The 54,960-nt window shown below is 73.4% G+C and carries 50 protein-coding genes and 1 pseudogene (2 of these 51 only partly in view); 21 read left to right on the top strand and 30 right to left on the bottom strand.

Translation table 11 applies throughout. The features are described 5' to 3' along the window. On the top strand, positions 1-612 hold the 3' portion of the coding sequence (locus tag ACTVZO_RS05815) for a GTP-binding protein (protein ID WP_443297344.1). It extends 30 nt beyond the left edge of the window; 612 of the gene's 642 nt are visible here — the last part of the coding sequence; the start codon falls outside the window, past its left edge; its stop codon occupies positions 610-612. Positions 613-664: 52 nt separating this feature from the next. Here ACTVZO_RS05815 and ACTVZO_RS05810 read toward each other — a convergent pair whose 3' ends face one another. After that, a complete protein-coding gene (locus ACTVZO_RS05810) occupies positions 665-1,102 on the bottom strand; it encodes a PPOX class F420-dependent oxidoreductase (RefSeq protein WP_443297343.1) in 438 nt (145 codons plus the stop codon). A 105-nt stretch (positions 1,103-1,207) separates the two neighbouring features. On the opposite strand from ACTVZO_RS05810, the gene ACTVZO_RS05805 reads away from it, so the two are divergent. Both ACTVZO_RS05805 and ACTVZO_RS05800 read left to right on the top strand, forming a co-directional pair. Then, on the top strand, positions 1,208-1,606 hold the full coding sequence (locus ACTVZO_RS05805) for a roadblock/LC7 domain-containing protein (RefSeq protein WP_443297342.1): 399 nt from the start codon (positions 1,208-1,210) through the stop codon (positions 1,604-1,606). Between the two features lie 106 nt (positions 1,607-1,712). Beyond that, a complete protein-coding gene (locus ACTVZO_RS05800) occupies positions 1,713-2,612 on the top strand; it encodes a DUF6397 family protein (protein WP_443297341.1) in 900 nt (299 codons plus the stop codon). Here the strand turns inward: ACTVZO_RS05800 and ACTVZO_RS05795 are convergent. From ACTVZO_RS05795 to ACTVZO_RS05785, 3 genes are all read right to left on the bottom strand, one after another. Next, positions 2,576-2,977: a YchJ family protein gene (locus tag ACTVZO_RS05795; RefSeq protein WP_443297340.1), complete on the bottom strand. Its 402-nt coding sequence runs from the start codon at positions 2,975-2,977 to the stop codon at positions 2,576-2,578. The genes ACTVZO_RS05800 and ACTVZO_RS05795 overlap by 37 nt on opposite strands. Positions 2,978-3,046: 69 nt before the next feature. Further along, positions 3,047-3,940 (bottom strand): acyl-CoA thioesterase, encoded by an 894-nt coding sequence (locus ACTVZO_RS05790; RefSeq protein ID WP_443297339.1) that lies wholly within the window; start codon positions 3,938-3,940, stop codon positions 3,047-3,049. A gap of 88 nt (positions 3,941-4,028) precedes the next feature. Beyond that, complete coding sequence (locus ACTVZO_RS05785) at positions 4,029-6,551, bottom strand: DEAD/DEAH box helicase (RefSeq protein WP_443297338.1); 2,523 nt, start codon at positions 6,549-6,551, stop codon at positions 4,029-4,031. Positions 6,552-6,708: 157 nt separating this feature from the next. Here ACTVZO_RS05785 and ACTVZO_RS05780 point away from each other — a divergent pair, with 157 nt between their 5' ends. Then, a complete protein-coding gene (locus tag ACTVZO_RS05780; protein ID WP_443297337.1) occupies positions 6,709-7,500 on the top strand; it encodes a metal-dependent hydrolase in 792 nt (263 codons plus the stop codon). Positions 7,501-7,607: 107 nt separating this feature from the next. On the opposite strand, the gene ACTVZO_RS05775 is transcribed toward ACTVZO_RS05780, so the two are convergent. From ACTVZO_RS05775 to ACTVZO_RS05760, 4 genes are all read right to left on the bottom strand, one after another. After that, positions 7,608-9,389, bottom strand: coding sequence for an ABC transporter ATP-binding protein (locus ACTVZO_RS05775; protein ID WP_443297336.1), 1,782 nt, complete (start codon positions 9,387-9,389; stop codon positions 7,608-7,610). Further along, positions 9,386-11,212 carry an ABC transporter transmembrane domain-containing protein gene (locus tag ACTVZO_RS05770; protein ID WP_443297335.1) on the bottom strand — a complete coding sequence of 609 codons (1,827 nt, stop codon included), beginning with the start codon at positions 11,210-11,212 and terminating at the stop codon, positions 9,386-9,388. The genes ACTVZO_RS05775 and ACTVZO_RS05770 overlap by 4 nt, the downstream gene beginning before the upstream one ends. A gap of 160 nt (positions 11,213-11,372) precedes the next feature. Further along, positions 11,373-14,309 (bottom strand): FAD-binding and (Fe-S)-binding domain-containing protein, encoded by a 2,937-nt coding sequence (locus ACTVZO_RS05765; protein WP_443297334.1) that lies wholly within the window; start codon positions 14,307-14,309, stop codon positions 11,373-11,375. Between the two features lie 40 nt (positions 14,310-14,349). After that, positions 14,350-14,799, bottom strand: coding sequence for a MarR family winged helix-turn-helix transcriptional regulator (locus ACTVZO_RS05760; protein WP_443297333.1), 450 nt, complete (start codon positions 14,797-14,799; stop codon positions 14,350-14,352). Positions 14,800-14,893: 94 nt separating this feature from the next. On the opposite strand from ACTVZO_RS05760, the gene ACTVZO_RS05755 reads away from it, so the two are divergent. From ACTVZO_RS05755 to ACTVZO_RS05745, 3 genes are all read left to right on the top strand, one after another. Then, positions 14,894-16,810 carry an ABC transporter ATP-binding protein gene (locus tag ACTVZO_RS05755; protein ID WP_443297332.1) on the top strand — a complete coding sequence of 639 codons (1,917 nt, stop codon included), beginning with the start codon at positions 14,894-14,896 and terminating at the stop codon, positions 16,808-16,810. Between the two features lie 63 nt (positions 16,811-16,873). Continuing rightward, on the top strand, positions 16,874-17,740 hold the full coding sequence (mltG, locus tag ACTVZO_RS05750) for an endolytic transglycosylase MltG (protein ID WP_443297331.1): 867 nt from the start codon (positions 16,874-16,876) through the stop codon (positions 17,738-17,740). Between the two features lie 73 nt (positions 17,741-17,813). Then, a complete protein-coding gene (locus tag ACTVZO_RS05745; protein ID WP_443297330.1) occupies positions 17,814-18,728 on the top strand; it encodes a hypothetical protein in 915 nt (304 codons plus the stop codon). Positions 18,729-18,732: 4 nt separating this feature from the next. Here the strand turns inward: ACTVZO_RS05745 and ACTVZO_RS05740 are convergent, their stop codons facing one another. The 5 genes from ACTVZO_RS05740 to ACTVZO_RS05720 all read right to left on the bottom strand — a co-directional run bounded on the left by ACTVZO_RS05740 (position 18,733) and on the right by ACTVZO_RS05720 (position 23,279). Further along, entirely contained in the window at positions 18,733-19,827 is a 1,095-nt protein-coding gene (locus tag ACTVZO_RS05740; protein ID WP_443303052.1) for an FAD-dependent oxidoreductase, read from the bottom strand. A 19-nt stretch (positions 19,828-19,846) separates the two neighbouring features. Further along, positions 19,847-21,232, bottom strand: coding sequence for a cytochrome P450 (locus ACTVZO_RS05735; RefSeq protein ID WP_443297329.1), 1,386 nt, complete (start codon positions 21,230-21,232; stop codon positions 19,847-19,849). 129 nt (positions 21,233-21,361) lie between these two features. Further along, positions 21,362-22,039, bottom strand: a complete 678-nt coding sequence (locus ACTVZO_RS05730; protein WP_443297328.1) for an HAD family hydrolase — start codon at positions 22,037-22,039, stop codon at positions 21,362-21,364. A gap of 45 nt (positions 22,040-22,084) precedes the next feature. After that, positions 22,085-22,564 (bottom strand): Lrp/AsnC family transcriptional regulator, encoded by a 480-nt coding sequence (locus ACTVZO_RS05725; RefSeq protein WP_384217136.1) that lies wholly within the window; start codon positions 22,562-22,564, stop codon positions 22,085-22,087. Between the two features lie 25 nt (positions 22,565-22,589). After that, positions 22,590-23,279, bottom strand: a complete 690-nt coding sequence (locus tag ACTVZO_RS05720) for a YoaK family protein (RefSeq protein WP_443297327.1) — start codon at positions 23,277-23,279, stop codon at positions 22,590-22,592. 91 nt (positions 23,280-23,370) lie between these two features. On the opposite strand from ACTVZO_RS05720, the gene ACTVZO_RS05715 reads away from it, so the two are divergent. The 5 genes from ACTVZO_RS05715 (at position 23,371) to ACTVZO_RS05695 (ending at position 28,182) form a co-directional block, all read left to right on the top strand. Continuing rightward, complete coding sequence (locus tag ACTVZO_RS05715) at positions 23,371-23,964, top strand: histidine phosphatase family protein (RefSeq protein WP_443297326.1); 594 nt, start codon at positions 23,371-23,373, stop codon at positions 23,962-23,964. Between the two features lie 86 nt (positions 23,965-24,050). Then, positions 24,051-25,562, top strand: a complete 1,512-nt coding sequence (locus ACTVZO_RS05710; protein WP_443297325.1) for an APC family permease — start codon at positions 24,051-24,053, stop codon at positions 25,560-25,562. A 9-nt stretch (positions 25,563-25,571) separates the two neighbouring features. After that, positions 25,572-26,003 carry a universal stress protein gene (locus ACTVZO_RS05705; protein WP_443297324.1) on the top strand — a complete coding sequence of 144 codons (432 nt, stop codon included), beginning with the start codon at positions 25,572-25,574 and terminating at the stop codon, positions 26,001-26,003. A gap of 155 nt (positions 26,004-26,158) precedes the next feature. Continuing rightward, positions 26,159-27,070 carry an SAM-dependent methyltransferase gene (locus ACTVZO_RS05700; protein WP_443297323.1) on the top strand — a complete coding sequence of 304 codons (912 nt, stop codon included), beginning with the start codon at positions 26,159-26,161 and terminating at the stop codon, positions 27,068-27,070. Positions 27,071-27,072: 2 nt separating this feature from the next. After that, positions 27,073-28,182 carry a terpene synthase family protein gene (locus ACTVZO_RS05695; protein ID WP_443297322.1) on the top strand — a complete coding sequence of 370 codons (1,110 nt, stop codon included), beginning with the start codon at positions 27,073-27,075 and terminating at the stop codon, positions 28,180-28,182. Positions 28,183-28,190: 8 nt separating this feature from the next. Here the strand turns inward: ACTVZO_RS05695 and ACTVZO_RS05690 are convergent, their stop codons facing one another. From ACTVZO_RS05690 to ACTVZO_RS05665, 6 genes are all read right to left on the bottom strand, one after another. Further along, positions 28,191-29,555 carry a cytochrome P450 gene (locus tag ACTVZO_RS05690; protein ID WP_443297321.1) on the bottom strand — a complete coding sequence of 455 codons (1,365 nt, stop codon included), beginning with the start codon at positions 29,553-29,555 and terminating at the stop codon, positions 28,191-28,193. Beyond that, positions 29,552-30,175 carry a GTP-binding protein gene (locus ACTVZO_RS05685; RefSeq protein ID WP_443297320.1) on the bottom strand — a complete coding sequence of 208 codons (624 nt, stop codon included), beginning with the start codon at positions 30,173-30,175 and terminating at the stop codon, positions 29,552-29,554. The genes ACTVZO_RS05690 and ACTVZO_RS05685 overlap by 4 nt, the downstream gene beginning before the upstream one ends. Further along, complete coding sequence (locus ACTVZO_RS05680) at positions 30,156-30,515, bottom strand: DUF742 domain-containing protein (RefSeq protein WP_443297319.1); 360 nt, start codon at positions 30,513-30,515, stop codon at positions 30,156-30,158. Before ACTVZO_RS05680 ends, ACTVZO_RS05685 begins: the two co-directional genes overlap by 20 nt. Continuing rightward, a complete protein-coding gene (locus ACTVZO_RS05675) occupies positions 30,512-30,919 on the bottom strand; it encodes a roadblock/LC7 domain-containing protein (protein WP_443297318.1) in 408 nt (135 codons plus the stop codon). The genes ACTVZO_RS05680 and ACTVZO_RS05675 overlap by 4 nt, the downstream gene beginning before the upstream one ends. After that, a complete protein-coding gene (locus tag ACTVZO_RS05670; RefSeq protein ID WP_443297317.1) occupies positions 30,916-32,451 on the bottom strand; it encodes a sensor histidine kinase in 1,536 nt (511 codons plus the stop codon). The genes ACTVZO_RS05675 and ACTVZO_RS05670 overlap by 4 nt, the downstream gene beginning before the upstream one ends. A 352-nt stretch (positions 32,452-32,803) precedes the next feature. Then, positions 32,804-34,003, bottom strand: coding sequence for a PP2C family protein-serine/threonine phosphatase (locus ACTVZO_RS05665; RefSeq protein WP_443297316.1), 1,200 nt, complete (start codon positions 34,001-34,003; stop codon positions 32,804-32,806). A 385-nt stretch (positions 34,004-34,388) separates the two neighbouring features. On the opposite strand from ACTVZO_RS05665, the pseudogene ACTVZO_RS05660 reads away from it, so the two are divergent. Then, positions 34,389-35,884, top strand: a pseudogene (locus ACTVZO_RS05660) (FUSC family protein). On the opposite strand, the gene ACTVZO_RS05655 reads toward ACTVZO_RS05660, so the two are convergent. Further along, positions 35,874-38,171 (bottom strand): HelD family protein, encoded by a 2,298-nt coding sequence (locus tag ACTVZO_RS05655; protein WP_443297315.1) that lies wholly within the window; start codon positions 38,169-38,171, stop codon positions 35,874-35,876. The pseudogene ACTVZO_RS05660 and the gene ACTVZO_RS05655 sit on opposite strands and share 11 nt — an antisense overlap. A 142-nt stretch (positions 38,172-38,313) precedes the next feature. On the opposite strand from ACTVZO_RS05655, the gene ACTVZO_RS05650 reads away from it, so the two are divergent. The 3 genes from ACTVZO_RS05650 to ACTVZO_RS05640 all read left to right on the top strand — a co-directional run bounded on the left by ACTVZO_RS05650 (position 38,314) and on the right by ACTVZO_RS05640 (position 41,362). Then, on the top strand, positions 38,314-38,898 hold the full coding sequence (locus ACTVZO_RS05650; protein WP_443297314.1) for a GNAT family N-acetyltransferase: 585 nt from the start codon (positions 38,314-38,316) through the stop codon (positions 38,896-38,898). A gap of 192 nt (positions 38,899-39,090) precedes the next feature. After that, the gene (locus ACTVZO_RS05645; protein ID WP_443297313.1) at positions 39,091-40,236 is read left to right on the top strand and encodes a nitric oxide synthase oxygenase; all 1,146 of its coding nucleotides are present in this window, start codon (positions 39,091-39,093) and stop codon (positions 40,234-40,236) included. Positions 40,237-40,291: 55 nt separating this feature from the next. Further along, entirely contained in the window at positions 40,292-41,362 is a 1,071-nt protein-coding gene (locus ACTVZO_RS05640) for a lactonase family protein (RefSeq protein ID WP_443297312.1), read from the top strand. A gap of 68 nt (positions 41,363-41,430) precedes the next feature. Here ACTVZO_RS05640 and ACTVZO_RS05635 read toward each other — a convergent pair whose 3' ends face one another. The 3 genes from ACTVZO_RS05635 to ACTVZO_RS05625 form a co-directional block, all read right to left on the bottom strand. Then, positions 41,431-42,345, bottom strand: a complete 915-nt coding sequence (locus ACTVZO_RS05635) for a hypothetical protein (protein WP_443297311.1) — start codon at positions 42,343-42,345, stop codon at positions 41,431-41,433. Between the two features lie 96 nt (positions 42,346-42,441). Next, positions 42,442-43,128 carry a uracil-DNA glycosylase gene (locus ACTVZO_RS05630; RefSeq protein ID WP_443297310.1) on the bottom strand — a complete coding sequence of 229 codons (687 nt, stop codon included), beginning with the start codon at positions 43,126-43,128 and terminating at the stop codon, positions 42,442-42,444. An 11-nt stretch (positions 43,129-43,139) separates the two neighbouring features. Continuing rightward, a complete protein-coding gene (locus ACTVZO_RS05625) occupies positions 43,140-44,231 on the bottom strand; it encodes a WD40/YVTN/BNR-like repeat-containing protein (RefSeq protein ID WP_443297309.1) in 1,092 nt (363 codons plus the stop codon). 221 nt (positions 44,232-44,452) lie between these two features. Between ACTVZO_RS05625 and ACTVZO_RS05620 the strand changes: the two genes are divergently transcribed. The 3 genes from ACTVZO_RS05620 to ACTVZO_RS05610 all read left to right on the top strand — a co-directional run bounded on the left by ACTVZO_RS05620 (position 44,453) and on the right by ACTVZO_RS05610 (position 47,431). Next, positions 44,453-45,790, top strand: a complete 1,338-nt coding sequence (locus ACTVZO_RS05620; RefSeq protein WP_443297308.1) for a wax ester/triacylglycerol synthase family O-acyltransferase — start codon at positions 44,453-44,455, stop codon at positions 45,788-45,790. A gap of 80 nt (positions 45,791-45,870) precedes the next feature. Next, the gene (locus tag ACTVZO_RS05615; RefSeq protein WP_443297307.1) at positions 45,871-46,980 is read left to right on the top strand and encodes an NADH:flavin oxidoreductase/NADH oxidase; all 1,110 of its coding nucleotides are present in this window, start codon (positions 45,871-45,873) and stop codon (positions 46,978-46,980) included. A 100-nt stretch (positions 46,981-47,080) separates the two neighbouring features. After that, on the top strand, positions 47,081-47,431 hold the full coding sequence (locus ACTVZO_RS05610) for an ArsR/SmtB family transcription factor (RefSeq protein WP_443297306.1): 351 nt from the start codon (positions 47,081-47,083) through the stop codon (positions 47,429-47,431). Positions 47,432-47,545: 114 nt separating this feature from the next. Here the strand turns inward: ACTVZO_RS05610 and ACTVZO_RS05605 are convergent, their stop codons facing one another. Both ACTVZO_RS05605 and ACTVZO_RS05600 read right to left on the bottom strand, forming a co-directional pair. Beyond that, the gene (locus tag ACTVZO_RS05605; RefSeq protein WP_443297305.1) at positions 47,546-48,904 is read right to left on the bottom strand and encodes an FAD-dependent oxidoreductase; all 1,359 of its coding nucleotides are present in this window, start codon (positions 48,902-48,904) and stop codon (positions 47,546-47,548) included. A gap of 52 nt (positions 48,905-48,956) precedes the next feature. Continuing rightward, the gene (locus ACTVZO_RS05600; protein WP_443297304.1) at positions 48,957-49,652 is read right to left on the bottom strand and encodes a DUF305 domain-containing protein; all 696 of its coding nucleotides are present in this window, start codon (positions 49,650-49,652) and stop codon (positions 48,957-48,959) included. A 78-nt stretch (positions 49,653-49,730) separates the two neighbouring features. Here ACTVZO_RS05600 and ACTVZO_RS05595 point away from each other — a divergent pair, with 78 nt between their 5' ends. Then, positions 49,731-51,215: an LVIVD repeat-containing protein gene (locus tag ACTVZO_RS05595; RefSeq protein ID WP_443297303.1), complete on the top strand. Its 1,485-nt coding sequence runs from the start codon at positions 49,731-49,733 to the stop codon at positions 51,213-51,215. Positions 51,216-51,285: 70 nt separating this feature from the next. Here ACTVZO_RS05595 and ACTVZO_RS05590 read toward each other — a convergent pair whose 3' ends face one another. The 4 genes from ACTVZO_RS05590 to ACTVZO_RS05575 all read right to left on the bottom strand — a co-directional run bounded on the left by ACTVZO_RS05590 (position 51,286) and on the right by ACTVZO_RS05575 (position 54,221). Beyond that, positions 51,286-51,906 carry a TetR/AcrR family transcriptional regulator gene (locus tag ACTVZO_RS05590; RefSeq protein WP_443297302.1) on the bottom strand — a complete coding sequence of 207 codons (621 nt, stop codon included), beginning with the start codon at positions 51,904-51,906 and terminating at the stop codon, positions 51,286-51,288. A gap of 37 nt (positions 51,907-51,943) precedes the next feature. Beyond that, positions 51,944-52,627, bottom strand: coding sequence for a phosphatase PAP2 family protein (locus tag ACTVZO_RS05585; protein ID WP_443297301.1), 684 nt, complete (start codon positions 52,625-52,627; stop codon positions 51,944-51,946). Between the two features lie 50 nt (positions 52,628-52,677). After that, complete coding sequence (locus tag ACTVZO_RS05580; RefSeq protein WP_443297300.1) at positions 52,678-53,616, bottom strand: M56 family metallopeptidase; 939 nt, start codon at positions 53,614-53,616, stop codon at positions 52,678-52,680. A gap of 80 nt (positions 53,617-53,696) precedes the next feature. Further along, on the bottom strand, positions 53,697-54,221 hold the full coding sequence (locus tag ACTVZO_RS05575) for a DUF5134 domain-containing protein (RefSeq protein WP_443297299.1): 525 nt from the start codon (positions 54,219-54,221) through the stop codon (positions 53,697-53,699). A gap of 146 nt (positions 54,222-54,367) precedes the next feature. Here ACTVZO_RS05575 and ACTVZO_RS05570 point away from each other — a divergent pair, with 146 nt between their 5' ends. After that, a complete protein-coding gene (locus ACTVZO_RS05570) occupies positions 54,368-54,907 on the top strand; it encodes a GNAT family N-acetyltransferase (protein ID WP_443297298.1) in 540 nt (179 codons plus the stop codon). Between the two features lie 17 nt (positions 54,908-54,924). Here ACTVZO_RS05570 and ACTVZO_RS05565 read toward each other — a convergent pair whose 3' ends face one another. Next, positions 54,925-54,960: the 3' portion of a glycerophosphodiester phosphodiesterase gene (locus tag ACTVZO_RS05565; protein WP_443297297.1), read on the bottom strand. The gene runs 657 nt beyond the window's last position; only the last 36 of its 693 coding nucleotides appear in the window; the start codon falls outside the window, past its right edge; it ends in the stop codon at positions 54,925-54,927.

The raw sequence follows: 54,960 nt of genomic DNA, 5'->3' as shown, positions 1-54,960 counted from the left end.
CCCGGCCCCGGGGACGACACCGAACTGGCCGCGCTCGCGCTGAAGATCCTGGTCGCCGGCGGCTTCGGGGTCGGCAAGACCACGCTGGTCGGCGCGGTGAGCGAGATCAGGCCGCTGCGCACGGAGGAGCTGCTGAGCGAGGCGGGCGAACTCGTCGACGACACGGGCGGGGTGGACCAGAAGACGACCACCACCGTGGCCATGGACTTCGGGCGGATCACCATCCGCTCCGGACTGTCCCTCTACCTGTTCGGCACACCGGGCCAGGACCGCTTCTGGTTCCTGTGGGACGAGCTGTCCCAAGGGGCGCTGGGCGCGGTGGTGCTCGCGGACACGCGGCGGCTGGAGGACTGCTTCCCGGCGGTGGACTACTTCGAGCACCGGCGCATCCCGTTCGTGGTGGCCGTCAACTGCTTCACCGACGCGCGGCGTTACGGGGCCCTCGACGTGTCGAGGGCCCTGGACCTGGACCAGGGCACGCCGGTGGTGCTGTGCGACGCGCGGGACAAGGACTCGGGGAAGGAAGTGCTGATCAGGCTGGTCGAGTACGCCGGGCGGGTGCACACCGCCCGGCTGCTGGACTCGGTGGAGCCGCAGGCCGGTTCGGTGTGAGGCCGGGCGGCTGCCGGGTCTGGGGCTCCGGGGTCGGGGAACCGGGGTCCGCTCAGTCGGCGATCCCGGCCATGGCGATCACCTTGTCGATGGAGACGCGGACGAGGAGCTCGCCGGGGACGGCGTTGCGCCTGCCGAAGGCTTCCCCGCGCTCTTCGCCCATGTAGCGGGAGCCGATCCGGGTGGCCCAGTGCAGGTTCGCCTCCGGGTCGTCGGCGTGCTCGCTGATCTCGGCGCGGCCCTGGAGCACCACGTAGGAGAACGGCGGCCGGTCGTCGTCCACGCACAGCGCGACCCGGCCGTCACGGGCCAGGTTCCGTCCCTTCACCGTGTCCTTGCCGGTGTTGAACACGAAGGAGTCCCCGTCGAGCACGAACCAGATTGGAGCGATGTGGGGACTGCCGTCCTCGCGGACGGTGGAGAGCTTTCCGGTGCGGGTGGAGTGGGAGACGAACTCCCGCCATTCCTCTTGCGTCATCTTCTTCGCCATGAGGACATCCTCCTTGCCGGAAAGGCACTGGTGGGGAAGGCTTGCGGGACGACTATGCGGGGGACGGCGCGGCCGTGCGGGCGCGTCGACGGGGAGGGGCTCGGAATGGCACTGGACAAGCAGCTCGACTGGCTGCTGGACGATCTGACGCGCAGGGTCCAACAGGTGCGGCATGCGGTGGTGCTGTCCAACGACGGCCTGGTGACGGGCGCGAGCGCCGGGCTGGCGCGGGAGGACGCGGAGCACCTGGCGGCCGTCGCGGCCGGACTGCAGAGCCTGGCCAAGGGGTCGGGGCGGCACTTCCGGGCCGGGGAGGTCCGGCAGACGATGGTCGAGTACGACGAAGGGGTGCTGTTCGTCATGGCCGCGGGCGCGGGCAGCTCCCTGTGCGTGCTGAGCGCCTCGGAGGCGGACATCGGGCAGGTCGCGTACGAGATGACGCTGCTGGTCAACCGGGTGGGTGAGCACCTGGGGGTCGCGGAGCGGCGCGTCACCGGGGGCTGAGGCCACCGGGGTCGTCCACCGGGGTTGTCCACAGGGCTCGCGGGGTGTCGTCGCGCTGAGTTACGGTCTTCACACAGAGTGACCGATGCTCGTGGGGGAGACCGTGATGATGACAACGACGACGACCATGGCGACGACCATGGCGACGACGATGGCGATGCAGCCGGGGGCCGTGGCCGTGCTCCGGGTAGCCGTGCCCAGGGAGGCCGTGCCGGCCGACGGCCCCGGTGAGGTGCTGGTGGGCGGTGCACAGGCCGCCGGGGAACTGGGGCTGACCCGGGGGGAGTTCGCCCGGGCCGTCCAGCTGGGGATCGTACGGGCCGGACCCTCGGCGCCCGGCCGGGCCGCCCGCTACACGCGCGCCGAGCTGGACCGGGTCAGGGCCGCCGAGGGCCGGCCGGGCGAGGGCGGGGCCCAGGCGCTGCGCGAGCGGGTGGCCACCGTGGCCGGAGCGGAGGCGGCGGCCGGGGTGCTGGGCGTCGGACCGAGCCGGTTCACCCGGCTCGCCCGCTGCGGGCATCTCACCCCGGTCGGCTACCGGATCAACCGGTACCGGGCGGTGGTGTGGCTCTACCTGACCGCGGAGCTGCGGGAGTTCGCGGCGCGGGAGCCGGCGCGGCTGCGCGGGGTCGCACCCCCGGCGGACCGCGATCTGCTGGAGGCCAGAGCCGACCTGCGCCCGGGGAAGTGGCGGGGGCGGCACGTCGGGCTGCTGCTGAGACGGACCGCCGACCCGTGGGAGCGGGCCGCGGTGCTGGCGTCCGTGCTCCCGGAGGAGGAACTGCTGCGGGCGGTGCCCGACCCGGCGGAGCGGATCGTGCTGGCCGCCCTCGCCCCGCCCCCGCCGTACGGGCATCCGCAGGCGCCGGCGGCCGCGGCCGTGGCCCTGCGGCTGCTGAAGGCCGGGCCGCCCGAGGAGGTCCACCGGTACCGCACCAGCCTGGACTTCGCCCTGAGCGGGGCGCGCGGTCAGTCGAAGTCGACGGGGGACAGCGGGCCGACGTAGACCCAGGCCCCCGCCTCGCGGGAGAAGTCGCTGTGCTCGTGCAGCGAGCCGGTGTGCCCGCCCTCGCGGTAGTGCGCCCGGAACTCCACCGAGCCCTCCGTCTCGAACATCCCGCCGCGCTCGGTCGCGAGGATCTCCAGGCGCTCCCAGCGCTGACCCGGGTCCAGGTCGAGACGGGCCGGACGGGTCGAGGAGTGCCAGGAGCGCAGCAGGTAGGCGGTGTCGCCGACGGCGAAGGCGCTGAACCGGGAGCGCATCAGGCGTTCGGCGGTGGGTGCCTGCTGGGCGCCGGAGTGGAAGCGGCCGCAGCACTCCGGGTAGGCGGCGGGCAGCCCGCAGGGGCAGGGGAGGGCCGGGGTGGGCATGGGTGGGCTCGGTTCCTCGTGGAGGGCGGGGACGGCGGGGACGGGCGGGGGCTGCGGCGGCTTCGCGGACTACCGGGCAGGCCGCGGAGGCTGAGCGGGATACGGGCGGAAGAGGCCCTCCTGGACCACGGAGACCAGCAGCCGGCCTTCCAGGTCGTAGATGCGGCCCCGGGCAAGACCCCGGCCGCCGTGCGCGATGGGCGACTCCTGGTCGTACAGGAACCACTCGTCCGCCCGGAACGGCCGGTGAAACCACATGGCGTGGTCGAGGCTCGCCATGTCGAACCCGCGCATCCCCCACAGGGGTTCCACCGGGATGCGCACGGCATCGAGGAGGGTCATGTCACTGGCGTACGTGAGGGCGCAGGTGTGCACGAGCGGGTCGTCGCCCAGCGGGCCGACCGCCCGCATCCACACGGCGCTGCGCGGATCGGCGTCCTTGAGCTCCTCGGGAGTCCAGCGCAGCCGGTCCACGTACCGGATGTCGAAGGGCTGGCGGCGGGCCATCCGCTCCAGCGCCTCGGGCAGGGAGCCCAGGTGCTCGCGGATCTCGTCCGCGACCTTCGGCAGCGAGTCCGGGTGGGGGAAGTCGAGGCGGGGAGGCAGCTGGTGCTCGATGCCGCCCTCCTCCGGATGGTGGAAGGAGGCGGTGAGATTGAAGATCGTCTTGCCCTGCTGGACCGCGGTGACCCGGCGCGTGGTGAAGGACCGCCCGTCGCGCACCCGCTCCACCTGGTACACGATCGGCACCCCGGGGATCCCGGGGCGCAGGAAGTACGCGTGCAGCGAGTGGACCGGGCGGTCGCTCTCCAGGGTGCGGCCCGCGGCGACCAGGGCCTGGCCAGCGACCTGGCCGCCGAAGACGCGCTGGAGGGACTCCTGCGGGCTGGCGCCGCGGAAGATGTTGACCTCGATCTGCTCCAGATCGAGCAGGTCGACGAGTCTCTCGGCGGGGTTCGTCATCAGAGGTTCTCCACTGTCGGGTCCGGGCGGGGCCGGCGGGAAGCGGGAGCCGGCGGTTCCTGTGGGCCGCCGGGGGTGGGCGGTGCGCTCAGAGCGCACCGAGCTCACCGACCGAGGTGACCCGGAGGACGGCCCGGCCCTCCTCGTCGGAGGCCGCGAGGTCGACCTCGGCGCTGATGCCCCAGCCATGGTCCCCGTTGGGGTCGGCGAAGGTCTGGCGGACGCGCCACAGACCGTGCGCCGGGTCCTCCTCGATCTGGAGGAGCTTGGGGCCGCGGGCGTCGGGGCCGGTCCCGAGGTCGTCGTACTCGTCCCAGTAGCCGTCCATGGCCTCGCCCCAGGCGTCCGCGTCCCAGCCGGACTCGGCGTCCAGCTCGCCCAGCACGTTCACGTGGTCGAGGGCGGCCAGCTCCACCCGGCGGAACATGGCGTTGCGGACCAGGACGCGGAAGGCGCGGGCGTTCGCCGTGACCGGCTTGACCTGGTCGGCCTTCTCCTGGGCCTGCTCCGACGTCTCCACCTCCGGGTTCGCCAGCTGCTCCCACTCGTCGAGCAGGCTGGAGTCGACCTGGCGGACCAGCTCGCCGAGCCAGGCGATCAGGTCCTCGAGGTCCTCGGACTTGAGGTCGTCGGGGATGGTGTGGTCCAGCGCCTTGAACGCGCTCGCGAGGTAGCGCAGCACGATGCCCTCGGTGCGGGCCAGCTCGTAGAAGGAGGTGAACTCGGTGAAGGTCATCGCGCGTTCGTACATGTCGCGGATGATCGACTTCGGGGAGACCGGGTGGTCGCGCACCCACGGGTGGCTCTTGGCGTACACGTCGTAGGCGTGGGAGAGGAGTTCCTCGAGGGGCTTGGGATAGGTGACGTCCTGGAGCCGCTCCATCCGCTCCTCGTACTCGATCCCGTCGGCCTTCATCTGGCCGACCTGGATGCCGCGTTCCTTGTTCTGCTGGGCGGCCAGGATCTGCCGCGGGTCGTCCAGCGTGGACTCCACGACGGACACCATGTCCAGCGCGTAGGAGGGGGACTCCGGGTCCAGCAGGTCGAAGGAGGCGAGCGCGAAGGTGGACAGCGGCTGGTTGAGCGCGAAGTCCTGCTGGAGGTCGACGGTCAGCCGGATGGTGCGGCCCTCGGCGTCCGGGGTGTCGAGCTTCTCGACCACGCCGCCGTCGAGCAGCGAGCGGTAGATCGCGATGGCCCGGCGGATGTGCCGCAGCTGTGCCTTGCGCGGCTCGTGGTTGTCCTCGAGGAGGTGGCGCATCGCCTGGAAGGCGTCGCCCGGACGGGCGATGACCGACAGCAGCATGATGTTGGTGACCTTGAAGCGCGAGGTCAGCGCCTCCGGGTCGGCGCCGATGAGCTTCTCGAACGTGGTGTCCGACCAGGCGACGAAACCCTCGGGAGCCTTCTTGCGCACCACCTTGCGGCGCTTCTTCGGGTCGTCGCCCGCCTTGGCGAGCGCCTTCTCGTTCTCGATGACGTGCTCGGGCGCCTGGGCGACGACATAGCCCGCCGTGTCGAAGCCGGCCCGGCCGGCCCGGCCGGCGATCTGGTGGAACTCGCGGGCGCGCAGCGTGCGGACCCGGTTGCCGTCGTACTTGGTGAGCGCGGTGAACAGCACGGTGCGGATCGGGACGTTCACCCCGACGCCCAGGGTGTCGGTTCCGCAGATCACCTTCAGCAGACCGGCCTGCGCCAGCTTCTCGACCAGGCGGCGGTACTTGGGCAGCATGCCCGCGTGGTGCACGCCGATGCCGTGCCGGACGTAGCGGGACAGGTTCTGGCCGAACTTGGTGGTGAAGCGGAAGTTGCCGATGAGATCGGCGATCTTGTCCTTCTCCTCGCGGGTGCACATGTTGATGCTCATGAGCGACTGCGCCCGCTCGACCGCCTGCGCCTGGGTGAAGTGCACGATGTACACCGGGGCCTGCCGGGTCTCCAGCAGCTCGGTGATCGTATCGGTGATCGGCGTGGTCACGTACTCGTACGACAGCGGGACGGGCCGGGTCGCCGAGCGGACCACGGAGGTGGGCCGGCCGGTGCGCCGGGTCAGGTCCTCCTCGAACCGCTTCATGTCGCCGAGCGTCGCCGACATCAGGATGAACTGGGCCTGCGGCAGCTCCAGCAGCGGGATCTGCCAGGCCCAGCCGCGGTCCGGCTCCGCATAGAAGTGGAACTCGTCCATCACGACCTGGCCGATGTCGGCGTGCTTGCCGTCGCGCAGGGCGATGGAGGCCAGCACCTCGGCGGTGCAGCAGATCACCGGGGCGTCGGCGTTCACCGAGGCGTCGCCGGTCAGCATGCCGACGTTCTCGGTGCCGAAGAGCTTGCACAGGTCGAAGAACTTCTCCGACACCAGTGCCTTGATCGGGGCGGTGTAGAAGGTGACCTTGTCCTGCGCCAGGGCGGTGAAGTGCGCGCCCGCAGCGACCAGGCTCTTGCCCGAGCCGGTCGGGGTGGACAGGATCACGTTCGCCCCGGAGACGACCTCGATCAGCGCCTCCTCCTGCGCCGGGTACAGGGCGATGCCCTGGTCCTCCGCCCACGAGGAGAAAGCCTCGAAGAGGGCGTCGGGGTCGGCGTTCGGCGGGAGCTGATCAATGAGGGTCACGCCCCCCATCTTGCCTGGCTTCCCCCCGGATGAGGGAACCGGCGGACGGAAGGAAGATCATCGACGGTACGCTGTGCCGTCGAGACGGCCCGAGCGAAACCGTCGACAGGGCCCGAGAACGGCATCACACACCACACCACCGGGGCGGGGAACGACCATGATGGGTCCGGCGCATTCACTCTCGGGGGCAGCGGCCTGGCTGGGGGTGGGCGCGGCGACGGCCGCGGCCGGGCACCCCATGCCGTGGCCGGTGCTCGTGGTCGGCGCGCTGATCTGCGCCGGGGCGGCCCTCGCCCCCGACCTCGACCACAAGTCGGCGACGATCTCGCGGGCCTTCGGCCCCCTGTCCCGGGGCCTGTGCGAGGTGGTCGACAAGATCTCCTACGCCGTCTACAAGGCCACCCGCTCGCCCAAGGACGCCCGCCGCACCGGGGGCCACCGCACCCTCACCCACACCTGGCTCTGGGCCGTCCTCATCGGCGGGGGCGCCTCCGCGCTGGCCGTGACCGCGGACCGCTGGGGCGTGCTCGCGCTGCTCTTCGTCCACCTGGTGCTGGCGGTCGAAGGCCTGCTCTGGCGGGCCGCCCGGATGTCCAGCGACGTCCTGGTGTGGCTGCTCGGCGCCACCAGCGCGTGGATCCTGGCCGGAGTGCTCGACCAGCCCGGCAACGGCGCGGGCTGGCTGTTCACCGGGCCGGGCCAGGAGTACCTCTGGCTCGGCCTGCCGATCCTGCTCGGGGCCCTCGTCCACGACATCGGCGACGCCCTGACGGTCTCCGGCTGCCCGGTCCTGTGGCCGATCCCGATCGCGGGCAAGCGCTGGTACCCGATCGGCCCGCCGAAGATGATGCGCTTCCGGGCCGGCAGCTGGGTGGAGCTCAAGGTGCTGATGCCGGTGTTCGTCCTGCTGGGCGGCTTCGGCGGAGCCTCGGCCCTCGGCTTCCTCTAGGGCCTGTCGTCAAACACCCGTCGTCGCCCGGAGGGCGGCCCTGCGGTCAGTACTTCGGCGGCCGGACCGGCGGGTCCGGCGGGTCCGGCCGCCGAAGCGCAGCACGGTCACCCGTGCCAGGAGCGCCACAGCGCCGCGTACGCCCCGTCGGCCGCGACCAGCTCGTCGTGCGAGCCGAGTTCGCTGATCCGGCCGCCCTCGACCACCGCGATCACGTCCGCGTCGTGCGCGGTGTGCAGCCGGTGCGCGATCGCGATGACCGTACGCCCGTCCAGCACCCGGGCCAGGGACCGCTCCAGGTGCCGCGCCGCCCGCGGGTCCAGCAGCGAGGTCGCCTCGTCCAGCACCAGCGTGTGCGGGTCCGCCAGCACCAGCCGGGCCAGCGCGATCTGCTGCGCCTGCGCCGGGGTCAGCGCCGTCCCGCCGGAACCGACCTCGGTGTCCAGACCGGCCTCCAGGGCACGCGCCCAGCCGTCCGCGTCCACCGCGCCCAGCGCCGCCCACAACTCCGCGTCCCCGGCGCCCGACCTGGCCAGCCGCAGGTTGTCCCGCAGCGAGCCGACGAACACGTGGTGCTCCTGGTTGACCAGCGCCACGTGCTCGCGCACCCGCTCCGCAGGCATCTGCGACAGCCGCGCCCCGCCCAGGGTGATCTCACCGGTGCGCGGCGCGTAGATGCCCGCGAGCAGCCGGCCCAGCGTGGACTTGCCGGCGCCCGAGGGCCCGACCAGCGCCATCCGGGTGCCCGGCGGCACGGACATGGACACCTGGTGCAGTACGTCCACGCCCTCCCGGTACCCGAAGTGCACCTCGTCCGCCCGCACGTCCCGGCCCTCGGGCCCCAGCTTCGCGTCGCCGGCCTCCGGCTCGATCTCCCGCACGCCGACCAGCCGGGCCAGCGACACCTGGGCGATCTGCAGCTCGTCGTACCAGCGCAGGATCAGGCCGATCGGATCGACCATCATCTGGGCCAGCAGCGCACCCGTGGTCAGCTGTCCCACCGACATCCAGCCCCGCAGCACGCAGTAGCCGCCGATCATCAGCACGGAGCCGAGGATCGTCACGTAGGTGACGTTGACGACCGGGAACAGGACCGTCCGAAGGAACAGCGTGTACCGCTCCCACGCCGTCCACTCCTTGATCCGGCGCTCCGACAGCGCGATCCGGCCCGGCCCGAGGCGGTGCGCCTCGACCGTGCGGCCCGCGTCCACCGTCTCGGTCAGGGCGGCCGCGACCGCCGCGTATCCGGCGGCCTCCGAGCGGTACGCCGACGGCGCCCGCCGGAAGTACCAGCGGCAGCCGATCACCAGCACCGGCAGCGCCACCAGCGCGGCGAGCGCCAGCGGCGGCGCGGTCACGGCCAGCGCCCCGTAGAGCAGCCCCGCCCACACCACGCCGATGGCCAGCTGCGGCACGGCCTCGCGCATCGCGTTGGCCAGCCGGTCGATGTCGGTGGTGATCCGCGACAGCAGATCGCCCGTGCCGGCGCGCTCCAGCACGCCCGGCGGCAGCCCCACCGACCGCACCAGGAAGTCCTCGCGCAGGTCGGCGAGCATCTCCTCACCGAGCATGGCCCCGCGCAGCCGGACCAGCCGGACGAAGAAGGTCTGCACGGCGAGCGCCAGCGCGAACAGCAGCGCCACGCGCCCCAGATGCAGTTCGCGGGCCCCTGCCGCGAGATCGTCCACGGTCGTGCCCAGCAGGTACGGGCCGACCATGGAGGCGATCACCGCGACCGCGTTCACCGTCACGAGCACCACGAAGGCCCGCCGGTGGCGCCGGAACAGGTCGCGCACATAGCCCCGTACGGTCACCGACGTGCCCACGGGCAGGGTCGCGGCCGATTCGGGGGCCGCCGGATCGTAGTCCGGCCGGGCCAGGCCGATCATGCGGATTCCTCGATTTCCGTGAGTGCTTCCAGCTGGGGCAGTTCAACGCGGGCGAGCTCCTGCTCGTCCTCCGTCTCGCGGGTGACCACCGCCCGGTAGAGCGGTTCGCGGTGCAGCAGTTCGCGGTGCGTACCGGCCGCCGCCACCGTTCCCCCGTGGACGAGGACGACCCGGTCGGCGCGGTCCAGCAGCAGCGGCGAGGAGGCCAGCACCACCGTGGTGCGCCCGGCGCGCAGCACCGCGATCCCGTCCGCGATCCGTGCCTCGGTGTGCGAGTCGACCGCCGAGGTCGGCTCGTCCAGCACCAGCACCTCAGGGTCCGTGGCCAGGGACCGCGCCAGCGCGAGCCGCTGGCGCTGCCCGCCGGACAGCGACCGGCCGCGCTCGGTGATCCGCGCGTCCATCGGGTCGTCCACCCCGTCCGGCGCCGACTGGAGCAGAGCGTCCAGCACGTCCGCGCACTGGGCCGCCGCCAGCGCGGCACCGGACTCGACCGCCCCGGAGGACGGTACGGCGAACAGGTCGTGCAGGGTTCCGGACAGCAGCACCGGATCCTTGTCCTGTACGAGGACCAGCGTGCGCGCGGTGTCCAGTTCGAGCTCGTCCAGCGCGACCCCGCCGAGGAGCACCGAGGGCCCGTCGGCGGCCGTGTCCGTGGGATGGCCGCCGAGCCGCTCGGCGAGCCGCCCCGCCACGTCCGGGTCCCCGCACACGACGGCGGTGAACCGCCCCGCCGCGGCCAGCAGCCCGGTCTCCGGGTCGTACAGGTCCCCGCCCGGGGCCGGGGCCTTCGCCGCCACGGCGGCCGCCGGACGCTCGCCGTCCTCCGTACGCGTCAGCGACAGCACCCGGGCGGCCCGCGTGGCGGAGGGCCGCGAGAAGGAGTACGCCATGGCGATCTCCTCGAAGTGCCGCAGCGGGTAGAGCATCGTCGCCACCGCGCTGAACGCCGCGACGAGTTCAGCCACCGCGATGCGCCCGTCGGCCACGAGCGCGGCGCCGTACCAGACCACCGTGATCATCAGCACGCCCGGCAGCAGCACCTGGATCGCGGAGATCAGCGCCCACATCCTGGCGCTGCGCACGGACGCTTCGCGGACCTGCTGCGAGGCCTCCCGGTAGCGGCCGAGGAACAGTTCCTCGCCGCCGATGCCCCGCAGCACCCGCAGGCCCGCGACGGTGTCGGAGGCCAGCTCGGTCGCCTTGCCCGCCTTGTCCCGCTGGACGTCGGCGCGCTGCGTGGCGCGCGGCAGCAGCGGCAGCGCGGCGAGAGCGACCAGCGGCACGCCGACGGCCACGACCACGCCCAGGTCGGGCGCGTAGAACAGCAGGCCGACACAGATCAGGACGACGGAGAAGAGCGCGGCCAGGAAGCGCGAGATGGCCTCGACGAACCAGCCGATCTTCTCCACGTCCGCGGTGGAGACCGCGACCACCTCGCCCGCGGCGACCCGGCGGGTCAGCGCGGAGCCCAGTTCGGCGGTCTTGCGCGCGAGCAGCTGCTGTACGCGCGCCGCGGCGGTGATCCAGTTGGTGACGGCGGTGCGGTGCAGCATGGCGTCGCCGACCGAGATGGCGACGCCGAGCAGCGCGAGCAGCCCGCCGACGAGCAGCAGCCGGGTGGAGTCGCGGTCGACGACCGCGCCGACGCCCATGCCGACCGCGTACGGAAGTCCGGCGACTCCCGAGAAGTGCAGCAGTCCCCAGCACAGGCTCTTGAGCTGTCCGCCCAGCTGGCCCCGGCCCAGCCACCACAGGAAACGCGGACCGGAACGGGCGTCGGGTACCCCGGGATCCCGATACGGAAGATCGCTGATCTGCATGACGCCCCATGACTGGTCGAGTGGTCCAAACCGTGCAAGGTTCGCCTTCCGGGCTCCTGCCCGGCAATCGATTTTCCGGCCGCGCAGGCCCGCCGCAGGCACGCTTGCGGCCGCGCCGGACGTCGTAACACCTGCTCAGGGGGGTCGCGCACACCGGCGCTCAGGGGCGGGTGGCGTGCTCCAGTTCGAGCAGCACCGAGGCGTAGGACCGCCCGGTCGCCCGGTCCATGCCCACTTCGCACATCCGGTTCGCCGACAGGTGCGCGTCGAAGTGCCGGGCCGTCACCTCGGCGGCCTCGCGCGCCGTTGCCGAGGCCGTCAGCTCGGGGTGCAGCATGCCCCGGTCGCCCGCGAAGGCACAGCACCCCAGGTCGTCCGGGACCACCACCTCGTCGGCGCAGGCCTCCGCGACGGCCCGCAGCTGCGCCTCGTCGCCCAAGTGCCGCATCGAGCACGTGGGATGCAGGACGGCGGAGCCCACCGTGCGGCGGACCTCCAGGTGCGGCAGCAGTTCCTCGGCCGCCCAGACGACCGAGTCGACGATCCGCAGCTCCGCGTGCAGGGCCCGGTTCTGCTCCGTGAGGTAGGGGACCACTTCCTGGGCGATGCCCAGCGTGCAGGAGGAGGCGTCGACGACCAGCGGCAGCCGCCCGCCCGCCGTCCAGCCCCAGGCCGACTCGACGATGCGGTTGGCCATCACCCGGTTGCCCGCCTCGTAGCCCTTGGAGTGCCAGATCGTCGCGCAGCAGGTGCCGGTCACGTCGCGGGGGATCCACACGGGCTTGCCGGCCCGCTCCGACACGGCCACCACGGCCTCCGGCAGGGAGGGGCCGGACCGGGCGGCGGGACCGCCGAAGATGCGGTTGACGCAGGCCGGGTAGTACACGGCCGCGGCGCCCGTGCGCCGGGTGACGGGCGGCCTGCGCGCGGCCGCGCCGGGGATCTGCGGCAGCCACCGCGGCACCAGGTCCGGGTTCACGGCCTTGCGGGCGGCCCCCGTGACCGCCGCCAGCAGCCCGTCTCCGATCCGGTCCGGCAGCCGGTCGGCGGCGGCCACGGCCAGCCGGGCGGCGGACTCCACCGCCCCGAACCGCGCCGCGGCCAGCGCGGCGGCCCGCTCCTCGCGGGCGCTGTGCCGGCGGTGGCGGAAGTCCTTCATCAGTGCGCCGGTGTCGATGCCGACTGGGCAGGCGAGCTTGCAGGTGGAATCGCCCGCGCAGGTGTCGACGGCGTCGTAGCCGTAGGAGCCGAGCAGCCCGTCCAGCACCCGGGATCCGGGCTGCTGGCGCATCATCTCGCGGCGCAGCACGATCCGCTGGCGCGGGGTGCTCGTCAGGTCCTCGCTGGGGCAGGTCGGTTCGCAGAACCCGCACTCGATGCAGGGGTCCGCCGCCGCCTCCACCTGCGGAATGGTCTTCAGGCCGCGCAGGTGGGCCCGCGGGTCGCGGTCGAGGAGGATGCGCGGGGCGAGCACCCCGTCCGGGTCGATGACGTGCTTCGTGCGCCACATCAGCCCGGTGGCCTGGGGGCCCCACTCCAGTTCGAGGAAGGGCGCCATGTTGCGCCCGGTGGAGTGCTCGGCCTTGAGGGACCCGTCGAAGCGCTCGACGGTGAGCCGGCAGAAGCCGTCCATGAAGGCCGCGTACCGTGCGACGTCGGCCGGGTCCGCGGCGTCGAAGGCGAGCAGGAAGTGCAGGTTGCCGTGGGCGGCGTGCCCGGCGACGGCCGCGTCGAAGCCGTGCCGGGCCTGGAGCGCGAGGAGCGCCTCGCAGGCTTCGGCCAGCCGCGACGGCGGTACCGCGAAGTCCTCGGTGATCAGGGTGGTGCCGGGGACGCGGGCGCCGCCCACGGCGGTGACGAACGCCTTGCGGGCCTTCCAGTAGCCGTTGATGGTGTGCGCGTCCCGGGTGAAGGCGTTGGTGACCGAGGCCACCGGCGCCACCAGGTCGAGCCCGGTGAGCAGCTCCGCGGCGCGGCCCTCGTAGGCGTCGCGGCGGGCCTCGTCCGGAGCGCGGAACTCCACCAGCAGGGCGGTGGTGTCCTTGGGCAGGTCCGCCCAGTCGGCGGGCACGCCCGCGACGCTGACCGAGGCGCGCAGGGTGTTGCCGTCCATCAGTTCCACGGCGAGGGCGCCCGCCTCGTTGAAGAGGGGCACGGCCGCTGCCGCCGCGGGCAGCGAGGGGAAGAAGAGCAGGGCGGAGCAGAGTTCGCGGTCCAGCGGCAGGGTGTCGAAGACCACCTCGGAGATGAACCCCAGGGTGCCCTCGGAGCCCACCATCAGCCCGCGCAGGATCTCCACGGGGGTGGTCCCGTCCAGGTAGGCGTCCAGCCGGTAGCCGGTGGTGTTCTTGATCTCGTACTTGGCGCGGATCCGGGACACCAGCTCCGGGTCGGCCTCGATCTCCCGCTTGATCTCCATCAGCCCGTGGCACAGGGCGGGCTCGGCGCGCGCCAGCTCCTCGTCGGCCAGCGGGTCCGCGGTGTCGACGACGGTGCCGCCCGGCAGGACGAGGGTCAGTGAGGAGAGCGTGCGGTACGAGTTCCTCGTGGTGCCCGCCGTCATGCCCGAGGCGTTGTTGGCGACGACGCCGCCGAGGGTGCAGGCCAGGGCGCTGGCCGGGTCGGGGCCGAGGACGCGGCCGTGCCGGGCGAGGGCGGCGTTGGCCCGCAGGACGGTGGTCCCGGGCCGGATCCGGGCGCGCCGGCCCTCTTCCAGCACCTCGATGCCGGCCCAGTGGCGGCGTACGTCGACCAGGATGTCCTCGCCCTGGGCCTGGCCGTTGAGCGAGGTGCCGGCGGCGCGGAAGACGACCTCGCGCTGCCGGCCGCGGGCGTACGAGAGGACGGCGGAGACGTCGTCGATGTCCTCGGCGATCACCACGACCTGCGGGACGAAGCGGTAGGGGGAGGCGTCGGAGGCGTAGCGGACCAGGTCGGAGACCTTCCACAGCACCTTGCCGGCGCCGAGCAGCTCGGTCAGCTCGGTGCGCAGCGGCTCGGGGGTCCCGGCGGCCCGGTGGTCCGGGAGCCGGTCGTGGGCAGGGCCGCCGACGCCGCGGGGGCGCAGGGCCCCCGGCTTCGGTTCCAGCAGCGGCATGTGCGACCCCTCGCCTCGTGGCGGCCCGCGCGTGGCCTCGTCAGCAGCGCTCCGCCGGGGCGTCCGACAGGGCGTTCAGCAGGCCGCCGAGCACCTCGCGCTGGTCGGCGGTCAATGGAGCCAGGATCTCCTCTGCCGCGTCGGTTCGCGCGTTGCGCAGGCGGCGCAGCGTGGCGCGGCCGGTGTCGGTGAGCTCGATCCTGATCACCCGGCGGTTGGCGGGGTCGGGCGCGCGGCGCACGCACCCGGCCGCCTCCAGGCCGTCCACCAGGGTGGTCACGGCGCGGGGGACGACCTCCAGGCGGGCGGCGAGGTCCGCCATCCGGGGTGCCCGGTCGTCCTCGTAGTGCGAGACCAGGCGCAGCAGCCGACTCTGGGCGGGAGTGATCCCGAGCGGCTCCATGTGGCGCTTCTGGATCCGGTGGAGCCTGCGCGTCAGGCGCAGCAGCTGTTCGGCGAGGAGGCGATCGGTGTCGGAGGCGGAGCTCATGCCGGGAACAATAACAGGATGCCATTCATTGTGAGTATAGGTAACAATGACCTGAGCTCCGATGTCCCTGACTTCCGACCCTGAGAGGGTGCCCATGCGTGACGACGAACCGAAGTGGACCCCATCGAAAGAATCCCTCGACCCGAGCCGCCCCGCCCCGGCGGACCAGCCGCGCGAGCTCGGCCGGATCGTGGGCCTGTTCCGGCCCTACCGCGGCCGCCTGGCCGTCGTCGGCCTGCTGGTCGGCGCCTCCTCGCTGGTCGGCGTCGCCTCGCCGTTCCTGCTCAAGGAGATTCTCGACGTCGCGATCCCGCAGGGCCGCACCGGGCTGCTCAGCCTGCTCGCGCTCGGCATGATCCTCACCGCCGTCGTCACCAGCGTCTTCGGCGTGCTCCAGACCCTGATCTCCACCACGGTCGGCCAGCGCGTCATGCACGATCTGCGCACCGCCGTCTACGCGCAGCTCCAGCGGATGCCGCTGGCCTTCTTCACCCGGACCCGGACCGGCGAGGTGCAGTCCCGGATAGCCAACGACATCGGCGGCATGCAGGCCACCGTCACCTCCACCGCGACCTCCCTCGTCTCCAACCTGACGGCGGTCATCGCCTCCGTCGTCGCCATGCTGGCGCTCGACTGGCGCCTCACGCTCGTCTCGCTGCTCCTGCTCCCGCTCTTCGTGTGGATCAGCCGGCGGGTCGGCCGCGAGCGCAAGAGGATCACCACCCAGCGGCAGAAGCAGATGGCCGCGATGGCCGCGACCGTCACCGAGTCGCTGTCGGTGAGCGGGATCCTGCTCGGCCGCACCATGGGCCGCTCCGAATCCCTCACCGCGGCGTTCTCCGCGGAGTCGGAGAAGCTCGTCGGCCTCGAAGTGCGCTCCAGCATGGCGGGGCGCTGGCGGATGTCCACCATCGGCATCGTCATGGCCGCCATGCCCGCGCTCATCTACTGGGCCGCCGGCTTCGCCCTCCAGACCGGGGCCCCCGCGCTGTCGGTCGGCACCCTCGTCGCCTTCGTGACCCTCCAGCAGGGCCTGTTCCGGCCCGCCGTCAGCCTGCTGTCGACCGGCGTGCAGATCCAGACCTCGCTGGCCCTGTTCGCCCGCATCTTCGAGTACCTCGACCTGCCGGTGGACATCACCGAGCGCACCGACCCGGTCCGGCTGGACCGGGCCAGGGGCGAGGTCCGGCTGGAGGACGTGCACTTCGAGTACGACACCAAGGGCGGCCCGACCCTCACCGGCATCGACATCACCGTCCCGGCCGGCGGCTCGCTCGCCGTGGTCGGCCCCACCGGCTCCGGCAAGAGCACGCTGAGCTACCTCGTGCCCCGGCTCTACGACGTCACCGGCGGACGGGTCGCGCTCGACGGGGTGGACGTCCGCGACCTCGACTTCGACTCGCTGGCCCGCTCGATCGGCGTCGTCTCCCAGGAGACCTACCTCTTCCACGCCTCGGTCGCGGACAACCTGCGCTTCGCCAAGCCGGACGCGACGGACGAGGAGATCGCCGAAGCCGCCCGGGCCGCCCAGATCCACGACCACATCGCGTCCCTGCCCGACGGGTACGAGACCCTGGTGGGCGAGCGCGGCTACCGGTTCTCCGGCGGCGAGAAGCAGCGCCTCGCCATCGCCCGCACCATCCTGCGGGACCCGCCCGTGCTGATCCTCGACGAGGCCACCAGCGCGCTCGACACCCGGACGGAGCATGCCGTCCAGAGGGCCATCGACAACCTCTCGCAGGGCCGCACCACCATCACCATCGCGCACCGCCTGTCCACCGTCCGCGACGCCGACCAGATCGTGGTCCTGGACGCGGGCCGGATAGCCGAGCGCGGCACCCACGAGGAACTGCTGAAGGCGGACGGCCGGTATGCGGCCCTGGTCCGCCGGGACCGGGACGCCGCGCTGCCGACGGGTCCGACGGGTCCGACGGGTCCGGCGGGTCCGGCGGGGCCGGCGGGGCCGGCGGGGCCGACGCCGGAAGCCGAGCTGGCTCCTGTGAATGTGTGACCGTATGACCGGCGCACGGGCTGGATGTCGGAATTAGGGCGATATGCGGGTTAGCGTTCCCGTATGCGTCATGAGTACCGGCCGCCACAGCGCCGTTCCCGGCTCACCCGCCGGGGCCGGCTGGCGCTCTTCCTCGGCACGCTGCTCGCGATCGGGGCGGTCCTCCTGATCCCGCTGCTGAGGGGTGATGAAGAGCCCGCGAAGCCGCGCCAGTTGATGATCCCCGAAGGCTGGCGGGCCTCCCAGGTGTACGCCGCGATCGACCGCGAGCTGAAGCTCCCGCCCGGTTCGGCCAAGGCCGCCGTGGCCAGCGCGGGCCTGGCACTGCCCGCCGAGGCGAAGGGCAACCCGGAGGGCTACCTCTTCCCGGCCACCTATCCGGTGACCCCGCAGACCACCCCGGGCGCGCTGCTCGCCTACATGGTGCGGACGGCGAACGAGAAGCTCGCCACCCGGGCCGTCGCCGAGGGCGGCAAGGCCCACGGGATGACCCCGTACCAGACCACCACCCTGGCCAGCATCATCGAGGCGGAGGCCGACAGCCGTGCCGACATGGGCAAGGTCGCGCGGGTGGTGCACAACCGGCTGGCGAAGTCGATGCCGCTCCAGATGGACTCCACCCTCAACTACGCGCTGAACCGCAGCACCCTGGACACCAAGCTGAGCGACACACGGATCGACAGCCCCTTCAACAGCTACGAACGCCAGGGACTGCCGCCCACGCCGATCGACAGCCCCGGCCTGGAGGCCATGACGGCAGCGGTCGCACCGACGCCCGGCGACTGGCTCTTCTTCGTCACCGTGAAGCCGGGCGACACCCGCTTCTCGACCACGTACGAGGAACACAAGAAGCACGTGGCGGACTTCAACCGCCTTCGCGAGCAGGCCGGTTCCCGTGCGGCCAGGGGGGCCGCCGCCCCCGGGAAATGAGGGGCGCCCGTCCCGGAAACGGATCTACGATCGGCGGCCTGCCGGACGTGCGGACCGAGGGGGCGGGCGAACCGTGAAGTGGCCATGGAGAGCGAAGACGAACACCGGGGCGCAGACCGGGACCGGACTCGACACCGAGTCGATGGCAGAGGGCATCCGGCGGCGCCGGGAGGAGGCCGAGGAGGCCGCCGCGGCCGCCGCGCGGGCGGCGCCCGGGCTGGTGGCCCGGCGATGGGGCAGCGACACGGCCGCGTGGCGTGACTGGCTGGCCCGTTCCCCCGCCGGCGTGGACCTGATCCACTGGTGGTTCGACGAAGCCGAGCTGCTGGCCCTGGTCGGCGAGGACCGGTACGTGGAGCGGCTGGGAGAGCTGCTCTCGCAGGCCGCGCCGCGCGACATCGCGGCGATGGGCATCGGCTGCGCCCGGCGCGTCGACCGTGCCTGCCGCTTCGCCGAGACCTGTGGTCAGGACCCCGTCGTACCCCCGGGCGGCCGGATCGCGAGCGATCGGCACGGGGCGGTACCGGGGGCGTGCAGCAGCTTCCTCGACTGCTGGTCCCGGCACCAGATCGACGTGACGTTCACCGGGGGCGACAGCCACCGCTCGGTTCTCCTGTTCCGCGACCACCCGGCCGAGGCCCGGCTCTGGGTGGACGGCGTCCGCGTGGGGGAGGGCGAGTGGCTGGACAAGGGCGGCTTCTGGGAGGACGAGCGCTTCTTCACCATCCACGTCGAGGGGCCGGAGGACCACCCGCGGCAGGGGCTCGGCCACATCGGCGCCCAGCTCTCCGGCATCGTCTCGCTGCTGATCCACGACCCGGACCGGGGCACCACGCGCATCCTCGTCCCCGAGGACACCGAGAACTGGACCGATCCCGTTCTGGACGTGCGGGACGGGACGGGCCGCGTGTACCCGACGCGGGAGGAGCGCGCGGCCGGCGGCACCCCGGACCGGACGTTCCCGCTCGACGAACCGGAGGCCGCCTGAGGACCTACCCCACGCGGGCTCCGACCGGCTCCCCGGCGCGGTCGCGGGCCAGTAGCCGGCGGATCTCGCGGGCCGCGGCGCCGCCCGCGCGGTTGGCTCCGACGGTCGAGGCCGACGGGCCGTAGCCGACGAGGTGGACCCGCTCGTCGCGCACGGCCCTGGTCCCCTCGACCCGGATGCCGCCGCCCGGTTCGCGCAGGTGCAGCGGCGCCAGGTGGTCCACGGCCGGGCGGAACCCGGTAGCCCACAGGATGACGTCCGCCTCCACCGTGCTGCCGTCCGCCCAGGCCGCGCCGGAGGGGGTGATCCGGTCGAAGACGGGCCGGCGGTCCAGCACCCCCGAGGCGAGCCCGGCCCGTACCTCCTCGTTCAGGGGCAGACCCGTCACGCTGACCACGCTCTGCGGCGGCAGCCCCCGGCGGACGCGCTCGTCCACCAGGGCGACCGCCGCCCGGCCCTCGGCCTCGCCGAAGCTCCCGTCGCGGAAGACCGGGGGCCGCCGGGTCACCCAGGTGGTCTCCGCGGCCACCTCCGCCACTTCCAGCAGGTGCTGCACGGCCGAGGTGCCGCCGCCCACGACGATCACCCGTGCCCCGGCGAACTCCTGGGGTCCGGGGTAGTTCGCGGTGTGCAGCTGCCGGCCGCGGAAGGTCTCCTGGCCCGGGTAGCGCGGCCAGAACGGCCGGTCCCAGGTCCCCGTGGCGTTGACCAGGGCCCGGGCCGACCAGGTGCCGGCCGAGGATTCGACCAGCAGCCGCCCGCCGGCGCCCTCGCGGACCGCCGAGACGTCCACGGGCCGCCGTACGCGCAGGCCGAAGCGCTCCTCGTAGGCCGCGAAGTACTCCCCGATCACCTCGGAGGAGGGCCGCAGCGGGTCGGCGCCGGTCAGTTCCATGCCGGGCAGGGCGTGCATCCCGTGCACCCTGCCGTAGGTGAGCGAGGGCCAGCGGAACTGCCAGGCCCCGCCGGGGCGGGGCGCGTGGTCCAGGACCACGTGGTCGATCCCGGCCCGGGCCAGGTGGTAGGCACTGGAGAGGCCTGCCTGTCCGGCCCCGACCACCACCACGTCGGCGTCCACGGCCGTGCCGGCATCCCGCATCACATTGTTCACGGTTCTACTAACTGCGGTCTGCCGCCGGATCTTCCCCGCCCGCCGCGCGCAGCGTCGCCCGTACCGGTCCGGCCGGCTGCAAGGTGAGCCCCGGGAAGGCCCCGGCCCGCTCGCTGCCGCTGTCCAGGTGGAACCGCTGCCCCAGCACCGCCAGTACGAGCGCGGCCTCCACCAGCGCGAACCGTGCGCCCAGACACGCCCGCGGCCCGCCGCCGAAGGGGATCCAGGCGTGCTCGGGCACCGGATGCGGGGCGTCGGCGTCCCACCGCTCGGGCCGGAAGGCCTCGGGATCCGGGAACCAGCGCGCGTCCCGGTGCATCGACCACGGGCTGATCCACATGCCGGTCCCCGCGGGTACCCGGCGCCCGCCGATGCTCGCGCCCTCCCCGGCCACCGCCGAGATCAGCCAGATCGGCGGATAGATCCGCAGCGACTCCTTGACCACCTGCTGGGTCCAGGGGAGCCGCGCGTAGTCGTCGTACGTCGGCAGCCGCCCGCCGAGCACCCGGTCCAGCTCTTCCGTCAGCCGGACCCGCGCCTCGGGCGCCCCCGACAGCAGCTGCCAGGCCCAGGTCAGGGTGGTCGAGGTGGTCTCGTGACCGCCGATGTAGAGGGTGATCGACTCGTCCCGCAGCTCCTTGCGGGACAGCGGCGCGCCGTGCTCGTCGCGGGCCGCGAGCAGCCGGCTCAGCAGGTCGTCCCGTTCGGCCCCGGCCGCCGAGGCCGCCTCGTGCTCCCGTATGACGTGGGCGATCTCCCGGTCCAGGACGGCCACCGCCTCCCGCATCCGGCGCCGCCCCGGGGTCCGCACCCATGGCGGCAGGAAGAGCGTCAGCCCCCGGAACTCGGCCCCCAGCTCCCGCTGGGCCGTGGCCATGGCCGCGCTGATGGGCTCTTCCCGGCCGGCCGCGTCGCTCCCGAACAGCGTGCGCACCGCGATCCGCTGGGTGAGTCCGGCCATCTCCCGGTGCACGTCGATCCGCTCGCCCTCGCGCCAGCTCCGGGCCAGCGCGTCCGCGCACTCCACCATCGTGGCGGCGTACGAGCGCACTTGGCGCGGCCGCACCGCGGGCTGCACCAGGGCCCGCTTGCGGCGCCAGTCGTCCCCGGTGGCCACGACGACCCCGTCACCCAGCAACTGGTGGAAGGCCCAGCCCAGTTCCATCGGCTTGAAGCTGCCCTCGACGGCGCCGAGGAGCTCACCGGCGTGTTCGGGACGCGAGACCAGCACGTTGCGCTGCGGTCCGAGCGCCCACGGCACCCAGTCCCCGTAGTCGTCGCGCAGGGATTCGAAGAAGGCCAGCGGATCACGGGCGAAGGCGGGCAGGTTCCCGAGCAGGGGCCACTGGCGCGGCCCGCTCCCGGTGCCCCGGGGCAGCGTGGTGGCGGTCACGCAGGCATGGTGGCAGCCGCCGTGCCAGGGCACCAGAGGGCTGCCTCGCCCGTCGGTGACCGCCCCCGGGCCCCGCTCCCGTCCCGCCCGCGCCCCGTCCTCCGCCGCCCGGGCGGGGTCAGGCCGGGGTCAGGCCGTGGCGCGCGCGGTCAGCCAGTCGAAGGCCGCGTCCGCGGTGAACTCCCGCTGCCCGCCCGGGAAGAGCAGTGCCGCCTGCGCGAAGGCCTCGTCGTGCGCGGTCTGCGCCACGTACGGGACCGCCACGCAGCCCATGCCCGCCGCGCGGGCCGCCAGCGCTCCCGGCGCCGCGTCCTCGATGACCACGCACGTGGCGGGCTCGGCGCCCAGCCGGCGGGCCGCCTCCAGGAAGACGTCCGGGGCCGGCTTGCCGTGGGCGACCTCCTCGGCGGAGACCACCGTCGTCAGCAGGGCGTCCAGACCGGTGCCGGACAGCACCGCGTCGATCGCCTCGCGCGAGGAGCCGGAGGCCACCGCCATCGGCACCCCCTCGGCGCGCAGCCGCTCCACGAACTTCCGCATCTCGGGGAAGACTTCCGTCCCCGTACGGGCCAGTTCCAGGTAGGCGGCGTTCTGTTCGGCGAGCAGCTGCTCGACCGGCGCCTCGATCGCGTACCGTTCCTTGAGGATCTCCAGCGTCTCCAGCGTGCCGATGCCGATGAACCGGGAGTGCTGCTCCCAGGTGAACTCGGGGACCCCGTGCCGCTCCAGGGTGCGGCGCCCGGACTCGTAGTAGTTCGGCTCGCTGTCCACGAGGGTGCCGTCGAGATCGAATATGACGGAAATCATCCGTTGTGCCCGTCCTGCCGGTCGTGTCCTGTCCATCCCATCCTGTCAGGTTTTGCGGGCGGCTCGTCCCACTGACTCGACGAGCGGCAGCAGCCGGTGCGCGACCCGCTCGCGCAAGGCGACCTCGGTGCGGGTGCGGACCACCCCCGGCAGCTGGATCAGCCGCTGGATCACGTCCTCCAGGTGCGCGTTGTCCCGGGCGGCCACGCGGGTGAGCAGGTCACCGCCGCCGGTGATCGAGAAGGCCTCGATGATCTCGGGAACGGCCGCCAGCGCCTCGCCCACGTCGTCCAGGTGCCCCTGGGTGACCTCGATGTGGACGAAGGCCAGTACCGGGTGCCCCAGCGCGGCGGGGGAGAGCGAGGGCCCCGTCCCGGTGATCACCCCGGTCCGCTCCAGCCGGTCCAGCCGGGCCTGCAGCGTGCCGCGGGCGACGCCGAGGATGCGGGCGTACTCGCGGACGCTGGTGCGCGGCTGCTCGATCAGCAGGCGCAGGATCCTCGTGTCCAGCTCGTCCACCGCCATGCCGCGACTGTACCAATGGCCCAGTTCATCCGGTGTGCGCTCGCGGCAGGGTCCGGTGTACGACGGCCACCGCGACCACGACGGCCGCCGCGGGCAGCAGCACCTCGCCCACCGTCCATCCGGCCCGAACCAGCAGCGCCCCGGTCAGCCCGCCGGTGAACATCGCCAGCACCGCCAGGGCCCGGCGCAGCCAGGCCCCCGTCCCGTAGCCGAAGGCGTTGTCGTGGCCCAGCGCCGAGCTGCCGATCAGAGCGGTCATGGACCGGGTGACCAGGGTCGTGGGCACCCCGGGCACGTTCAGCCGCATGCTCGTCACCGTACGGATGCCCATCGCCGTCGCCAGCAGGCCGGTCACCAGCAGGTGCCCGGCGGCCGGATGCCCGACCCGCGGCTCCACGTGCCACCCGACGGCCGCGGCGGCCACGACCAGCGCGGCTTCGGCGGACAGCCCGAACTCGACCCAGCGCAACCCCCGGGCCTCCGTGGCCGACTCCATGCGCGCCCCGCACACCACCCCGACGGCGAAGGCCGCCAGGGACAGCGCGGACGACAGCGCGGGCAGGTTCGCCGCCCCGGCCAGCCCGAAGGCCAGGAAGAGCACGTTCCCCGTCTGCATCGCCGTGAACACCGGCCCGAGGGCGAGCAGGCTCACGGCCTCGACCAGCCCGGTGACCCAGGTCAGGACGATCAGGAGCCCGGTCAGGGACGGACGCACCCCACGCGCACCCACCTTCATGCGCCCGACACTGACACGCCCGGCCCGGCCCTCGGTGCCGACATGCCGGACAGGGCCTATGGTCCGGAGGATGAGCGACCTGCTGCTGGTGAGGCACGGCGAGACGGCGTGGAGCGCCGACGGGCGGCACACCGGGCGCACCGACGTCCCGCTGACCGCGCGCGGGGTCGAGGAGGCCATCTCCCTCGCCCCGTACTTCCGGGACCGCCATCCCGCCCTGGTCCTGACCAGCCCGCTGCGCCGGGCCGTCGCCACGGCCCAGCTCGCGGGGCTCACGGGCGGGATCACCGACTCCGACCTGTACGAGTGGGACTACGGCGGCTACGAGGGCGTCACCACCGCGGAGATCCAGCGGACCGTCCCCGACTGGTCGCTCTGGACCCACGGGGTGCCGCCGGGCGACGCGGAGCATCCCGGCGAGAGCGCCGCCCAGGTGGGAGCCCGCGCGGACCGCGTACTGGCCCGGGTCGCCCCCGTGCTGCGCGCCGACGGGGGCGGCGTGGTCGTCGTCGCCCACGGCCACTTCCTGCGCGTCCTCACTGCCCGATACCTGCGCCTGGACCCCGAGGAGGGCCGGCTGTTCCTGCTGCGGACCGGCACGGTCAGCATGCTCTCCACGGAGCACGGGCTGCCCGTGATCGCCGGCTGGAACACCCGCCCGTAGGACGGCCCGGCCCGCCGCGCCCCTCGCGTCCAGCCCCCGGCCGCTCCCGCCTCGCGCGGCGGCCTGGCGCGGGCGACCATGCGTACATGGCCGAAGACAGTGCGGGCCGGGGCGGTCCACCGGCCGCCGCCCCGCAGCCGGGGCTGAAGGCGAACGCGATCGGGTTCCTCGACGCGCTGGTCATCGGCCTGAACTCCACCTCGCCGGCCTACTCCCTGGCCGCCGTGCTCGGGCCGATCGTGGCCCTCGTCGGCATCTACGCGCCGGGCGTGATGCTGGCCTCCTTCGTCCCGATGCTGCTGATCGCCGCCGCCTTCTACTACCTGAACAAGGTCGACCAGGACTGCGGGACCACCTTCTCCTGGGTCACCCGGTCCATGGGCCCCTGGGCGGGCTGGCTCGGCGGCTGGGCCATCGCCATGACCGGCGTGCTCGTCATCGGCTCACTCGCGGACGTCGCGGTCAACTTCGGTCTGCTCGCCGCCGGACTCGACGACTGGGCCGCCAACGACGTGATCCGGCAGGGTCTCACCGTCGCCGTGATCCTGGCCATGACCGCCGTCTGCGTCATCGGCACCGAGCTGTCCGCCCACCTCCAGGACATCCTCATCCTCGCCCAGGTCTTCTTCCTCCTCGCCTTCGCGGCCGTCGCCATCTACCGCGTCTACGCCGGCACCAGCACCCTCGAAGCGATCGAACCGTCCCTCACCTGGCTCAACCCCTTCGGTGCGGGCGGCGCCGCGCTGACCGGCGGGCTGCTGCTCGGCGTGTTCATCTACTGGGGCTGGGAGTCGGCGGTCAACCTCACCGAGGAGGTGGAGAACTCCGCCACCGCGCCCGGCAAGGCCGGCATCTGGTCGACGGTGATCCTGCTGGTGACCTACCTGTCCGTGGGATTCGCCGTCGTCGGCTACGCGGGCACCGCCTTCCTCGCCGAGAACGCCGCCGAAGAGGAGGCCGTCTTCGCCGTACTGGCCCACGAGGTCATGGGCGGCTGGGACTGGGTGGTCCTGCTCGCGGTCTGCACCTCGGCCCTCGCCTCCACCCAGACCACGATCATCCCCGCCTCCCGAACCGCCCTGTCGATGGCCCGCCGCCACGCGCTGCCGCCGGCCCTCGCGCACATCCACCCGCGGTTCAGGACCCCGGACGTGAGCACGTGGTGGGTGGCGGGCATCGCGATCGGCTGGTACCTCGTCGTCAACCAGATCAGCGAGAACGCGCTCCTGGACTCGCTGACCGCGCTCTCCCTGCTCATCGCCTTCTACTACGCGCTCACCGGCCTGGCCTGCGCCGTCTACTACCGGCGCCACCTGCTGGAGAACGCCCACAACTTCCTGCTGATCGGCCTCGGCCCGGTGCTGGGCGCGGCCCTGCTCGGCTGGCTGCTGGTGGAGTCGATCGGCGACATGTCGAACCCGGAGAACTCGGCCGGCGGCGTCTCCTGGTTCGGGCTCGGCCCGCCCCTGGTCATCGGCATCGCGATCGCCGTCGTCGGCGTGCTCGTCATGAGCTACTGGCGGCTGCGGGACGGCAGGTTCTGGCAGGAGCGCCCCGGGGTGGCCGATCCGGACGTCGTCCGCGGCCGGAAGAGCTGAGGAGTCCCGATGTCCGTCGTCCTCGGATACGACGAGTCGCCCGGCGCGGAGCGGGCGCTGCGCGTGGCGCTGGAGGTGGCCACCGCCTTCGGGGAGCACCTCGTCCTCGTCTACGGGGCGGCCGCCCCGGGGGCCGCGGGCGAGGAGTACCGGGCGCACCGGGAAGCCGTCCGCCAGGCGGGCCGCAGCGCCCTGGCGCACGCCGTGGAGGCCGCCGACGAGGCCGGTGTGCCCTCGACGGTCGAGGTGGTCGACGACCGCCCGGCGCAGGCGCTGCTGGACGCCGCCCGGCGGCACGACGCCCGGGTCATCATCGTCGGCACGTGGGGCGACAGCCCGATCCGCGGCGCCCTGCTGGGCTCCACCCCGCACAAGCTCCTGCACCTGTCTCCGGTCCCGGTGCTGTGCGTTCCGACGGAACACGGCCACGAATTGATCTGAAGAGCCGTCATGGTCGACCAACTTGGCCTGAAATCGCGCCATTTCATGTGTGACTATGCTCAGTGCCTGAGTGATCAAAGCGTTTTGTCGATCACAGATGGGCAGAGTGGGGCGGCCGATCAACACCCCCACGTGACCGCAGGACCGGAGAACCGATGGACAGCAACCTCGTCATCCAGCCCCACGCTGGTGGCCAGGCGTTCGACGAGAGCCAAGTGCCGCTCTACTACAGCCGGAAGACGGCTGACATCCTCCACAAGTACGGTCCAGGACCGCGGGTCCACTTCCACATGGGCCTCTTCGCCCCCGGCGAGACACCGAACACCACGGTCTCCCAGCGCGTGCTCAAGGGCCGCATCATCGAGTCCCAGGAGGCGATCGTCGACCACGCCGCCCGCACCTGGGGCGCGTACGCCACCCCGCCCGCGAGCCTCCTCGACATAGGCTGCGGCGTCGGCGGCGGCTCGCTCTACTGGGCGCAGCAACACGGCGCCGCCGTCACCGGTCTCACGGTCGCGGCGGAACACGTGCCCCTCATCGGGCAGCTGGCCCGGCAGGCCGGAGTGGGCGACCGGGTGACACCGCTGCTCGCGGACGTCCACGGCTACACCGCGCCGCGCAGGTTCGACGCCGCGTACGCCTGCGAGAGCTCCGGTTACACGGACCGCGAGCGGCTCTTCGAGGTGGTCGCCAAGTCCCTGAAGCCGGGCGGCTGGTTCGGAATCCAGGAGCACTTCATCTGCCGTCCCGAGTGGACCGACTTCATCGACGGCTACTACAAGACGCGCCTGGGCACCCTGACCGAGTACATCTCCGCCGCCGCGGCCGCCGGGTTCGAGCTCGAGCAGGACGAGGACGTCACCGACCGGGTGGCCGAGTTCTGGGTCCAGTCCATGGCGTGGAACACTGCCGAACTGGACCGGATCGAGCACACCGGAACCCCGGCAGCCTGGACCCGCGAACGACTTCGGGAGTCGACCATCACGCACGGCAAACTGTTCCGCATCTGGCGCGACCACGCGCTGGAGACCCGACTGCTGCTCTTCCGGCTGGGCGGGGGGAACTGACGATGCCACCCGTGTACGCCGCGGACGCGCACCCCTCACGCATCGGCTGGCAGCTGCCGCCGTTCTACTGCCCGTTCGAGAAGGGCCTCGTCCACCCCGCCGCGGGGGAGATCGAGAAGCGGGCCATCGCCTGGATCGACGCGTTCGGGTTCTACCCGGACGCCACCGAGCGCGCCTGGGGGCTGGCCACCCGCGCCGCCGACTTCACCAGCCGGATCATCCCGTTCGGCGAGGTCGAGCCGATGCTGCTGTTCAGCGAGTGGAACTACTGGGCCTTCGCCACGGACGACTGGCAGGACTCCAACACCGGTGCGTCGAGCACGGCGTCCGTCGCGGACCACGGCGCCCGGCTGGTCCGCACCGTCGAGGCCCCCGGCTCCGGCCTGCTCCCCCCGGGGCCGCACACCGCCGCGCTGGAGGACCTCGTGGCCCGCACCCGGGAGATGCTCACCCCGGTCCAGCTGCGCCGCTTCACCGAGGGCGTCCGCGACTGGGTGGCTGGCGCCGGCTGGCAGACGGCCAACGCCGAGCGGGGCATCATGCCGAGCCTCAACGACTTCGTGGCGGCGCGGATCTCCAGCAACGGCACCCGCTTCACCCTCACGTGGTGCGACGTGGCGAACGGGATCGCCGTGCCGGGCGAAGAGCTGTACTCCGCGCCCGTCCAGGCCCTGACCGACGCGGCCGGGTTCATCGTCAGCTGCGACAACGACCTGTTCTCGTACAACAAGGACGACCACCACGTCCCGTGGGAGCAGAACCTGGTCAACGTCCTGGCCGCGCAGAACGCGTGCACCCCGGCCGAGGCGCTGCCCGCCGCGTACGCGCTGCGGGACCGGACGGTGGCCCTGTTCGTCCGGCTGCGCGCACAGCTCGGCCGCGGCGCGGGCGAGCAGCTGGAGCGCTACCTCGGCTCGCTGGAGCACTGGATCGCCGGCGACCTGGAGTACCACTGCCGGGCGCCGCGCTACGCCAGCCCGCGCAACCGCAACGAACTCCCGGTGGACGGGGCGCGGTTCGAGGTCACCTGGACCGACAGGCCCAGCGACCCGCGGGTCGAGCCGCCGCCGGTCCCGGCTCTCGCCTGGTGGTGGCAGCAGCTCGACGCCTGACGCGCGGATCAGCGGCGGCGGCGGCCCAGCAGCCGGGCCCACCACGAGACCCGTACCGCCGGCCGCTCCCCGGAAAGGGGGGCGGCCGGTGCCGCGGCCGCCGCGGCCGGTGCCCGGGTGGTCCCGGTGACCGAGGTTCCCCGCGGGGTGAACCGCACCGGCAGGGCGACCAGGTGGCGGGACATCAGGGAGGCGGTCCACCGCAGTTCGTGCTCGGGGACGGCCAGTTCCAGGTCGGGCAGCCGCGTGAGCAGCGAGTCGATCCCGGTGTCCGCGATGGCCCGGCCGATGTCCTGGCCGGGGCACTCGTGGGGGCCGCTGCTGAAGGACAGGTGGGAGCGGTTGCCGTGGACGGGCACCGTCAGGTCGGGGCGGATCTCCGGGTCGACGTTCGCGGGCGCGAGCCCCAGCAGCAGCATGTCCCCGGCCTTGATCTGCGCCCCGCCGAGCTCGGTGTCGCCGGTGGCCCAGCGGCCCAGGATCGTGGTGAACGGCGGCTCGTCCCACAGGACCTGCTCGAGGGCGTCGGGCAGGGTCATGTGGCCGCCGGAGAGGTTCGCGCGGAACCGGCGGTCGGTGAGCACCACGCGCAGGGTGTTCGCGATCAGGTTGGCCGTCGACTCGAACGCCGCGATCATCACGAGGCGCAGGTGCTCCACGATCTCCTCGTCGGTCAGCGCCGTCGCGTGCTCCGCCATCCACGTGGTGAAGTCCCGGCCGGGCACCGCCCGCTTGCGCATGACGAGTTCGCGCAGCGTGGCCGTCACGTACGCGTTGCTGGCGACGGCCGTCTCGGTGCCCTGGAGCATGTCGCGGGCGGCCTCCACCAGGCGCGGGCCGTACGAGTCCGGCGCCCCGACGAGCTGGGTCATCACCAGCATCGGCAGCGGTTCGGCGAAGTCCGCGACGAGGTCGCCCTGCCCGGCCTCGACGAACTGGTCGATCAGCTGGTCGGCGAAGCGCTTGACGTACCGTCGTACGCCGCGCCGGTCGAAGCGCTCCAGCGACTCGGTGACCGCACCGCGCAGCCGCTCGTGCTCCGGACCCTCGACCAGGTGGCACACGGGCTGCCACGCGGTCATCGGCGTGAGCGGGTGGTCGGCCGGAACCCGGCCCTCCTGCTGGTCGCGCCAGCGGCGCGGGTCGCGGGTGAACCGCGACGGAGTGCGGGCCACGTCCAGGTTCTCGCGGTGGCCGAGCACCAGCCAGGCCGGCAGGTCGCCCTGGACCAGCACGGGGGCCACCGCACCGTGCTCGGCGCGCAGCTTCTCGTACAGGCCCATCGGGTCCGCCTCGGCCTCGGGGCCGTAGAGCCGGTGCGCGGGGCAGCCCGGCGGCGGGGTCGAACCGGCGGGGGAGGGGAAAGTGCTCACGATGCCTCCGGGGTCACGGCGAGGGAGTGCAGATAGCGCATCAGCGTCATCAGGACGTCACGGCTGGAGTCGCGCCGCCGGGCGTCGCAGAGCACCAGCGGGACGGCCGAGGGGAGGTCGAGGGCGCTGCGCAGCTCCTCGACCGGGTACTGGGGCGCGTCGGGGAAGGAGTTGACGGCGACCACGAAGGGCACCCCGCGCTCCTCAAGCCGTCCGATCACGTCGAAGCTGACCTCCAGCCGACGGGTGTCGACCAGGACCACGGCGCCCAGCGCGCCCTCGAAGAGGCCGCGCCAGAGGAACCAGAAGCGCTGCTGGCCCGGGGTGCCGAAGAGGTACAGCACCAGTTCCTCGTTGATGCTGATCCGGCCGAAGTCCATGGCCACGGTGGTGGACGTCTTGCGCTCCACCCCCGCGGTGTCGTCGACGCCGACCCCGGCCTGGGTCATCGTCTCCTCGGTGGTCAGGGGGCGGATCTCGCTCACCGCGCCGACCAGGGTCGTCTTGCCGACCCCGAAACCGCCCACGATCACCACCTTGACCGCGGCGGCGGCCGTGGCCGGCAGTACGTCCTCGCGCCGCGGCCCGGCGGGCGACGCCTCAGAGCTTTCGAAGTCCATCGATCACTGCCTCAATCAATGCCAGGTCGGGGAGTTGGGCGCGGGCCACGGGTGCGCGGGAGAGCACCTGGCCCGAGGTGAGCAGATCGTCGATCAGGACGGTGACCACACTCACCGGGAGGCCGAGGTACGCGGAGATCTCGGCCACCGAGAGGGGCGCCTGGCACAGCCGGATGATCGCCGCGTGCTCCGGCTGCATGCCGGGCCGGGGCCCGGACTTGGCGACGATCAGCGTGACCAGGTCGAGGCCGCTGGGAACTAACGGTCCGCTGCGACCGCCCGTGATGACGTAGAGCCGCTCCGGGCTGCCGTCTTCCCAGTTGGTGACCGGGTCCTTCACGCGGTCTGCCTGTCGCTGCGCGGCGGGCTGCTGAGGTGCTCTCCGATCCGCGCCACGAGGTCGCGCATGCGCTGGCCCATCAGGCCCGCGTCGACGCCCTCGTCGGCCAGCACCGCCAGGTAGGCCCCGGCGCCCGCCGCCATGAGGTAGAAGAAGCCGCCGTCCATCTCGATCACGACCAGCCGCATCCGTCCCTTGCTGTGGGGGAGTTCGGAGGCGACGGCGCCGGCCAGGCTCTGCAGTCCGGCGCAGGCGGCGGCGAGCCGGTCGGCCGTGTCGGTCTCCGCGCCGTACTGGGCCATGCGCAGACCGTCGGCGGAGAGCACGATGACGTGCCGGGTCTGCGGAACGCTCTCGGCCAGGTCCTTGAGCATCCAGTCCATGTTGCTCTGCTGCTGGCTCATGGCTGTTCTCCCTTGCTCGCCGAGGCCGGCGAGGCGTCTGTGGTCGGGCTGTCCGCGGTGTGGCTCCCTGCCGTCCGGCTGTCCCCGGACAGACCGCTCTGGAAGGCGGCCAGCCACATCCCGGGCTGTGCTTCGGCCCGCTCCGGGACCTCGGCAGTGGTCTGCTGCCCGGCGTCGGGCTCGTCGGGGGCGGTGGCGCGCGCCTTGCGCCGGCGCTGCGGCAGCCCGTTCAGGGTCCGTTCGGTCACGAGGGGCACCTCGTCCACGTCCGCCGGGACCTGCGGGCCGGTGGCCGGCCGGGGCGGCTGCGCGGGCGGTGCCTCCGCCGGTTCGAGGGCAGCGCGGGGACCCGAGGCGGTACCGATGCCGTGCGCGAGGCCGGTCGCGGTCGAGATGGTGGTGATCAGCCCCTGCGGGACGACGAGCACGGCCCGTACGCCGCCGTACGCCGAGGAGCGCAGCGACACCCGGAAGTCGTACGCCTGGGCGAGCCGGCCGACCACGGCGAGGCCCAGTCGCGGGGTCTCGCCCAGGTCCGTGAGGTCGATGCCCTCCTGCGCCTGGCGCAGCATGCGCTCGGCCCGCTTGCGGGCCTCCTCGCTCATGCTGAGGCCGCCGTCCTCGATCTCGATCGCGATGCCCGAGTTCACGTCGACGGCGGTCAGGTGGACCTTGGTCTGCGGCGGCGAGTAACGGGTGGCGTTGTCCAGCAGCTCCGCCAGCGCGTGGATGAGCGGCTCGACGGCCGGGCCCACGACGGCGACCTGCGAGACGGAGTGCAGCTCCACGCGCTGGTAGTCGATGATCCTGGACATGGCGCCGCGCAGCACGCTGTACAGCGGCACGGCCTTGTTCCACTGGCGGCCGGGCCGCGCGCCGCCCAGCACGGCGATGGAGTCGGCGAGCCGGCCGATCAGCGCGGTGCCGTGATCGAGCCGGAGCAGATCGCCGAAGACGGCCGGGTCCTGGCCGTGCCGGTCCTCCATGTCCCGCAGTTCCTGCGCCTGTTGGTGCACGATCGCCTGGACGCGGCGGGCGATGTTCACGAACGCGCGCTGCGCCGAGTCGCGCAGGTCCTCCTCGGCGACCACGGCGTCGAGCACCGAGCGCAGCACCGCGTGGTGGGCGGCCCGGAACGCGGGGGTCAGCCCGGGCTGGTAGGTGCTGGCGTCCTCCAGCGAGGCGAGCACGTCCTCCGGGAACTCGCCCTTGCGCAGGCGCGTCACCACATCGGGCAGCAGCGCCTCGGCCAGCCGTACGGTCTCCGTCTGCTGCCGCGACAGGGCGGCTTCCTGCACGGCGACCGTGGTGCGCAGCGCCGCCACCGCCTTGCCGCGCCGGGCGGCCTCACCGCACGAGAGCGCGACGGCGACGAAGGCCGCGGCACCGACCCACGCCACGGGGGTACGGGCAGGTGCCGACACCAGTACCACGGTGGCCACCGTCAATGCGGCGGTCAGCAGGGCGGGCAGCGCCCATACGACGGGTGAGGTGGGCCCTGGACTGCCGGGCGACGATCCCTCTCGAACCATCAGAACCCTCAAACGATCGAATGCGAAAGATCATTGGACAACAGCCCGGGATCTTATCCGTTCAGCGCATGGCGCTTGACAACAGGTCAGGATGCGGACCCCGCAGTTCAGTTGGCGTCGCGCGTCATGTCCTGAAATGGATCCATGCCCGACCGGCTCTTCCGGTGCCGCCGTTCCGCCGTCCGCGCCGCCAGGGCCCGTGGGAGCCCTGCCCGCCACCCGTGCGCGAGCCCGTGCGGGCGCGGCACGGCGCCCCTGTGATTCGGCTGATTTCCATCGGGTGACCGGAAGATGGCCGGAACCCGCCCGAACGCACCCGCCGGAACGCACCTTCCGGACTCACTTGCCGGAGTCACCTGCCGGCGGGCGGCACCGGCCGGGGCCGCAGGCGGGCGGCCAGCACGGCGACGTCGTCCTCCGCGTGATGCGCGTCGAGCCCGTCGCAGACCGCCGTCACGATGTCCTCGACCGGCGCCCCCGGCGCGAGGCGCAGGCCCGCGAGCCTGGCCAGTGAGGTGTCGATGTCCTCGCCCCGCCGTTCCACCAGGCCGTCCGTGTACAGCAGCAGGGTCTGGTCGGCGGAGATCGGCCGGGCGAGTGCCTCGTAGCCGCCGATGCCCGTGCCCAGCGGCGGACCCACCGGCACGTCGAGCAGCTCGCCCGTGCCGTCGCCGCCGAACACGGCGGGCGGCAGGTGCCCCGCGCTCGCGTAGAGGGCGATGCCGCGCGCGGGGTCGATCCGTACCAGCAGGCAGGTCGCCGGCCGCCGCCGGTCGTCTGAGGCCGACAGCGTGTCGAGCCGGCGCAGCACCCGGTGCGGGGCGAGCTCGGTGGAGGCGACCTCGCGCAGGACGGACCGGTAGGCGTTCATGTCGACGGCGGCGTCCAGACCGTGCCCCATGACGTCCCCGACCACCAGCAGGGTGCGGCCGAAGTGCAGCCGGACCGTCTCGAACCAGTCGCCGCCGACCAGGGAGCGCAAACCCACCGGAAGGTAGCGGCTGGCGATCTCAAGGTTCGGGTGCGGCCGGCCCGGTTCGGAGACGAGGGCCCGCTGGAGGTCGAGCGCCGTCTTCTCGGTGGCCGCCTGCCGCCGTGCGTACCCGATGTGGACGCCCGCCAGCCGCGCCGCGAAGTGCAGGGTGGCCGCCTCGTGGTCGTCGAAGTCCCGGCCGGCCCGTACGGCGAGGAGCCTGCCGTACGCCTCGCCCCCGCCCGGCCCGGCCAGCCGGACCGACACCAGGTACAGGGGCCGGCCCCCGGCCTGCCCGGTCCAGGTTTCCACGGTGCGCCCGTGGTCCAGGGACCGGACCGCGGGCGGGGCCCCGGGGGAGGGGTCCCGCAGCAGATCGGTCGCACCGGCCTGCGCCACCCGGCCGTGCACCCCGCCCCGGCCGGTCATGTCCACGGCGGCGGCGTCGCACAGCGTCCGGAACAGGAATCCGGCGAGCTCCCGGCAGGTCCCCCGCTCATCACCGGAGGTCCCGATCCGCTCCAGAGCCTCCTCCACGGCGCGCAGCCGCGCCTCCAAGCCGTCGCGCTCCGACACCATGCCAGCGTCACCCGTTCCCGGCCGTGCCGCCCGTCGAGGGAGGCATGCCACCACCGTTCCACGTTCCGGCCACGGAAATCACGGGACGGGCCCGGAACCGACCGCGCCCGCCCGGACCGGTCCGTTGGCCCTCCGATGGCCGAAGATCGCGATCCGTGACCGGGCCAATGGCACAGTCCACCGAGGCCGTGTTGAGCCAGTGGGCCCCCAGGTGCTTATCTGTGGCGTATCCATGTACTTACGGCGCCGCGCAGCGCCGGACGGCAACGAGGCCGGATCCGGAGCGCGGCGCCTTCGCCGTGCCCGTTTCTCCGCCCACCACCCCCGGGCGGCGGCGGGCCGGCGCGCACCACTGCAAGGGGGGCGGCACACCGCCGTGAAGAGGATGTTCGTGGCTCCTGACCCGGGGCGCCTGAGACTGCGCAACTCGGCCCGTGCGGTGATCGGCGTCGGCGCCGCCGTGGCCCTCGCGGAACTGTGCGGCCTCTCCCTGACCGCCTCCATCACCGGGGGACTGGCCGCCCTGCTGGCCCTCTTCACCGTGGTCGACGCGAGCGTCCGCGCCCAGCGCGTCACCACCGCCCTGCTGCCCGTCGCCGGATTCCCCGTCCTCGCGCTGGCCACCACCCTGCACGGGCTGCCGCTCGCCCGCGACGCCGCCTTCCTCGCCGTCGTGTTCGCCGGGGTCTACGCACGCCGCCGGGGCCCGCGGGGCCACGCCCTCGGGATCTTCGGCTTCATGATGTTCTTCGTCACCCAGTTCCTGCACGCCGTGCCCGGACAGCTGCCCGAGCTGTACGCCGCCGTCGGGCTGGCCCTCCTCGCCTCCGCGGCCGTGCGCTTCGTGCTGTGGCCCATCGAGCGGCGCACCCCGCCCGCCCCGCCCCGCCCGGCCTGCCGGGCACCGGCCTCGCCCGGCCCACCACCCGCCAGGCCTTCCAGGCCACCGCCGCCTGCGCCTTCGCCCTCGCCATCGGCCAGGCCCTCTCCGAGGACCGCTGGTACTGGGCCGTGGGCACCGCCTGGTGGATCTTCGTGAACACCGCCTCACGGGGCGAGACCCTCGTCCGGGGCTTCCGCCGCGTCCTCGGCACGGTGCTGGGCATCGCCGCCGGGCTGCTGATCGCCGTACCGCTGCACGGCGCGCCCGCGCCGACCGCCGCGCTCGTCGCCGTGTGCGTCTTCGGCATCTTCTACACCGCGGCTCCCTCCTACTCCTGGATGATGTTCTTCGTCACCGTCATGGCCGGGCTGCTCTACGGCCTCCTCGGGGTCCTGCACCCCGGGCTGCTGCTCCTGCGCTTCCAGGAGACCGCGATCGGCGCGCTCGGCGCGGCCCTCGCCGTCGTGATCATCCTCCCGGTGACCACCCACGCCGCCAACGACGCCTGGATCCAGCGCGCCCTGCACTGCGTCCGCGCCTCCACCGCGGCCGCTCTGGACCGGCTCGCGGGCAACCCCGAGGCCGACCCCGCCCCGCACGCCGCCGAGCTGGAACTGCTGCTGGGCCGCGTACGGATGGCCCTCGCGCCCCTCGTCCACCCGCTGAGCCCGCTGCGCGCCCGCAAGGCCAGGGCCCGGCAGGTCCTGGCGCTGCTCGACGAATGCGCCCGGGAGGTGCGCGGGCTGGTCGCCGTCGCCGCGGACCCGCAGGCCTCGCACGACGCCAGGCTGGCCGCCGCCTGCTGGCGCGTCGAGGCCGCCGTCGAGGCGCTCACCGCGCCCGACAGCACCCCCGAGCCCATCGCCCCGCCCCGGCCGCGGCCCGCCGCGCCCGCGGAACCGGCCCTCGCCCACCTGCACGGCCTCGAGCACGCGCTCGTCGCGCTCGCCGCCCCGCTGCGCACCGACCCGCGGGCACCCCTGGTCATCAGCGCCTGAGCAGCCCCTCCCCGGCCGCCTCCAGCCCCGCCGGCAACCGGCCGGCGGTGTGCACCACCCCGAGGGCCTGCGTGGCCCGGGTCAGCGCCACGTACAGGTCGCTGGGCTGGAGGCCGGCCGGCTCCACCACGATCACCGTGTCGAACTCCAGCCCCTTGGCCTGGCGCGGATCCAGCAGGACGACGTCCCGGGTCAGATCCGGCTCGGCCCCGGCCCGTACCCCCGGCAGCCCGCCGGCCAGCGAGGCGTGCAGCTCCCGCGGCGCGATCACCGCGAGCCGTCCCTCCGCGGGCAGCTCCCGCCGCACCGCCTCCGCGACCGCCCCCGCCAGATCGTCCGTCGCCCGCGCCCAGGGGCGGACCCCGGTGGCCCGTACCGAGCTCGGCGGGGCGAAGGCGGGATCGCGCTCCCGCAGTACGGCCGCCGCCACCTCCATGATCTCGGCGGGCGTACGGTAGTTGACCCCCAGCCGGACCAGCTCCCAGCGCTCGCCCACGTACGGGCGCAGGATGCGCTCCCACGAGCCGCAGCCCGCCTCCTCGGCGGTCTGGGCCGGATCGCCCACCAGCGTCATCGAACGGGTCGGGCAGCGCCGCATCAGCAGCCGCCACGCCATCTCCGACAGCTCCTGCGCCTCGTCCACGATGACGTGCCCGAAGGCCCAGGTGCGGTCCGCGGCCGCCCGCTCGGCCGCGCTGCGGTGGTCGGCCTCCTCCTGGCGCTCGGCCATCCGCTCGGCGTCGATGATGTCGTGCGCCGCGAGGTACTCGTTCTCCTCGTCCTCGAACTCGTAGGACCGGGAACCCTCCGAAAGGTCCAGCACCCCCTGCGCGTACGCGATGCGCCGCTGCCGCTCGCGCTCCTCGGCGGCGCGCCGCGCGCTGTCGTCCTCCCCGAGCAGTTCCGCCGCCTCGTCCAGCAGCGGCACGTCGGCCGGGGTCCAGTCCGGCCGCGCCGACGGCTCGCGCCGGATCAGCTCCGCCTCGTGCGCCGGCAGGTGCGTGGGCGCGGCCAGGAAGTCGGCGACGAGCCGCTCGGGGGTGAGGGAGGGCCACAGGGAGTCGATCGCCGCGTGCACGGCCGTGCTCATCGCGATCTCCTTGCCCAGCTGGGCCACGTCGTCCGGACCCAGCAGGTTCGGGCCGCCGTACGGGTCCGCCCCCAGCCGGTCGGCGAGCTGCGCGGTGAGCGCGTCGATGATCCGGAAGGCGAAGGAGGGCCGGGCCTGGTTGTGCGGCAGCCCCGTGGCCCGGGCCCGGTCCCGCGCCTCGTGGGCCATCGTGCGGTCCAGCAGCAGCGTCCCGTAGTCGTCGTGGTCGATCTCCAGCGCGGGCTCGGGCACGGTGTCGTACTCCTCGCCGGTGCCCGCAGGCACCGACTCCGGCAGGCCCTGCCGGTCTTCGACGACCCGCGCCAGCACCCGCGCCATCGAGGCCCGGCCCTTCACCGCGGCCGCTCCGGGCCGGTCGGTGCCCGTCGCGTGGACACCGGGGTACAGCTCGCCCGGCGTGGCGAGCAGGACGCCCGTCTCGCCGAGCGCCGGCAGCACCCCGCCGATGTAGCCCAGGAACGCCGGGCCCGGCCCCACGATCAGCACCCCGCGCTTGGCGAGCAGCTCGCGGTGCGCGTACAGCAGGTACGCCGCCCGGTGCAGGGCCACCGCCGTCTTGCCCGTGCCGGGCCCGCCCTCGACGACCAGCACTCCGCGGTGCGGGGAGCGGATCACCCGGTCCTGCTCGGCCTGGATGGTGCGCACGATGTCGTGCATCCGGCCCGTCCGGGCGGCGTCCAGCGCGGCGAGCAGCACGGCGTCCGCGTCGGCGCCCTCGTAGCCGGTGCGCTCCGCGTCGGTCAGGTCGAGGATCTCGTCGTGCAGTGCGGTGACCACCCGCCCGCGGCTGCTGATGTGCCGGCGGCGGCGCAGGCCCATGGGGGTGTGGCCGGTGGCGAGGTAGAAGGGCCGGGCCACCTCCGCCCGCCAGTCCAGGACCAGCGGTGTGCGCTCCGCGTCGTCCGCGCGGATTCCGATGCGGCCGATGTGGTGGTCACGGCCGTCGGAGAACTCCAGACGGCCGAAACACAGGCCGTTCTCTCCTGCATTCAGCGCGGAAAGCAGGCCCGACTGCTCGGCGACCAGTACATCGCGCTCCAGACGTGCCTGAGCGCCGTTCCCGACCTCGCGCAATGCCCCCTCGACTGCGCGTTCGGCCAGGTCACGCAGATGGTCGAGGCGGACATAGAGGTCGGTGACGAATTGCTGCTCTTTCCGGAATTCCTCGGTTGACAATTGCACTCCTGCCGCGATACAGTGTCCTCGAAAGCTTCCTCATGTCTTCGTTTCCACGCGAAGTCATGAACCATTCAATATACGCTCTCCCTTCCTCCGGCAACGAATTCCGCCGGGGGATTTTTTGCGTACCGTGGATCTCATGACCACCGCACACGGCTCCGCCGACGGCATCGTCTACCGCCCCGCCCGCCCCGAGGACGCGGGGGCCATCGAGGCCCTCGACGGCTCGTTCACCACCGACACCGTCTTCGAGGTGGTTCCCCCGGACGGCGCCGGGTTCGGGTTCCTGCTCCGTGAGGTCCCGGCGGACCCGCCCCTGTACAAGGAGTTCCCGCCCGAGGAGCACGACGAGCAGGGCTCCGGCGGCGGGGCGGGCGCCGGCGCGGACGCACGGACGTACGTGGCGCTCGACGGCGGCCTGGTGTGCGGCTTCGCAGCCGTGGGCTACGCGGCGTGGAACCGGCGGCTGACCGTCGAGGACATCGAGGTCTCACCCGGCCACCGGGGCCGCGGCATCGGCCGCGCGCTGATGGAGTGCGCGGCGGACTTCGCCCGCGAACGGGGCGCCGGACACCTGTGGTTGGAGGTCAGCTCCGTCAACGCCCCTGCCGTGCACGCCTACCGGCGGATGGGGTTCACCCTGTGCGGACTCGACACCACCCTGTACGGCGGCACCCCCGCGTCCGGGGAGAAGGCGCTCTTCATGAGCCGGCCCTGCCGCTGACGAGTTGCGGCGGATCGTACGCCTCTTCGACTCCGGACCGCAGGCCGATCGGTGAAGATCACTCGGAGGAGTGTTCCGTACGGCCCTTGCCCGCAGCGCTGACCTGCGGCATGTACAACGGGTGATTGTTTACTGCACATTCATCCGGCATGTACAGGGTGGATCTGTTCGGACAGGGGGTAACGGCCCGGAATGGAAATACTTCAACAGCGCTCCAGCACCGCTCAGGTGTGGGAAGCGGCCGAGGAGTTCATCCGACTCTTCCACAGGGAGCACCCGGATGGCGCGGATACCGGTGATCCGCGCAACCGGCTCGCCGCCGTACGGTCCGAACTGGCGGAGACCGGCACCTACCGGCACACGCCCCAGGAGCTGGTCCACGGGGCCCGGGTGGCCTGGCGCAACAGCAACCGCTGCATAGGCAGGCTCTACTGGAACTCCCTGCGGGTCCGCGACCGGCGGGAGACGACCGACGCCGAGGGCGTGGCCGCGGAGTGCTTCGAGCACCTGCGCGAGGCGACCAACGGCGGCCGGGTGCGGCCCACGATCACGGTCTTCGCCCCGGACGCCCCGGACCGTCCCGGTCCGCTGATCTGGAGCGAACAGCTGGTCCGGTACGCCGGCTACGGGGACCACCACTCCGTCACCGTCGGCGACGCCCGCAACGCCCCGCTGACCGAGTCCCTGCTCCGGCTCGGCTGGTCCGGCGGCGCCGGAACCCCCTTCGACCTGCTGCCGCTCGTGGTGCAGGGCGTCGACGACAAACCCCGCTGGTTCGACACCCCCCGGGACGCCGTCTTGGAGGTCCCGATCGGCCACCCCGACGACGAGGGCTGGGCGGAGTGGGGGCTGCGCTGGCACGCCGTGCCCGCCATCTCCAACATGTGCCTGGAGATCGGCGGCATCCACTACCCGGCCGCACCGTTCAACGGCTGGTACATGGGCACCGAGATCGGCGCCCGCAACCTCGCCGACACCGACCGGTACAACCTGCTGCCCGCCGTGGCCCGCCGGCTCGGCCTGGACACCTCCAGCGACCGCTCGCTGTGGAAGGACCGGGCGCTCGTCGAGCTCAACCGGGCGGTCCTGCACTCCTTCGACCGCGCCGGGGTGACCATCGCCGACCACCACACCGAGTCCCGGCGCTTCCTGTCCCACCTGGAACGGGAGGAGCGCAAGGGCCGGGACGTCGGCGCCGACTGGTCCTGGATCGTGCCGCCGATCTCCGGCTCGGCGACCCCGGTCTTCCACCGCACCTACGAGGACCGGCCGAGCAGTACCGCGTACGTCCACCACCCGGGCGCACAGGACCGGGCCCAGGGACGGGATTTGGTATAGACCTTCTGTTACCGTCGGCTCCGGACGGATCCGGAACGGCGGAGAGGAACAGCCCGTGGACGGCGCGGAGAAGACGGACCAGAGCGGCGGACACCGGGCCTACATCGGCTCGTTCACCTCGGGGGGCGGCCGCGGTGTCACCACCGCGGCCGTGGATCCGGCCACCGGGGCGCTGACCCCGCTCGCGGCCACCGTCGCGGCCGTCGCGGACCCCTCGTACCTGGCCCTGGCCCCCGGCGGGGGCGTGCTCTACGCGGTGAGCGAGACCGGGCGCGGAGCCGTGGCCGCCTTCACGCCCACCGCCGAGGGTCTCGCCCCGCTCGGCGAGCCGGTCCCCGTCGGCGGCTCCGGGCCCACCCACCTCAGCCTCGCCGGCGGACGCCTGCTCACGGCCAACTACACCTCGGGCGGGGTCAGCAGCCTCCCGCTCGCCGCCGACGGCAGCCCCGGCGGCCCCGCTGCCGTCCTCGCGCACGAGGGATCGGGCCCCGACCCCGACCGGCAGGAACGGCCGCACGCCCACCAGGTGCTGCCGGACCCGAGCGGCCGATGGGTGCTCAGCGTGGACCTCGGGACCGACTCGGTACGGGTCTGCGCGCTCGACCCGGCCACCGGCGGACTGCTGCCGCACACCGAGACCGTCCTGCGCGCCGGAACCGGACCCCGGCACCTCGCTTTCCACCCGGACGGCACGGTCGCGTACGTCCTGCACGAGCTGGAGCCGCAGCTGACCGTCTGCCGCTGGAACGCGACCGCCGGCCAACTGGAACCGGTCGCCGAGGTTCCGATCGCCTCCGCGGGCCCCTCAGGGGCCGTACGGGCCTACCCCTCGGCGGTCGTTGCCTCGCCCGACGGCCGGTTCGTCTGGGCGGCGATCCGCGGGACGGACGCCATCGCCACGCTGTCGCTGGCCGCGGGCGCCGAGAAGCCGGAGCTCACCGGTGTCGTCGGCTGCGGCGGCAGCTGGCCGCGGGATCTCGCGGCCGACCCCGCCGGGCGCCGCCTGTACGCGGCCAACGAGCACTCCGGGGACGTCACCTGGTTCGACGTCGATCCCGGGACCGGGCAGCCGCGCCGGGCCGGCTCGGTGGCCGTGCCCGCGGCCACCTGCGTGGTCTTCGGCTGACTCCACCACGAGCAGGGGCCCCCGCCGGTTCAGGCGGGGGCCCCTGCTCGTGGTGTGCGCGAGCGGAATCAGTGCGCCGAGGCGCCCTGGGTGAGCCCGAGGGCCGCGGAGTACTGCGCGACGGCGAGCTTGCCGAGCGCACCGTAGGCGCCCAGCACCTCGGAGGCGGCGCAGCCGGCGTCCTTGCAGGCGGTGTCCAGCAGCCCGTCGGCGGCCTCCGGGCCGATCAGGTACGGGGCGAGCGCGAGCAGCGTGGAGCCCTCGCGGCGCAGCTGGTCGGCGACGGCTGCCACCGATCCCTCCTCGTCGAGCGCGGCGGCCTTCACCGGCACGGCGAGCCGGGCGGCGAGCAGCATCCCGGTGATCCCGGCGGCCTGCACGGCCTCCTCGCCGCCGGTGGTGGCCAGCACGATGCCGTCGGCGGCGGTGGTCACGGTGAACAGGCGGGCGCGGTCGGCGCGGGCCAGACCGGCCTCGGACAGCCGCACGTGCAGGCCCTCGGCGAGCAGCGGGTGCGGGCCGAGCACGTCGGCCAGCTCGGCCGCGGCCGAGGAGTCCATCAGGGCCTGGCGGATCCGGCGGAGCAGATCGCCGTCGGGGCCGGCCAGCAGCGGGACCACCACGGCGTCCGGGCCGGTCGGCGCGGGCACCTCGTGACCGGCGGCGCGGGCGAACTCCGCACGCGCGGCGCGCTCGCCCGCGACGGCGGTCAGCGTGCCGGACAGGGACGGGAACTCGGAGGCGTCGTCACCCTCGAGGAAGCCGATGCGGGCGTCGAGGCCCGGCAGCTCGGAGCGGCCGATGCTGATGATCTCTTCCGCCAGCCCGCGCGAGGCGGCCGAAGGGACACCGGGCACGGCGAGCACCAGCGCGGGCGCGCCCTCGGGCGCCGCCGCGGGCTCGGGCCGGCGGTGCCGTCCGGTCTGGCGGGGTCGCGGGCTTCGTACGGGCAGGCCATTTGCGGGCCCAGTGGGGGAGCTCATGGCGCCGCATGCTACTGGCTTATCGGAACAGGGTGTTCGGGCAGGGCCTTCTCCGGTGGCATCTGTCCGTATTTATCCGGTGAAGGGCCGACAGGGTCAACTGACGGACGGCAAGCGCCAGTCCACAGGCTGTGACCCCTGGTCCGTCAGCAGCTGGTTCGTCCTGCTGAACGGCCTGGATCCGAAGAACCCGAAATCGGCGGACTTGGGGGAGGGGTGGGAGGACTCCACCACCGGCAGTTCGCCGAGGAGCGGCCGCAGATTGCGGGCGGCCCGGCCCCAGAGGATGGACACCAGCGGCTTGCCGCGTGCGGCGAGCGCGCGGATGGCCTGGTCGGTGACGGCCTCCCAGCCCTTGCCCTGATGGGCGTTGGACCGGCGGGGCGCGGTGGTCAGCGAGCGGTTGAGGAGCAGGACGCCCTGCCGGGTCCACGGCGTGAGGTCGCCGTTCGCGGGGCGGCCGGTGCCGAGGTCCCGGTGCAGTTCCAGGAAGATGTTGTCGAGGCTGGGCGGCACCGGCCGCACCTCGGGCGCCACCGAGAAGGACAGGCCCACCGCGTGCCCCGGGGTGGGGTAGGGGTCCTGGCCCACGATCAGCACCTTCACCTCGTCGAAGGGCTGCTGGAAGGCGCGCAGGACATTGGCCCCGGCCGGGACGTAGGTCCGGCCCGCCGCGATCTCGGCGCGCAGGAAGTCGCCCATCGCGGCGATCTGACCCGCCACCGGCTCCAGAGCCCGGGCCCAGCCCGGCTCGACGATCTCGTTCAACGGTCGTGCTGCCACGGTGGATCACTCTACTGGCCGATCGTCGCCGCCCGCACACAGAGCACGTCGGGCAGGTGCCCGGCCAGCAGCTGCCAGGTCTCGCCGTCGTCGTGGCTCGCGTACAGCTCGCCGTTGCGGTTGCCGAAGTAGATCCCCGCCGGATCGGCGTCGTCCGTGCACAGCGCGTCGCGCAGCACCGTGCCGTAGTGGTCCCCGTCGGGCAGGCCCTTGGTGAGCGGCTCCCAGCTGGCGCCCGCGTCCCGGGTGCGGAAGACCCGGCACCGGTGCCCGGCCGGCACCCGGTCGGAGTCGGCGTTGAGCGGGAAGACGTAGGCGGTGTCCGGGTGGTGGGGGTGGGCGGCCACCGCGAAGCCGAAGTCGGAGGGCAGTCCGCCGCCGATGTCGGTCCACCGGGTCCCCGCGTCGTCGCTGCGGTAGACGCCCCAGTGGTTCTGCAGGTACAGCCGGTCCGTGTTCCCGGCGTCCTGGGCGATCTTGTGGACGCACTGGCCGAACTCGGGGTGCGGATCGGGCAGGAACACCGCGGACACCCCGTCGTTGGAGGGCTCCCAGCTGGCGCCGCCGTCCTTCGTCCGGAACACCCCGGCGGTGGAGACGGCCACGGTCACCGCGTCCCGGTCGCGCGGATCGGTGATCACCGTGTGCAGGCCCTCGCCCCCGCCGCCCGGCTGCCAGCTGCCCCGGCTCGGGTGCTCCCACAGCGGACGGACCAGCTCGAAGGACTCGCCGCGGTCCACCGAGCGGAAGAGCGCGGCCGGCTCGGTGCCCGCGTAGACCACGTCCGGGGCCTCCGGTCCGGCGGGCTGGAGCTGCCAGACCCGCTCCAGTGAGGCGCCGGTGTCCTTGGGGAACCTCACCGCGGCCGCGGCGGGCTCCTGCCACGTCGCCCCGAGGTCGTCGGAGCTGAACACGGACGGCCCCCAGTGCGAACTGTCCCCGCCGACCAGCAGCCGGGGCGCCGGTCCGCGCCGGTCGACGGCGACCGCGTACACGGCCTGGGCATTGAAGTGGGGGCCGTCGAACTCCCACGGCGCCGCGCCACGGCGGCGGCCGATGAAGAGCCCCTTGCGGGTACCCACGAGCAGCAGTACGTCGGCCATGGCCGGTACCTCCGGACTTCGTCGTCCATGCTTTCGGAGCTTTTCGGCCAGTCTGCACCCGCCCACTGACAGCGGCCCGGCGGGCGGTGCGGCGCTCCGAGCCGCTGGTAGATACCGATCATTTACCACTCATTTACGATCGAGAAATGGTTGCTACTTGCATGTAGGTGTTCGGAATGGATTGACTTCAGGCCACCGCAGCCGCACGCGAGAGGACGTACGTGGCAACCGAGCACCTCTCCCCGCTCGACCTCGCCTTCTGGCGGATCGAATCCGCCGCCCACCCCATGCACCTCGGCGCCCTCGCCGTCTTCTCGGCGGCCGGTGGCGTTCCCGGCGCCGCCGAACACGCCGCCGAGCTGCTCACCGCCCGCTGCGCCGCCGTGCCGGGCCTGCGCCGCCGGATCCGGGACGTCCTGCTGCCGGTCGGCGCGGCCGCCTGGTCGCCCGACCCCGGTTTCGACCCGGCGCGGCACGTGTTCCTCCACCGCACCGACGAGCCCCTCGCGCACACCGCCGCCGGCCCGCTGATGGCCCGGCCCCTGGACCGGGGGCTGCCGCCCTGGGAGGCGCACGTACTGGCCGGGCCCGACCCGGACTCCTTCGCCGTGCTCTTCAAGTTCCACCACGCCCTCGCCGACGGCCTGGGCGCGCTCGCCCTGGCCGCGGCGCTGTTCGACGAGGGCCCGGAGCCGCGGCGGCCCGCACGGCCCGGCCCCGGGCGGCGGCCCGTGCCCGAGCAGCGCGCCGGCTCCGCCCTGCGGCGGCTGCCCGGGGTGCTCGCGGCCCGGGTCCAGGAGGTCGGCCAGGCCCTGGAGATCGGCGCCGCCGTGGCCCGCGCCGGGCTGCCGCTCGGGATCCCCGGCGTGCTCACCGCGGGAGCCGCCGGCGCCGGAGCCCGTACGGTCGCGGGTCTCGCGCTCGACCTCGACGAGGTCGCCCTCGTCCGCAAGGCCGCCGGGGGCACCGTCAACGACGTGCTGATCTCCGTGGTCGCGGGCGGCCTGCGGCGCTGGCTGGAGGGCCGGGGCGACCCCGCGCCCTGCGGGCCCGGACCGAGGGCCCTGATCCCCGTCTCCCGCCGCGGCCGGCCCGGCGGCGGGGGCAACCGGCTCTCCGGCTACCTGCTGCGGCTGCCGCTCGCCGAGCGCGACCCGCTGCTGCGGCTGGACCGCGTACGGGCGGCGATGGACCGCAACAAGGACGCCGGACCGGCCCGCGGCGCGGGGGCCGTCGCCCTGCTCGCCGACCACGTCCACCCGCTCGGTCACCGCCTCGGCGGCCCGTTCGTCGCCCAGGCCGCCCGGCTGCTCTTCGACATCCTGGTCACCAGCGTCCCGCTGCCGGGTCTGACCTTCTCCCTCGGCGGGAGCCGGGTCCGCGAGGTCTACCCGCTCGCCCCGCTGGCCCACGGCCAGACCCTGGCCGTCGCGGTCTCCACCTACAAGGGGACCGCGCACTACGGGCTCGTCGCCGACGCGGCGGCCGTCCCGGACCTGCCCGCGCTGGCGGAGGCGCTGCGGGCCGAGCTCGACGCGCTTGTACGAGAAGTCTCGTAGTACGAGGGGTTTCGTAGTACGGTGAGTCTCGTACTTACCCGCCGATCCCCGGTGTGCCCGGTGACGTCTGGAGAGCCCTGATGAGTGCTGCCCCTGCTGCTCCCGCTGCCTTCGCCGCCCTGTTCACGCCCTGCACGCTGCGCTCGGTCACCGTCCCGAACCGCGTGTGGATGGCCGCGATGTGCCAGTACAGCGCCGACCCCGCAGGCCCCACCGCGGGCGTGGCTCACGACTGGCACTTCGCCCACTACGCCGCCCGCGCCGCCGGCGGCACCGGCCTGATCATCCAGGAGGCCACCGCCGTCTCCCCGGAGGGCCGGATCTCCCCGTACGACCTCGGGATCTGGAATGACACCCAGGTCGAGGCGCTGCGCCGGATCACCGGCTTCCTGAAGGCCCGGGGCACCGTCCCCGGCATCCAGATCGCCCACGCCGGACGCAAGGGATCCACCGACCGCACCTGGAAGGGCGGCGCCCCCGTCGGCCCCGAGGAGCACGGCTGGCGGACCGTCGCGCCCAGCGCCGTGCCGTTCGCCGAATCCCACCCGGTTCCGCACGAGCTGACGGCCGATGAGATCCGCGAGATCGTCGGGCAGTTCGCGGCCGCGGCCGAGCGCGCCCTCGCGGCGGGCTACGAGGTCGTGGAGATCCACGGCGCCCACGGCTACCTGATCGGCGAGTTCCTCTCCCCCTACAGCAACAGGCGCACCGACGAGTACGGCGGCTCCTTCGCCAACCGCACCCGCTTCGCCCTCGAAGTCGTCGACGCCGTACGGGCGGTGTGGCCCGAGGAGCTCCCGCTGTTCTTCCGGATCTCCGCCACCGACTGGCTGGAGGAGGACGGCTGGACCGCCGACGAGACGGTCCGGCTGGCCGCGCTGCTCCGGGAGCACGGGGTGGACCTCCTCGACGTCTCCACCGGCGGGCTCGCGCCCGGGGCGAAGATCCCGGTCGGCCCCGGCTACCAGGTTCCCTTCGCGGCCCGGGTCAAGGCCCAGACGGGCCTGCCCACGGCCGCCGTCGGCCTGATCACCGAACCGGAGCAGGCCGAGAAGATCCTGGCCAACGGCGAGGCCGACGCGGTCCTGCTGGGCCGGGAACTGCTGCGCGACCCGTACTGGGCCCGCCGCGCGGCCGTCGAACTGGGCGCGGAGATCCGTACCCCGGCCCCGTACGACCGGGCCTGGTGAAGCGCCGGTTGCGGTGACGCCGGGCCGCACCCGGCCCGGCTCATACGAAGACTCTCGTACGATGGGGGGCCCGACCAAGGCGAACGAGCGGAGCAGGGACATGACGGAACGTGACGCGGCCCGCGCCCTCGCCCACCCCGAAGCGGCCGGGATCCGCCTGGAGGGCGTCCTGCACGCGCTGTCCGACCCGGTCCGGCTCTCCATCGTCCGGGACCTGGACGGCTCGGCCGCGGCGCTGGCCTGCTCCGCCTTCGATCTGCCGGTCACCAAGTCCACGACCACCCACCACTTCCGCGTGCTGCGGGAGAGCGGCGTCGTACGGCAGACCTACCGCGGCACGACCAAGCTGAACGCCCTGCGCCGCGAGGAGTTGGAGGAGCTGTTCCCCGGCCTCCTCGACAGCGTCCTCACGGCCGCCGCGGCCGAGGAGACCCGGCTGGCCCCGGCCTGACCCGACCAGCCCCGCTCCGGCGCCTAGGGCCTGTCGTCAAACTCCCGTCTGCCCCGCGACGCCTGGCACGCGCTCTCGCCGCACCGGGCGACGACGGGGGTTTGACGACAGGCCCTAGGCCAGCCCCGCCGCGCCCAACAGGCCCTGCCAGTCGGGGATCTTCACCGAGTGGCGGCCCAGCGAGCGGCCCAGGTCGGCTTCGGCGGCCTCCACGGCCAGCCAGCCCGGCCACTCCACCGGGCGCAGGCCCGCCGCGCGCAGCGCGTGCAGCGGGTCGCCGGGCAGCTCCCGCCGGGCCAGTACCCCCGCGTCCTGGAGCAGCGAGGACGCGGTCTCCTTGGCGCAGGGCCGGTTCGTGCCGATCACCCCGGTCGGACCGCGTTTGATCCAGCCCGCCACGTACTCGCCGACCGAGGCCCGGCCCGCGCGCACCACCCGGCCCGCCGCGTGCGGGACCGTGCCCTTCGCCGGGTCGAAGGGCAGCCCCGCCAGCGGGACGCCCTGGTACCCCACCGAACGCAGCACCAGCCGCGCCCCGATGTCCTCGAACACGCCCGTCCCGGTCACCCCGCCGCGGCCGTCCGGGGCCGTCCGCTCGAAGCGCATGCCGCTCACCCGGCCGTCGGGCCCGCCCAGGACCTCCACCGGGCGCAGATAGAACCGCAGGTCGATGCGGCGCCCCGCGTCGCCGGGCCCCCGCTCCGCCCAGCCGCGCAGCACCTCCAGGTTGCGCCGGGCCACCGCGGGCAGCGCCGCGGCCGCGGCCGGGTCGCCGTAGACCGGGTCCAGGGCCGCCTCTGCGGGGTCCACCACGGCGTCGACGCCGGGCAGCGTGCCCAGTTCGCGCAGCTCCTTGGTGGTGAACTTGCCCTGCGAGGGGCCGCGCCGGGCCACCATCGCCACCCGCCGCACCCCGCTCTCGGCGAGCGCGCCGAGCGCCGGCTGCGGCATGTCCGTCGGCGCCAGCTCCGCCTCGCCCCGGGCCAGGATCCGTGTCACGTCCACCGCGACGTTGCCCGCGCCGACCACCACCGCCGAGTCCACCTCGGTCAGTCCGAAGGCCTCGGCGACGGCGTCGGGGTGCCCGCTGTACCAGGACACGAAGGCGGTCGCGGAGTGCACCCCGGCCAGCTCCTCGCCCGGGATCCCCAGCATCCGGTCGCGCGCCGCGCCCACGCAGTACACCACCGCGTGGTAGAGCTCCAGCAGCCGCCGCGTGGACAGCAGCTCCCCGCCGACCTCGACGTTCCCGAGGAACCGGACCCGCTCGTCCTCGAGCACGGTGCGCAGGCTGCCCTGAAGTGACTTGATCTTCTCGTGGTCGGGGGCGACCCCGTACCGCACGAGCCCGTACGGTGCCGGCAGCCGGTCCAGTACGTCGACCCGCACCCCCGGCACCTCGCGCTGCTGCACCAGTGTCTGGGCCGCGTAGACCCCGCTGGGGCCCGATCCGACGACGGCGATACGAAGCACGGCGGAGCTCCTCCCGCAGGTGGTCCCAGCATGACACCGGGTGCCCGGGCCGTCAGCCCATCGCGCGCATCCGGTGGACTTCGGCCGTCTGCGTCGCCACCACCTCGGTGGCCATCTCCTCGACCGCCACGTTGTTGCCGCCGGCCAGCGCCTGCCCCGCCATCTTGAGGGCGCCCTCGTGGTGCGCGGTCATCAGCTTCAGGAACAGCCGGTCGAAGTCGGCGCCCGCTGCCCCGGTCAGCTCCCGCAGCTGCTCCTCCGTCGCCATGCCGGGCATCGCGGCGTGGTCGTGGCGGTGCCCGCCGGTGCCCGCCGGCGGGGCGGGGTGGAGGGTCAGCCACCTCTCCATCGCCCCGATCTCGGGCTGCTGGGCGGCCGCGATCCGCTCCGCCAGGCGCTTGACCCCGTCCGCGGAGGCCCGCTGCGGGGCCAGCGCGCTCATCGTCAGCGCCTGCCGGTGATGCTCGATCATGCCCTGTACGTAGGAGTGGTCGGCGGCGTTCGGGCTGTCGTCGGGCTTCTCCCCCTCGGCCTGTTCGGGGGTGAGGGTGCGGGCCTTCTCGCCCGGCTTGCCCGGTGCGAGGACCACGGTCCGGCCGTCCTCGGCGCCCGCGGCCCCGGCGGACCGGTCCTCGTCCTGGCAGCCGGTGAGCACCAGCAGGAGGCCGGCGGCCACGACCGCCGCGGCGAACCGGCCCCGCCCTGTTCCCGGGGCCTCGCGCCTCCGGGGGTCTTTTGCCATGTCCATGGAAAGGAAGATACTGCCGGGGTCCGGGTTCCGATCCCCCATCGAGCGGAACCGACCGGACTCCCATGGGAGGGCACAGTGAGCTCGTTCCACAGCACGAGAGTGCGCAAAGGGAGGGTGGCGGCGGCCGTCGCGGCGGCCGGGCTGCTCGCCACGCTCCTGACCGCCGGGCCGGCGGCCGCCACCCCCGACCCGGGTGACCTGGCCCCGGGCGGCGGCAGCCGGCAGGACGCGGGCCTCGTCGAGGGCAGGGAGCTCGCCCCCGGCGAGATCCCCGGCCAGGACGAGATCGTGCACAGCAAGAACATCAAGCACCTGGCGAACGTCCCCCTCGCCGCGAGCGCGACGATCAGCACCGACCTGGCCTTCCAGGGCAAGTACGCCTACGCGGGCAACTACAACGGCTTCACGATCTACGACATCGCCAACCCGAGGGCGCCGAAGACCGTCAGCCAGGTGCTGTGCCCCGGCGGCCAGAACGACATCTCCGTCCACGGGGACCTGCTCTTCCTCTCCACCGACTCCTCGCGCAGCGACGACTCGTGCAACAGCGTCTCGCAGCCCGCTACGGAGAAGTCCTCGTGGGAGGGCATCAAGATCTTCGACATCAAGGACAAGAAGAACCCCAAGTACGTCAAGTCCGTCGAGACCAACTGCGGTTCGCACACCCACACCCTGGTCCCGGACGGCCGTGACATCTACGTGTACGTCGCCTCGTACTCCCCGAACGAGGCCTTCCCCGACTGCAAGCCGCCGCACGACGGCATCTCGGTGGTGAAGGTCCCGAAGAAGGCGCCGACCAGGGCCGCGGTCGTCGCCTTCCCGGTCCTGTTCCCGGACGGCGGCAACCCGGGCGGGCCCGCCAACCCGGGCGTCTCCAAGACCACCGGCTGCCACGACATCACCGTGCTGCCCTCGAAGAACCTCGCCGCCGGCGCCTGCATGGGCGACGGCATCCTCTTCGACATCAGCCGGCCCGAGCAGCCCAGGGTCATCGACCGCGTGCAGGACAACGTGAACTTCGCGTTCTGGCACTCGGCGACCTTCAACGAGCGGGCGAACAAGGTGGTGTTCACCGACGAGCTCGGCGGCGGTGGCGGCGCCACCTGCAACGCGGCCACCGGCCCCGACCACGGCGCCGACGGGATCTACGACATCACCGGCCGCGGAGACCAGCGCAAGCTCGCCTTCCGCAGCTACTTCAAGATCCCGCGCCACCAGGCCGACACCGAGAACTGCGTGGCCCACAACGGCTCGCTGATCCCGGTCGGCGGCGGCCGCGACATCATGGTGCAGGCCTGGTACCAGGGCGGTGTCTCCGTGTGGGAGTTCACCGACTCCGCCCGGCCCAAGGAGATCGGCTACTTCGAACGGGGCCCGCTGACCACCGACGCGCTCGGACTCGGCGGCTCCTGGTCGGCGTACTACTACAACGGCCACATCTATTCGAACGACATCGCCAAGGGCTTCGACGTGCTGAGGCTCGACGACTGGCGCACCGAGAGCGCCAAGTGGGTGTGGATGGACCGGCTCAACGTCCAGACGCAGCCCGAGTACCACTGACCGCGGAGGGCCTCGCGGCCCGGTGGTCCGCCTGATCCGCCTGATCCGGCTGTCGACCTGATCCGGTGACTCAGTGAATCGTTCCGCCGGGCGGCCCGCCGTCCGGCGGAACACCGAGCTCCCAGTCCAGTCCGTAGCGCTGGAACAGCTCGGCCCGCAGCCGGGCCGGCGGCATGGGCGCGCCGGGCAGCAGGACCGCCACCACCGCGCCCATCAGCAGGGCCCGCAGCAGCGGGTAGTCCGCGTCCGCGTCCGGCGAGCCGTACCGGACGACGGTGTCCCGCAGCAGCTCCGCCAGCCGCTGCTGCTCCGGGCACCGCACGAAGCCCTCGGCCGTGAGGATGCCCGCCATGTGCGTCCGCATCAGCAGCGGCTGGTCCCGGGCCAGCCCGAGGATCGCGTCGATGGCGCGCGCCATCTGCTCCCGCCCGTCGTCGCTGCGCGGCTCGCGCTCCAGGGCCGCGTCCAGGGTGAGGTGCATCAGCCGGTGCACCGCCGACTGCAGCAACTGCCGTTTGCCCGGGAAGTAGTACGAGACCAGGCCGCGTGCCGCGCCCGCCCGGTCGGCGATGTCGCCGAGGGTCGTGGCCTCGTAGCCGCGCTCGGCGACGAGCTCGACCGTGGCCTGGAGCAGCCGCTCCCGGGAACGTCTGCGCAATTCTTCATTGACCGATGCGCTGCGCGGGGACATGCTTACTCCTGCGTTGACTGGCTCGGAGCCAATATACTCAGCGCGCGGGGCCGCCTGCTCTGGGTGACACGGGGGATCGCCCAGGGCAGGCACACTCCCGGCCGGGTCCCGGTGCGGCGATGACGAGCGCCACCAGGGCCACGCCCAGCAGCCAGCCCCCCACTACGTCCGACGGCCAGTGCACCCCGAGGTAGATCCGGGTGAAGCCCACCCCGAGCACCGAGACCACGGCAGCGGCCCAGGCGGTGACCACCGCCCACCGCGGGGTGCCGCGGGGGAGCAGCCACAGCAGCAGCCCGCACACCACCGTCGCCGTCATCGCGTGCCCCGAGGGATAGGCCGCGAAATCCGCCCGGTCCACCGGATCCGGCCACTGCGGACGCTCCCGCCCCACCAGCGCCTTCAGCCCCTGCTGCACCGCGGTCGCCACGAGCACCGCCACCGCCAGCCGCAGCGCCCGTCCCCGACGGCCGCGCAGCCACAGCACGACGCAGGCCGCGGCGGCCAGGGCCCGCATGGCCCAGGGGTCCCACACCCAGTCGCTGAAGATCCGCACCGTCAGGGTGACCCCGGGGTGGCCGACGGCATGGCGGTGGAGGTCCCGGACCACCCGCCCGTCGAACGAGAGGAGGGGCGTCCACCCCGCCACCACCAGCGCCGTCAGTACGGCCGCGAGCAGCGCACAGCCGATGCCCGCCCGGCGCAAGTGATCGTTCCGCATGGGGCGATCCTCGCACCGACCGCCCCAGGACCCCGAAGCCGCGCGGGCCGCTACCCCAGCGCGCTCAGCCCGGGTACGAAGGCCACCAGCAGCGGAACCGCCGGGACCAGGGAGGCCAGAGCCGTCAGCCGCAGCCTGTTCATCGCGGAGAGCCGGGGCGCCGCCGAGAGCAGCCGGCGCACCCGCTCCTGGACGTGCGCCTGCGGGGCCGCGGAGGGTCCGAACGCCCCGCGGTCCTCGTTCAGCCCGACCAGGGCCAGCGCGACCGTGAGCCGGCCGTACCGCCGCGAGGCCACGTCGTCGGCGGCCAGTTCGACCAGGCGGTGCATCTCCGCCTCGAAGGCCGCGAAGACCGGTACCTGCGGGAAACCCCCGGCCAGGGCCCGCGAGCAGTGCAGCAGCCAGTCGTGCCGGGCTGCCGCGTGCCCCTGCTCGTGAGCCAGCACGGCGTCGAGCTGGCTCCCCTTCAGCCGGCCCAGCGCCGCCGTCGTGACCACCAGCTGCGGGGCCGCCCCCGGCAGCCACCAGGCGTCCGGCCGAGGGCCCTCCAGGACGACGAGCCGCGCGCCCGTGGGTTCCTCCCCGGGCAGCAGCGGGGCCCGCACCAGCAGTTCGCTGCCCTGCGCGCGCCGCCGGGCCCGCGCCCCGAGCACCTCCCGGGCCAGCATCGCCGCGGTCCACAGCGCCCCGCCCGCCAGTACGAGCGCGGTGCCGGCGGCCCAGGGACCGCCCGAGGCGCCCAGCGCGTAGGCGTCGACGACCCCGTGCGGGGCGGCGGCGAAGAGCCGGCCGCGTACCGCGTGCCAGGCCGCGGCCGCGCTCAGCAGCATCGACAGCCCGAAGCACAGGAGCACCGCGCCCACCACGCACTGCCAGGCCCACAGGGCCACCACGGGTTCGCGCTCGGGCCAGCGGGCGCGGGCCAGCAGCCGGGGCGCGAGCACCGCGGTCAGGGCGCCGAGCAGCAGGAGGGCGACGGGGACCATCATGGCCGCCAGCCTATGAGCGCGGGGCTACCTGCGGGTACGGTCCCGGCGCATTGGTGACGCAGGACACGTACCGCGCGCCCTCACATCATCAGCAGCATCGCCAACATCCCGATTCCCATGGCCAGTCGGCACGCCCGGGACAGCTCGGCCGACGACGCCACCGGGTAGGTGCCTCGCCCGCCGCCGCCCGCCGCCACCAGCCGGGCCCCGCCCAGCAGCACGTACCCGGCGAAGTAGAGCAGCAGCAGCCCGGTGACCAGGGACGGCCCCGTGCCGTGGCCGTCGCCGTGGCCGGAGCCGGCCGCCGCCGTCAGCGCCATGTAGGCCATGGCCAGCGAGCCCACCAGGTGGTGCGCGTGGTGCACCCCGCCGCGCAGCAGCCACACCGCGTGCAGGGCCGCGGCGCAGAACACCGTGCCGAGCGCCAGCGCCTGCCACCCGTCACGGTCCCCGAGGGGTACCGCCATGAGCGCCATGCCGAAGGCCATCACGGCCTCTCCGGCTGCGGCCCCGCCCGATCTGCGCACCTGCCGCAGGCAGTACGCCCCGCTCACCGCGCACAGGACGACGAGCAGCCAGGCGGAGGCGGTGTCGGCGGAGGACATCGCGGAACCGTGCACGGCGGAACCTCCCGGTTCGTCGGCTTCAGGGGAAGGGATGCCCCTCTCGCGGCTCCTTCACGCGGACCCGGGTTAGGCTCTCCCTGCCGTATTCGGCATGTCACATGCCCCCGCGCAGAACGGAGTCGCCGATGTCGACCGCCAACCCCGCCGCCCTCAGCTTCCGCAGTGCCGTCGAGGCGGACGTGAGCGAGCTGGTGGTCCTCGTGGAGTCGGCGTACCGGGGAGACGCCAGCCGGGCGGGCTGGACCACGGAGGCGGACTACCTGGACGGGCAGCGCACCGACGCCGACGGTGTCCGCCAGATCATCGACGCGGCCGACAGCACCCTGGTGGTCGTCGAGCGCGCGGGCGAGACCGTCGCCTGCTGCCAGCTCGAATTCCGGGGCGACCACGCCTACTTCGGAATGTTCGCGGTCCGCCCGGGGCTCCAGGGCGCGGGCCTCGGCAAGGAGATCCTGGCCGAGGCCGAGCGCCGCGCCCGTGACACGGGCGGCGCCAAGGAGATGCGGATGACGGTGGTGAACGTACGGGAGGAGCTCATCGCCTACTACGTGCGCCGCGGTTACCGGCGCACCGGCGAACTGAGCCCCTTCCCCTACGGTGACGAGCGCTTCGGCGTCCCGCGCCGCGACGACCTGGCCTTCGAGCTGCTCGTCAAGCCGCTGTAGCCGGAGCGGCCCCGCGGCTACGCGGTGAAGCGGCCCGTGCTGCGGATCTCCGG

The organism is Streptomyces sp. IBSNAI002 (genome assembly GCF_052244475.1).
In the GTDB taxonomy this organism is placed as follows: Bacteria; Actinomycetota; Actinomycetes; order Streptomycetales; family Streptomycetaceae; genus Streptomyces.
This window is presented reverse-complemented; position numbering and strand designations above follow the sequence as displayed.

What these genes read in the sequence shown, in the direction of transcription:
- ACTVZO_RS05755 (WP_443297332.1), top strand. Translation starts at nt 14,894, where the DNA reads ATGCGTGACGACGAACCGAAGTGGACCCCATCGAAAGAATCCCTCGAC.
- ACTVZO_RS05685 (WP_443297320.1), bottom strand. Translation starts at nt 30,175, where the DNA reads ATGGACTTCGAAAGCTCTGAGGCGTCGCCCGCCGGGCCGCGGCGCGAG.
- ACTVZO_RS05790 (WP_443297339.1), bottom strand. Translation starts at nt 3,940, where the DNA reads ATGACGAACCCCGCCGAGAGACTCGTCGACCTGCTCGATCTGGAGCAG.
- ACTVZO_RS05650 (WP_443297314.1), top strand. Translation starts at nt 38,314, where the DNA reads ATGACCACCGCACACGGCTCCGCCGACGGCATCGTCTACCGCCCCGCC.
- ACTVZO_RS05635 (WP_443297311.1), bottom strand. Translation starts at nt 42,345, where the DNA reads ATGAGCTCCCCCACTGGGCCCGCAAATGGCCTGCCCGTACGAAGCCCG.
- ACTVZO_RS05610 (WP_443297306.1), top strand. Translation starts at nt 47,081, where the DNA reads ATGACGGAACGTGACGCGGCCCGCGCCCTCGCCCACCCCGAAGCGGCC.
- ACTVZO_RS05780 (WP_443297337.1), top strand. Translation starts at nt 6,709, where the DNA reads ATGATGGGTCCGGCGCATTCACTCTCGGGGGCAGCGGCCTGGCTGGGG.
- ACTVZO_RS05710 (WP_443297325.1), top strand. Translation starts at nt 24,051, where the DNA reads ATGGCCGAAGACAGTGCGGGCCGGGGCGGTCCACCGGCCGCCGCCCCG.
- ACTVZO_RS05665 (WP_443297316.1), bottom strand. Translation starts at nt 34,003, where the DNA reads ATGGTGTCGGAGCGCGACGGCTTGGAGGCGCGGCTGCGCGCCGTGGAG.
- ACTVZO_RS05760 (WP_443297333.1), bottom strand. Translation starts at nt 14,799, where the DNA reads ATGAGCTCCGCCTCCGACACCGATCGCCTCCTCGCCGAACAGCTGCTG.
- ACTVZO_RS05615 (WP_443297307.1), top strand. Translation starts at nt 45,871, where the DNA reads ATGAGTGCTGCCCCTGCTGCTCCCGCTGCCTTCGCCGCCCTGTTCACG.
- ACTVZO_RS05705 (WP_443297324.1), top strand. Translation starts at nt 25,572, where the DNA reads ATGTCCGTCGTCCTCGGATACGACGAGTCGCCCGGCGCGGAGCGGGCG.
- ACTVZO_RS05625 (WP_443297309.1), bottom strand. Translation starts at nt 44,231, where the DNA reads ATGGCCGACGTACTGCTGCTCGTGGGTACCCGCAAGGGGCTCTTCATC.
- ACTVZO_RS05810 (WP_443297343.1), bottom strand. Translation starts at nt 1,102, where the DNA reads ATGGCGAAGAAGATGACGCAAGAGGAATGGCGGGAGTTCGTCTCCCAC.
- ACTVZO_RS05675 (WP_443297318.1), bottom strand. Translation starts at nt 30,919, where the DNA reads ATGAGCCAGCAGCAGAGCAACATGGACTGGATGCTCAAGGACCTGGCC.
- ACTVZO_RS05575 (WP_443297299.1), bottom strand. Translation starts at nt 54,221, where the DNA reads ATGTCCTCCGCCGACACCGCCTCCGCCTGGCTGCTCGTCGTCCTGTGC.
- ACTVZO_RS05695 (WP_443297322.1), top strand. Translation starts at nt 27,073, where the DNA reads ATGCCACCCGTGTACGCCGCGGACGCGCACCCCTCACGCATCGGCTGG.
- ACTVZO_RS05670 (WP_443297317.1), bottom strand. Translation starts at nt 32,451, where the DNA reads ATGGTTCGAGAGGGATCGTCGCCCGGCAGTCCAGGGCCCACCTCACCC.
- ACTVZO_RS05585 (WP_443297301.1), bottom strand. Translation starts at nt 52,627, where the DNA reads ATGCGGAACGATCACTTGCGCCGGGCGGGCATCGGCTGTGCGCTGCTC.
- ACTVZO_RS05580 (WP_443297300.1), bottom strand. Translation starts at nt 53,616, where the DNA reads ATGATGGTCCCCGTCGCCCTCCTGCTGCTCGGCGCCCTGACCGCGGTG.
- ACTVZO_RS05740 (WP_443303052.1), bottom strand. Translation starts at nt 19,827, where the DNA reads ATGCGGGATGCCGGCACGGCCGTGGACGCCGACGTGGTGGTGGTCGGG.
- ACTVZO_RS05805 (WP_443297342.1), top strand. Translation starts at nt 1,208, where the DNA reads ATGGCACTGGACAAGCAGCTCGACTGGCTGCTGGACGATCTGACGCGC.
- mltG (WP_443297331.1), top strand. Translation starts at nt 16,874, where the DNA reads ATGCGTCATGAGTACCGGCCGCCACAGCGCCGTTCCCGGCTCACCCGC.
- ACTVZO_RS05715 (WP_443297326.1), top strand. Translation starts at nt 23,371, where the DNA reads ATGAGCGACCTGCTGCTGGTGAGGCACGGCGAGACGGCGTGGAGCGCC.
- ACTVZO_RS05765 (WP_443297334.1), bottom strand. Translation starts at nt 14,309, where the DNA reads ATGCCGCTGCTGGAACCGAAGCCGGGGGCCCTGCGCCCCCGCGGCGTC.
- ACTVZO_RS05800 (WP_443297341.1), top strand. Translation starts at nt 1,713, where the DNA reads ATGATGACAACGACGACGACCATGGCGACGACCATGGCGACGACGATG.
- ACTVZO_RS05775 (WP_443297336.1), bottom strand. Translation starts at nt 9,389, where the DNA reads ATGATCGGCCTGGCCCGGCCGGACTACGATCCGGCGGCCCCCGAATCG.
- ACTVZO_RS05645 (WP_443297313.1), top strand. Translation starts at nt 39,091, where the DNA reads ATGGAAATACTTCAACAGCGCTCCAGCACCGCTCAGGTGTGGGAAGCG.
- ACTVZO_RS05730 (WP_443297328.1), bottom strand. Translation starts at nt 22,039, where the DNA reads ATGATTTCCGTCATATTCGATCTCGACGGCACCCTCGTGGACAGCGAG.
- ACTVZO_RS05725 (WP_384217136.1), bottom strand. Translation starts at nt 22,564, where the DNA reads ATGGCGGTGGACGAGCTGGACACGAGGATCCTGCGCCTGCTGATCGAG.
- ACTVZO_RS05795 (WP_443297340.1), bottom strand. Translation starts at nt 2,977, where the DNA reads ATGCCCACCCCGGCCCTCCCCTGCCCCTGCGGGCTGCCCGCCGCCTAC.
- ACTVZO_RS05590 (WP_443297302.1), bottom strand. Translation starts at nt 51,906, where the DNA reads ATGTCCCCGCGCAGCGCATCGGTCAATGAAGAATTGCGCAGACGTTCC.
- ACTVZO_RS05700 (WP_443297323.1), top strand. Translation starts at nt 26,159, where the DNA reads ATGGACAGCAACCTCGTCATCCAGCCCCACGCTGGTGGCCAGGCGTTC.
- ACTVZO_RS05600 (WP_443297304.1), bottom strand. Translation starts at nt 49,652, where the DNA reads ATGGACATGGCAAAAGACCCCCGGAGGCGCGAGGCCCCGGGAACAGGG.
- ACTVZO_RS05770 (WP_443297335.1), bottom strand. Translation starts at nt 11,212, where the DNA reads ATGCAGATCAGCGATCTTCCGTATCGGGATCCCGGGGTACCCGACGCC.
- ACTVZO_RS05570 (WP_443297298.1), top strand. Translation starts at nt 54,368, where the DNA reads ATGTCGACCGCCAACCCCGCCGCCCTCAGCTTCCGCAGTGCCGTCGAG.